Source organism: Thioclava sp. JM3, assembly GCF_002213185.1.
Lineage (GTDB): Bacteria > Pseudomonadota > Alphaproteobacteria > Rhodobacterales > Rhodobacteraceae > Thioclava > Thioclava nitratireducens.
On record NZ_NBOB01000004.1, the window covers coordinates 1 to 57,671 of the forward strand.

Annotated in this window: 51 protein-coding genes, 1 pseudogene and 2 riboswitches (1 of these 54 running past the window's edge); of the genes and pseudogenes, 19 read left to right on the top strand and 33 right to left on the bottom strand. The window is 64.5% G+C overall.

What is annotated here, in order from left to right; translation table 11 throughout:
- The coding region (locus B6V73_RS07960) for an IS66 family transposase (protein ID WP_143597885.1) at positions 1–1,142 on the top strand (1,142 nt) is incomplete at its 5' end.
- 78 nt (positions 1,143–1,220) lie between these two features.
- Here B6V73_RS07960 and B6V73_RS07965 read toward each other — a convergent pair.
- The 8 genes and pseudogenes from B6V73_RS07965 to B6V73_RS08000 form a co-directional block, all read right to left on the bottom strand.
- Positions 1,221–2,153 (bottom strand): hypothetical protein, encoded by a 933-nt coding sequence (locus tag B6V73_RS07965; RefSeq protein WP_088724964.1) that lies wholly within the window; start codon positions 2,151–2,153, stop codon positions 1,221–1,223.
- A 564-nt stretch (positions 2,154–2,717) separates the two neighbouring features.
- Positions 2,718–3,001 (bottom strand): annotated as a pseudogene (locus B6V73_RS07970) (transposase); the annotation flags it as partial.
- Positions 3,002–3,088: 87 nt separating this feature from the next.
- Positions 3,089–4,219, bottom strand: coding sequence for an ATP-binding protein (locus tag B6V73_RS07975; RefSeq protein WP_088724965.1), 1,131 nt, complete (start codon positions 4,217–4,219; stop codon positions 3,089–3,091).
- Positions 4,198–5,232 carry an ATP-binding SpoIIE family protein phosphatase gene (locus tag B6V73_RS07980; protein WP_088724966.1) on the bottom strand — a complete coding sequence of 345 codons (1,035 nt, stop codon included), beginning with the start codon at positions 5,230–5,232 and terminating at the stop codon, positions 4,198–4,200. The genes B6V73_RS07975 and B6V73_RS07980 overlap by 22 nt, the downstream gene beginning before the upstream one ends.
- Positions 5,229–5,648 (bottom strand): ATP-binding protein, encoded by a 420-nt coding sequence (locus B6V73_RS07985; RefSeq protein WP_240497022.1) that lies wholly within the window; start codon positions 5,646–5,648, stop codon positions 5,229–5,231. The genes B6V73_RS07980 and B6V73_RS07985 overlap by 4 nt, the downstream gene beginning before the upstream one ends.
- Complete coding sequence (locus B6V73_RS07990; RefSeq protein ID WP_232621759.1) at positions 5,641–5,985, bottom strand: STAS domain-containing protein; 345 nt, start codon at positions 5,983–5,985, stop codon at positions 5,641–5,643. The genes B6V73_RS07985 and B6V73_RS07990 overlap by 8 nt, the downstream gene beginning before the upstream one ends.
- Positions 5,986–5,995: 10 nt before the next feature.
- Entirely contained in the window at positions 5,996–6,871 is an 876-nt protein-coding gene (locus tag B6V73_RS07995; RefSeq protein WP_088724967.1) for an STAS domain-containing protein, read from the bottom strand.
- Positions 6,872–7,087: 216 nt separating this feature from the next.
- Complete coding sequence (locus tag B6V73_RS08000; protein ID WP_088724968.1) at positions 7,088–9,130, bottom strand: ATP-binding protein; 2,043 nt, start codon at positions 9,128–9,130, stop codon at positions 7,088–7,090.
- A gap of 252 nt (positions 9,131–9,382) precedes the next feature.
- On the opposite strand from B6V73_RS08000, the gene B6V73_RS21100 reads away from it, so the two are divergent.
- On the top strand, positions 9,383–9,670 hold the full coding sequence (locus B6V73_RS21100; protein WP_240504117.1) for a hypothetical protein: 288 nt from the start codon (positions 9,383–9,385) through the stop codon (positions 9,668–9,670).
- A 135-nt stretch (positions 9,671–9,805) separates the two neighbouring features.
- Positions 9,806–10,726 (top strand): endonuclease/exonuclease/phosphatase family protein, encoded by a 921-nt coding sequence (locus B6V73_RS08010; protein WP_088724969.1) that lies wholly within the window; start codon positions 9,806–9,808, stop codon positions 10,724–10,726.
- Positions 10,727–10,732: 6 nt separating this feature from the next.
- On the opposite strand, the gene B6V73_RS08015 is transcribed toward B6V73_RS08010, so the two are convergent.
- From B6V73_RS08015 to B6V73_RS08065, 11 genes are all read right to left on the bottom strand, one after another.
- A complete protein-coding gene (locus B6V73_RS08015; protein WP_088724970.1) occupies positions 10,733–12,112 on the bottom strand; it encodes an MBL fold metallo-hydrolase in 1,380 nt (459 codons plus the stop codon).
- Positions 12,081–13,079 (bottom strand): LOG family protein, encoded by a 999-nt coding sequence (locus B6V73_RS08020; protein WP_088724971.1) that lies wholly within the window; start codon positions 13,077–13,079, stop codon positions 12,081–12,083. Before B6V73_RS08020 ends, B6V73_RS08015 begins: the two co-directional genes overlap by 32 nt.
- Before the next feature lie 14 nt (positions 13,080–13,093).
- Entirely contained in the window at positions 13,094–13,222 is a 129-nt protein-coding gene (locus B6V73_RS08025; protein WP_206184172.1) for a F0F1 ATP synthase subunit gamma, read from the bottom strand.
- Positions 13,223–13,621: 399 nt separating this feature from the next.
- Entirely contained in the window at positions 13,622–14,386 is a 765-nt protein-coding gene (locus B6V73_RS08030; RefSeq protein ID WP_088724972.1) for an alpha/beta fold hydrolase, read from the bottom strand.
- Positions 14,387–14,417: 31 nt separating this feature from the next.
- Positions 14,418–15,728 (bottom strand): histidinol dehydrogenase, encoded by a 1,311-nt coding sequence (gene hisD / locus B6V73_RS08035; RefSeq protein ID WP_088724973.1) that lies wholly within the window; start codon positions 15,726–15,728, stop codon positions 14,418–14,420.
- A gap of 14 nt (positions 15,729–15,742) precedes the next feature.
- A complete protein-coding gene (locus B6V73_RS08040) occupies positions 15,743–16,612 on the bottom strand; it encodes an ABC transporter permease subunit (protein WP_088721650.1) in 870 nt (289 codons plus the stop codon).
- A complete protein-coding gene (locus tag B6V73_RS08045; protein ID WP_075774704.1) occupies positions 16,609–17,397 on the bottom strand; it encodes an ATP-binding cassette domain-containing protein in 789 nt (262 codons plus the stop codon). The genes B6V73_RS08040 and B6V73_RS08045 overlap by 4 nt, the downstream gene beginning before the upstream one ends.
- 64 nt (positions 17,398–17,461) lie before the next feature.
- Complete coding sequence (gene tauA, locus B6V73_RS08050; protein WP_088718750.1) at positions 17,462–18,451, bottom strand: taurine ABC transporter substrate-binding protein; 990 nt, start codon at positions 18,449–18,451, stop codon at positions 17,462–17,464.
- A gap of 50 nt (positions 18,452–18,501) precedes the next feature.
- On the bottom strand, positions 18,502–19,224 hold the full coding sequence (locus tag B6V73_RS08055) for an amino acid racemase (RefSeq protein WP_088724974.1): 723 nt from the start codon (positions 19,222–19,224) through the stop codon (positions 18,502–18,504).
- Positions 19,221–20,429, bottom strand: a complete 1,209-nt coding sequence (locus B6V73_RS08060) for an aminotransferase class I/II-fold pyridoxal phosphate-dependent enzyme (RefSeq protein ID WP_088724975.1) — start codon at positions 20,427–20,429, stop codon at positions 19,221–19,223. Before B6V73_RS08060 ends, B6V73_RS08055 begins: the two co-directional genes overlap by 4 nt.
- Positions 20,430–20,433: 4 nt before the next feature.
- Positions 20,434–21,456, bottom strand: a complete 1,023-nt coding sequence (locus B6V73_RS08065) for a D-cysteine desulfhydrase (RefSeq protein ID WP_075774700.1) — start codon at positions 21,454–21,456, stop codon at positions 20,434–20,436.
- Positions 21,457–21,564: 108 nt separating this feature from the next.
- On the opposite strand from B6V73_RS08065, the gene B6V73_RS08070 reads away from it, so the two are divergent.
- The 4 genes from B6V73_RS08070 to B6V73_RS08085 all read left to right on the top strand — a co-directional run bounded on the left by B6V73_RS08070 (position 21,565) and on the right by B6V73_RS08085 (position 25,300).
- Positions 21,565–22,455 (top strand): LysR family transcriptional regulator, encoded by an 891-nt coding sequence (locus B6V73_RS08070; protein ID WP_088718754.1) that lies wholly within the window; start codon positions 21,565–21,567, stop codon positions 22,453–22,455.
- 232 nt (positions 22,456–22,687) lie between these two features.
- Positions 22,688–23,443 carry a hypothetical protein gene (locus B6V73_RS08075; RefSeq protein ID WP_088721653.1) on the top strand — a complete coding sequence of 252 codons (756 nt, stop codon included), beginning with the start codon at positions 22,688–22,690 and terminating at the stop codon, positions 23,441–23,443.
- An 88-nt stretch (positions 23,444–23,531) separates the two neighbouring features.
- Positions 23,532–24,365 carry a hypothetical protein gene (locus B6V73_RS08080; RefSeq protein WP_088721654.1) on the top strand — a complete coding sequence of 278 codons (834 nt, stop codon included), beginning with the start codon at positions 23,532–23,534 and terminating at the stop codon, positions 24,363–24,365.
- A gap of 149 nt (positions 24,366–24,514) precedes the next feature.
- On the top strand, positions 24,515–25,300 hold the full coding sequence (locus B6V73_RS08085) for an outer membrane beta-barrel protein (RefSeq protein ID WP_168174877.1): 786 nt from the start codon (positions 24,515–24,517) through the stop codon (positions 25,298–25,300).
- 100 nt (positions 25,301–25,400) lie between these two features.
- Here B6V73_RS08085 and B6V73_RS08090 read toward each other — a convergent pair whose 3' ends face one another.
- The 5 genes from B6V73_RS08090 to B6V73_RS08110 form a co-directional block, all read right to left on the bottom strand.
- A complete protein-coding gene (locus B6V73_RS08090; RefSeq protein WP_088724977.1) occupies positions 25,401–25,643 on the bottom strand; it encodes a phosphopantetheine-binding protein in 243 nt (80 codons plus the stop codon).
- Complete coding sequence (locus tag B6V73_RS08095; RefSeq protein WP_088724978.1) at positions 25,640–26,821, bottom strand: dihydrolipoamide acetyltransferase family protein; 1,182 nt, start codon at positions 26,819–26,821, stop codon at positions 25,640–25,642. Before B6V73_RS08095 ends, B6V73_RS08090 begins: the two co-directional genes overlap by 4 nt.
- 4 nt (positions 26,822–26,825) lie before the next feature.
- Complete coding sequence (gene pdhA, locus B6V73_RS08100) at positions 26,826–28,823, bottom strand: pyruvate dehydrogenase (acetyl-transferring) E1 component subunit alpha (protein ID WP_088724979.1); 1,998 nt, start codon at positions 28,821–28,823, stop codon at positions 26,826–26,828.
- Positions 28,820–30,559, bottom strand: a complete 1,740-nt coding sequence (gene acsA, locus B6V73_RS08105; protein WP_088724980.1) for an acetate--CoA ligase — start codon at positions 30,557–30,559, stop codon at positions 28,820–28,822. Before acsA ends, pdhA begins: the two co-directional genes overlap by 4 nt.
- A 120-nt stretch (positions 30,560–30,679) precedes the next feature.
- Positions 30,680–33,316, bottom strand: a complete 2,637-nt coding sequence (locus tag B6V73_RS08110; protein ID WP_088724981.1) for a cation-transporting P-type ATPase — start codon at positions 33,314–33,316, stop codon at positions 30,680–30,682.
- Positions 33,317–33,535: 219 nt separating this feature from the next.
- Between B6V73_RS08110 and B6V73_RS08115 the strand changes: the two genes are divergently transcribed.
- The 4 genes from B6V73_RS08115 to ugpC are packed head-to-tail and all read left to right on the top strand — an operon-like array spanning position 33,536 to position 37,717.
- On the top strand, positions 33,536–34,795 hold the full coding sequence (locus B6V73_RS08115) for an ABC transporter substrate-binding protein (RefSeq protein ID WP_088718762.1): 1,260 nt from the start codon (positions 33,536–33,538) through the stop codon (positions 34,793–34,795).
- A 29-nt stretch (positions 34,796–34,824) separates the two neighbouring features.
- Complete coding sequence (locus tag B6V73_RS08120) at positions 34,825–35,706, top strand: sugar ABC transporter permease (protein WP_088718763.1); 882 nt, start codon at positions 34,825–34,827, stop codon at positions 35,704–35,706.
- Entirely contained in the window at positions 35,703–36,596 is an 894-nt protein-coding gene (locus B6V73_RS08125; protein ID WP_088718764.1) for a carbohydrate ABC transporter permease, read from the top strand. The genes B6V73_RS08120 and B6V73_RS08125 overlap by 4 nt, the downstream gene beginning before the upstream one ends.
- 2 nt (positions 36,597–36,598) lie before the next feature.
- The gene (ugpC, locus tag B6V73_RS08130) at positions 36,599–37,717 is read left to right on the top strand and encodes a sn-glycerol-3-phosphate ABC transporter ATP-binding protein UgpC (RefSeq protein ID WP_088724982.1); all 1,119 of its coding nucleotides are present in this window, start codon (positions 36,599–36,601) and stop codon (positions 37,715–37,717) included.
- A gap of 24 nt (positions 37,718–37,741) precedes the next feature.
- Here the strand turns inward: ugpC and ppsA are convergent, their stop codons facing one another.
- A complete protein-coding gene (ppsA, locus tag B6V73_RS08135) occupies positions 37,742–40,129 on the bottom strand; it encodes a phosphoenolpyruvate synthase (RefSeq protein WP_088724983.1) in 2,388 nt (795 codons plus the stop codon).
- Between the two features lie 148 nt (positions 40,130–40,277).
- Positions 40,278–40,481, top strand: a riboswitch (cobalamin riboswitch).
- A gap of 123 nt (positions 40,482–40,604) precedes the next feature.
- Here ppsA and B6V73_RS08140 point away from each other — a divergent pair.
- From B6V73_RS08140 to nrdF, 6 genes are all read left to right on the top strand, one after another.
- Positions 40,605–40,910, top strand: a complete 306-nt coding sequence (locus B6V73_RS08140) for a hypothetical protein (protein ID WP_075774686.1) — start codon at positions 40,605–40,607, stop codon at positions 40,908–40,910.
- A 130-nt stretch (positions 40,911–41,040) separates the two neighbouring features.
- On the top strand, positions 41,041–42,090 hold the full coding sequence (locus tag B6V73_RS08145; protein WP_088724984.1) for a homocysteine S-methyltransferase family protein: 1,050 nt from the start codon (positions 41,041–41,043) through the stop codon (positions 42,088–42,090).
- A gap of 77 nt (positions 42,091–42,167) precedes the next feature.
- A riboswitch (cobalamin riboswitch) is annotated at positions 42,168–42,363 on the top strand.
- A 96-nt stretch (positions 42,364–42,459) separates the two neighbouring features.
- A complete protein-coding gene (gene nrdH / locus B6V73_RS08150; RefSeq protein ID WP_088718769.1) occupies positions 42,460–42,681 on the top strand; it encodes a glutaredoxin-like protein NrdH in 222 nt (73 codons plus the stop codon).
- 12 nt (positions 42,682–42,693) lie between these two features.
- The gene (gene nrdI / locus B6V73_RS08155) at positions 42,694–43,116 is read left to right on the top strand and encodes a class Ib ribonucleoside-diphosphate reductase assembly flavoprotein NrdI (protein ID WP_088724985.1); all 423 of its coding nucleotides are present in this window, start codon (positions 42,694–42,696) and stop codon (positions 43,114–43,116) included.
- A complete protein-coding gene (nrdE, locus tag B6V73_RS08160) occupies positions 43,086–45,257 on the top strand; it encodes a class 1b ribonucleoside-diphosphate reductase subunit alpha (RefSeq protein ID WP_346426025.1) in 2,172 nt (723 codons plus the stop codon). The genes nrdI and nrdE overlap by 31 nt, the downstream gene beginning before the upstream one ends.
- An 8-nt stretch (positions 45,258–45,265) precedes the next feature.
- A complete protein-coding gene (gene nrdF / locus B6V73_RS08165) occupies positions 45,266–46,243 on the top strand; it encodes a class 1b ribonucleoside-diphosphate reductase subunit beta (RefSeq protein ID WP_088724987.1) in 978 nt (325 codons plus the stop codon).
- A gap of 19 nt (positions 46,244–46,262) precedes the next feature.
- On the opposite strand, the gene B6V73_RS08170 is transcribed toward nrdF, so the two are convergent.
- The 7 genes from B6V73_RS08170 to B6V73_RS08200 form a co-directional block, all read right to left on the bottom strand.
- Positions 46,263–47,048: an amino acid ABC transporter ATP-binding protein gene (locus B6V73_RS08170; RefSeq protein ID WP_075774680.1), complete on the bottom strand. Its 786-nt coding sequence runs from the start codon at positions 47,046–47,048 to the stop codon at positions 46,263–46,265.
- Positions 47,045–47,725, bottom strand: coding sequence for an amino acid ABC transporter permease (locus B6V73_RS08175; protein WP_075774679.1), 681 nt, complete (start codon positions 47,723–47,725; stop codon positions 47,045–47,047). Before B6V73_RS08175 ends, B6V73_RS08170 begins: the two co-directional genes overlap by 4 nt.
- Before the next feature lie 72 nt (positions 47,726–47,797).
- Positions 47,798–48,568 (bottom strand): amino acid ABC transporter substrate-binding protein, encoded by a 771-nt coding sequence (locus B6V73_RS08180; RefSeq protein ID WP_075774678.1) that lies wholly within the window; start codon positions 48,566–48,568, stop codon positions 47,798–47,800.
- Positions 48,569–48,809: 241 nt separating this feature from the next.
- A complete protein-coding gene (locus B6V73_RS08185) occupies positions 48,810–49,565 on the bottom strand; it encodes an ABC transporter permease (RefSeq protein ID WP_088724988.1) in 756 nt (251 codons plus the stop codon).
- Positions 49,562–50,497 carry an ABC transporter ATP-binding protein gene (locus B6V73_RS08190; RefSeq protein WP_088724989.1) on the bottom strand — a complete coding sequence of 312 codons (936 nt, stop codon included), beginning with the start codon at positions 50,495–50,497 and terminating at the stop codon, positions 49,562–49,564. The genes B6V73_RS08185 and B6V73_RS08190 overlap by 4 nt, the downstream gene beginning before the upstream one ends.
- Positions 50,494–51,666, bottom strand: coding sequence for an ABC transporter permease (locus B6V73_RS08195; protein ID WP_075774675.1), 1,173 nt, complete (start codon positions 51,664–51,666; stop codon positions 50,494–50,496). Before B6V73_RS08195 ends, B6V73_RS08190 begins: the two co-directional genes overlap by 4 nt.
- An 11-nt stretch (positions 51,667–51,677) precedes the next feature.
- On the bottom strand, positions 51,678–52,583 hold the full coding sequence (locus B6V73_RS08200) for an ABC transporter substrate-binding protein (protein ID WP_088724990.1): 906 nt from the start codon (positions 52,581–52,583) through the stop codon (positions 51,678–51,680).
- A 226-nt stretch (positions 52,584–52,809) separates the two neighbouring features.
- On the opposite strand from B6V73_RS08200, the gene B6V73_RS08205 reads away from it, so the two are divergent.
- Both B6V73_RS08205 and B6V73_RS08210 read left to right on the top strand, forming a co-directional pair.
- Positions 52,810–54,204, top strand: coding sequence for an efflux RND transporter periplasmic adaptor subunit (locus tag B6V73_RS08205; RefSeq protein ID WP_168174878.1), 1,395 nt, complete (start codon positions 52,810–52,812; stop codon positions 54,202–54,204).
- Complete coding sequence (locus B6V73_RS08210; protein ID WP_088724992.1) at positions 54,201–57,344, top strand: efflux RND transporter permease subunit; 3,144 nt, start codon at positions 54,201–54,203, stop codon at positions 57,342–57,344. The genes B6V73_RS08205 and B6V73_RS08210 overlap by 4 nt, the downstream gene beginning before the upstream one ends.
- A 32-nt stretch (positions 57,345–57,376) precedes the next feature.
- On the opposite strand, the gene B6V73_RS08215 is transcribed toward B6V73_RS08210, so the two are convergent.
- Positions 57,377–57,671, bottom strand: partial view of an SDR family oxidoreductase gene (locus B6V73_RS08215; protein WP_088721678.1) — the 3' portion only. Its footprint extends 389 nt past the window's final position; the window shows 295 of its 684 coding nt (coding positions 390–684); its start codon lies off the right edge, out of view — the gene reads right to left on this strand; the stop codon is at positions 57,377–57,379.

Here is a 57,671-nt window from a genome sequence, read left to right on the forward strand (position 1 = left end):
ACATCGTGCCCGCCCAGCTGCGCGTGCTCGTCACGGTTCGCCCCAAATACGCCTGCCGCGCCTGCACCGATGGCGTGACCCAGGCGAGCGCCCCGGCGCATCTCATCGACGGCGGCCTGCCGACCGAGGGCGCCATCGCGCATGTGCTGGTCAGCAAATACGCGGACCACTTGCCCTTGTATCGGCAGAGCCGGATCCTTGCCCGATCGGGCATCGAGATCCACCGCAGCACGCTGGCCGACTGGGTCGGCACCGCCGCCTTCCATCTCGGCCCGGTGGTCGACCGGCTGGCCGAACATCTGAAGACGTCGACCAAGCTCTTCATGGACGAGACCACCGCCCCGGTGCTGGATCCGGGGCGCGGCAGGACCAAGACGGGATATCTCTGGGCGCTCGCCCGCGACGACCGGTCATGGGGCGGAGATGATCCACCGGGCGTGGTCTTCTTCTACGCGCCCGGCCGCGCCGGGGAGAACGCGGAGAAGATTTTGCACGGCTTCGACGGCATCCTGCAGCTCGATGGCTACCAGGGTTACAACCGTTTGACGCGTCCCGCCCGCAAGGGTGGCAACCCGATCCGCGTGGCGCATTGCTGGGCCCACGCCCGGCGCAAGCTGAAGGAGGTCTTCGACCGCGACGGCTCCGAGATCGCCGCCGAGGGGCTGCGCCGCATCGCCGAGTTCTACAAGATCGAGGCCGACATTCGCGGCACGGCGCCGGGACAGCGGCTCTCGGCCCGGCAGGCGCGCACAGCGCCCCTCGTGGTCGAGTTCGGTGAATGGCTAAAACAGCAACGTCTGCGTGTCTCCGCCAAGTCGCGTCTGGGCGAGAAGCTCGCTTACATCCACCGGCACTGGGACGGGCTCCAGACCTTCCTGCACGATGGGCGGGTGGAGATCGACTCCAACAGCGTGGAGAACCTGATCCGGCCCATCGCTCTGAACAGGAAGAACGCATTGTTCGCCGGACATGACGAAGGCGGGCGCGCTTGGGGACGCATCGCGTCGCTCATCGAGACCGCAAAGATCAACGGCGTCGAGCCCTTCGCCTATCTCAAGACCACCCTCGAGGCCATCGCCGCCGGCCATCCGCAAGGCCGCATCGACGAACTTCTCCCGTGGAACTTCAAGCCGTCAAGCTGAACCTGAGGTGGGATGCAGCCGCCGCTTACGAATGGGCGACAACGAAGCGTTATTAATAGCCCCGCGTTTTTGAACGCCTTACCTGAGGCAAAGGCCGTGACGCTGTCTGGTATTCACTGGAGAGCGCACATAGTCCGCCTCGGGCATTCCCAGTAGCGCAACGATCAACCGGCAGGTCAGCGCCTCCATCTCCAATGGAACATTGCGTCCAACCGCTGACCCAGAACTTCCGCCATAGGTGACGAACCCGAGCGGTTCGTCGAAGAAAAGCGCCTCATGGATGGCATCATTCCGCACTGCTGATATTTCTGTGGTGCTCTGCGACAGGTTGGTGGCCCACTCCGGCACCGGCATGTCGAATTGCTGGCAGGTCCACTCGATACGCTTGGCATGGCTCAACCTGTTCGGGGCGGCGCACATCTCGCTGGCCGCTTTATAACAAGCATCAAGCGCCATATAGAGATAGGAGAATTTCTCAAACGGCATATGGTTAGGATTTTGAGCCAGGAACAGACAGTGGATGATGCCGATCATCCGTTTGATCTGCCTCGGTTTTGCGACATGACCCGTCCAATAGCGTTCTGCTAGCTCAAGCGCATCCTCTGGCTGCGTCCCGCCCGTCAGAATGAAGTCAGTCAGCTTTCCCGCCACGATCGGCGTCGCATCGAGATAGCCTGCCTCGAATGTCGTCAGGCGCGTTCCCTCAAAGAAGCCAAGGCACCAGATCAGAAAATCGAGATGGGCACGGTTGTCATCGGATGCATGACGAAGTCGGTGGGTGAACGGCAAAGAAAAAACGCGACTTGGATAGGGGTGTTCCAAAATTTCACCACTGAACATGTTCCGGCTGCCCGAAGGCGGCGCATAATACCAGTCTTTGTGAACCCGTTCCGAATTGCGGATTGATTGTACTATCTCCGACATGCCATCCAAAATCTCGACATGTATTTCGCCCGTCGAAATAGACAGTGGTTTCATCAGAAAACCGAATTCAGCAAAGCCTTCCGGCATCGTGTTTTCCCTTGTTCTTAAATATATTTCACCAACGCCTACCATGCGATCATCTGACTTTACCACTCAGGCGTCCACTCCCTGCGCATTGCTGCCCTTGGTGGACGGCACAGCACGGGAGGATGGGGCATTCGGTCTCTGAATGGCCGCTTTCGCGCTTCCGAGGCGCAGGCCGAGCACTTGCAGCGGATTCACACTTTCCGCCCCTAGTGTAATTTCGAGCCTCAAGATGAGCTAAGAACACTTAGTGAACACGGTTAGGCCAATCCTTCTGTTAAGCCGAGCGATTTATCGGCTTGTTAGCGTGAGCGGACTACCGAAAATGCCTTGCCGCGTCGAATTCGAACACCTATCCTCGGGACATCCGACTGTGGCAACAACCACGGAACTACGCAGAAAAGCCTTAACGACTTCAACAGCTTAAGACTGAAGCCAAGATAGCTCCGTTCCCTACCGCCGGAGCCAAATCTCTCGCAAGAGACTGATTTCAAAGAGAAAAGCCCAGAGTTCGCTCTGGGCTTTCTTTTTTCCGGCGTCCCAAACGCACAAACGCGGCACGGACCGACGAAGGCCGCGGCACATGGCTCTGACGACGAACTGCCCGCGATGCTCGGCCGCGAACGCGTATCTCACTTTGCATTCCAGGCGAAATAAGCGGGGACCATTTTTAAGATGTCGCGCTCCTCCGAGACCCGTGCCAGTTCCTTCTTCAGCCGACAGATCTCGGCATCCGTCTCCGTGTCGCTAGCCGACGCTTTCGAGAACTTCTTCTTCCAGGAGCAGAGGGAGCATTGGCTCACACCCAAGCGCTCGGCCACCTCTCTGACCGGGTAGACCCTCTCCGTGATCTGCGCGACGGCATCTTGCTTGAAATCGTCGCACGATCCTGATCATCGGGAAGCAGGCGTATTCCTGAAGACGATCAGAGCCGAAATTTAGCTTTGTGCCGGAAACTTGATACAGACGCGCAGCCCGTCGGAGCCGTCCACGGTCAGCGTCGCATCATGCTGGAACGTCAGGGTCCGGATCAGGCGCCAGCCGAGTGAATTCGACCGTTCCGGGCGCTCCGCATCCGACGGCAAGCCGATGCCGTTGTCAGAGACGACCAAGGCGATCCCGCTTTGCAGGTCGCCGGAGACGTCGACGCGAATGGTTCCGCTCTCCCTGCCGGTAAAGGCATATTTGAACGCATTGGTGATGAGCTCTCCGATGATGAGCCCAATGTCGATGGCGAGCTTGCTGTCGAGCATCAGCTCTGCGCAGGTCACCTCGATATTGGCGTCGAGGCTTTCGCCGCTGAACGCACGCTCCGAAGTTCTCGCGACTTCGGCAGCCATCTGCGCGAGATCCACCTTTCCGGTCTCCTTCCCGCGCTGCATCAATTCGTGGGCCTTGGAGAGCGCCCCGACACGGACTTCGAGTTCGGTCAGAACCTGCTGGGTCTCCGGTTGTTGGGCCCGCGACTTGCTCATACGAATGAGCGCGGCGATGAGCGCGAGGTTATTGCCGGTCCGGTGGTGTAACTCCTGCATCAGCAGGTCGCGTTCGGTGATCCCCTCCGAGAGTTCGCGGTTCTGTTCGCTGAGGGCCGCTGTCGGGTCCTTCATGCTGAGATCGTTTAGCGCTTCTGTCGCCTGATCGATGAGCCGGGCATCCGCCGACAGATTTGCCGACGAGCGGAAAACCGCCTCGATCCGAGTTCCTTCGTGACCGGTCTCGACATCGAAACGCGTTGCGATGCGCTGCACACCGCGAAGCCCCAGCCCCATCCCCGTCGAGGAGGACGGCGCCCCATCCGGCTGAAGTTTCTCCTTCGGGATGCCGCGCCCCTGGTCGGTCACGAGAAGCCCGAGTGCCGGTTTGCCTTCCACCTCGGTGAGCGAGAAGGTCGCGCGTCCCTTCTGCCCATGTTCGATTGCATTGCGACCGAGTTCGACGACGGCGGTGACGGCCCGTGTGCGCTCGAACGCGCCGAATTGCAGGACGTTGGTGAGCGTCATGGCGACATCGCGCAGCCGGGCCACGTCGGCGCTCTTCTCAAGGGTCACGGTGGTGAGTTTTGCCATGGTAACTGGTCGCCTCCCCGGTTTATGCGCATGACGACGATGCTCGCATCATCGCGCCCGCGGAACGCGCGATCCAGAAGAAATCCGGCGATCAACAGCGGGCTTTTCTTCAGCAATCCGGGCGGAAAATGCGCCTCCCGCAAGGTTTTCAAACCGTCGCTATGCAGGATCACCATGTCCCCCGCCTCCAGCTGCACGGCTTCCTCGTAGCCATGAGTCGCCGCGCCACCGATGCGACCGTCTCGTACCGCCAGCCGCCTGATACCTTTCGCGCCGATCAGCAAGGTCGAGATATTGCCAAGCGCCGCGTAACGTAGCTCCATCTGCGGCTGTGCGACATGCATCAGAGCTACCACCGCCCCGCGTCGACCGACCAGCCGCTCGGTAATCTGGCGCATCAGCTTACCTGGCTCCGACGAAAGCCCGCCCGCGGCGCCTGCAGCTGCGATCACCTCGCTGGCGGCTTCGGCGGCGGCGGGGCCATGCCCAAGGCCGTCGCAGAGCAACACATCGGTCGCCCGCGGGGTCTGCCGGATCTGAAAGTCGTCGCCGCAGGTGTCTTCGTTCGGGTGGCAAACACGCAGCCCCACCGCTTCGACGCCGCAATCAGCACCGCCGCTTTTCCCGCCGAAGGTGCATACGATCGTCGTTCCGGTGTCGGGCGAACTGAAAATGTCGAACGTATCCGAGAGGCGCACGATCGCCCCGAGCCCGAGACCGGCGGAGTCAGTCGAGCTTTCGCCATCTTGGAACATCCGGTCGATATCCGAGATCCCCGGCCCTCGATCCGTGAAGATCATGTTGATGACGTCGGCACCGGGCTGGCGCACAAGTTCGATCAGGGCTCGCCCGCGCTCTGCGTAGCGCAGCATGTTGGTCGCGGCCTCCGTAGCCACGATCGCGAGTTCGCCGACGCGTGTCTCGGGAAGACCGATCGCGACCCCATGGCGCCGCGCGAGCCGCCGAACGACTGCCACGGCACTGCGATCATCAATTTCCACCCACTGGTTCATAGCTTCACGCTCATGGAAACGGTTGTGCCCTTGCCGGGGGCAGAGCGGACCTCGAACCCGTGTGAAAGGCGCTTGGCGCCGCCGAGCCCTCTGCCGAGGCCTCCGGCGGTCGTGTAACCGTCGGACATGGCCAGCGTTACGTTTTCGATTCCCGGCCCCTCGTCGCGGCATTCGACGCGCAGATACTCGGAACGGTCGTCGAGATAAATTGAAATCTTGCCGCCGCCTCCGTGCACGATTGCGTTGCGAGTGATTTCGCTCACAGCCGTCGCAAAACGGGTGATCCGCACCGCCGACAGCCCGCGCTCCTTGAGAATTCGAGCGACGGCCTGACGCGCAGCGACCACATCGCGGCTGGTCGCAAGCGTTATCTCCGCGACGGCTGGTCTGCTGGATGTTTCGTTTGGATCAGGCACGCCGCAACTGAGTGAGTGCATGGGTCAGGCTGAGCGCCGTGCGGGTCTCGGGCAGATACATCCCCAGTTCGACCAAGGTCACCGCAACCGCTGGACGCATCCCGACAACGTAGGTTTCCGCGGCCAGCAGCTTGGAAATGCCAGCGAGCTGGGCAATGACGCGCCCGACGAAGGTATCGACGATCTCCAGCGAACTGATGTCGAGGATCACGCCCTTGACGTTCTCCTTGGCGATCCGGTTGGAGAGCGTGTCCTGCAGTTCCACGATTTCCGTATCGGTGACGTCGTCCTGAATGGAGACCAGAAGCGCGTTCTCGACCAGGTTTATGGACGTCACACCCGACACGTCAGGAGACCTCGCTGGTTTTGATGACGTAGCCGACCTTCTGCAATGCATCGGCCAGGGCCGTGCGGATGCTGGACCGGGTGGACACGGTGCCCACGTCGATGCCGAGCTGCACCATGGTCTGCGCGATCATCGGGCTGATGCCGCTGATGATGCATTCCGCGCCCATCAGGCGCACGGCGGCCGCGGCCCGCAAAAGGTGCTGCGCTACCTGCGTGTCGACCGTGCCGACACCGGTAATGTCCATGATCACCACCTCGGCCTGCCGCTCGAGAATGGTCTGCAACAGGTTCTCCATGACCTCCTGCGCCCGGGCGGAATCCAGAGTGCCGATCAGCGGCAGCGTGAGGACCCGGTCCCAGAGTTCGACCACCGGGGTCGACAGCTCGAGCATTTCCTGACGTTGGCGCTCTATGATCTGGTCGCGCTCGCCGATGAAGATCTCGTTGGTGTAAATCGCGAAAGCATCGACGAGACGGGTCACCATCAGCACGTCGCTGATAAGCTTCCCGCTTTCGACATCCGTCATCGCCTCGAGCCGCTTGAACAGCGGAGCTTTGAGGGCGAGCACGAATGTCGCCATCTCGGTCGGCGTGACGCCACGGCCGACGCGCTCCTTGCTGACGTCTGCGAGGACGGCACGCAGGTCTTCCCACTCGTCGTCGTCCAGGCTGAACTCTTGGTTTACGACGCCGGCACGGATACCCTTGGTGAAGGCTTTCAGAAGTTCCTGGTTCTGCGCACGACTCTCGGAGTCGGAGAACAGGTCAGAGCGTTTCACGCCCTCTTTCACCTGAGTGCCAAGCCACTCCTCGACGACACCTGAGAAATCAGTTTCGAGTATGGTCAGGATATTTGCCGTCGCTGTCTGCGGCATGTGCAGGAACTCCCGTTCTTATGAATAAAACAGGTAAGCCAATTAGCTGCGGCAAAGTCAACGCATGGTCTTCAATCTTGCCCCGAGGACAAGCCCCTGATCGTCGACGTCCACGGGCACTGCGATCTTGCAAACCGGTCAATGGAACCGACGTCCCTGTCACTCGAAATCGCAAAAGCGAATGCGCCGAACACCGTTCGTGACGAACCGCATCACTCAGCTGAGCCCAGAGAGCCTCTTCACGCGATGCACCATCTCGTCGAAATCAAACGGTTTCAAAAGGACTTCGGCGTCGACCTGAGCCGGCCCTGTCGCGGCCTCTTCGTCATATCCGGTCATGAATATGATTTTCAGGTCTTCGCGGGACTCTTTTGCCCGGGATGCGAGTTCACGACCCGTCATCCCGCCGGGCAAGCCGATATCCGTCAGCAGAACCGACACCCCCGGCTGTTCGTGCAGCAACGCGAGGCCGTCAGCCGCGTTCCCGGCTTCGTAGACAGTGAACCCTGCCTCTTCCAAGGCCTCCACCACGACGAAGCGCACGATGACTTCGTCATCGACCACGAGGATCGAGTGATCGGCGCTCGCGGCCGGAGCCTCTGCCACCGGACGCTGCGCAGTGGGGAACTCGATCGCCGCCGTAGAGCGCGGCAGAAAGATGTTCACTGTCGTTCCCACACCGCAATCGGCTTCGATCGTAGCGCATCCGCCGCTTTGCCGCGCAAACCCATAGACCATCGAGAGGCCCAAGCCGGTGCCTTTACCGCTGGGCTTGGTGGTAAAATAAGGATCGAACGCTTTCGATATCTCTTCTGCGGACATCCCCGTTCCGGTGTCACGCACGGAAAGGCGCAGGTAGTTACCGGGCTGAAGCTCCGAATGTCCATCTTGTATGACTTCGTTGGCCGTGCTGATCGTGATCGTGCCACCGTCGGGCATGGCATCGCGCGAATTGATGCAAAGATTTAGCAGCGCACTCTCGAGCTGGTTCGGATCGACCATCGCGGGCCAAGGCGCTGCGCTGTGCTCCGTTCTGATCAAGATGTGCGGCCCGATCGTGTGCCGCAACAGGTCCTCCATACCGTGCACCAGCTGGGGAACGTCGGTGGGCTTGGGCATGAGCGACTGCTGACGCGAGAAGGAAAGCAAGCGCTGGGTGACGCCTGCGGCACGTTCGGTCGACGATCGCGCGGCTTCCAGATACCGCAGGATTTCCTCGGGACGCCCGTCTTCAAGGCGCTTCGCGACGAATTCGAGGGATCCCGAAATCGCGGTGAGGAGATTGTTGAAGTCGTGAGCGAGACCGCCGGTCAATTGCCCCACGGCCTCCATTTTCTGGGCCTGCCGGAGTTTCTCCTCCTGCTGCATCAGTTTCGCGGTCTGCTCTTCGACCCGCTGCTCCAGAGTCTCATTCAGCTGAGACAGCGCCGCGGCCGCCTTGTCGCGCTCCTCGAGAATGGCGCGCCGATCATCGAGATCCATCAGAACGCCTGCGAAAATGCGCGGTGTTTGCGATTCCATCCGGCCGTTGGCTTCGACCCAGTGATAGCGCCCGTCGGCCCGCCGAACACGGAACTGATGCGCGTAAGGCGACGTCTGCTGCGTCGCGCGGTCGATCGCCGCCATCAGACCCGGCTTGTCGTCCTCGTGCACGTTTACGACAATCTGCTCGATGGTCAGGCCTTCGACAGCCCGCGCGGGGTCGAGCCCCATGCTGCGGGAAAAGTCGTCATCGAGGTCGAAGGTTTCGCTGTCGAGATACCAGACCCAAGTGCCCAGGATTGCCCCGGCCGAGAGCGCTCGCGCGACGTGACGCGCGTTCTTTTCCGCGCGCCGCTGGCTTTCGCGTAGCTCGCGCTCCTTCTGTTTGCGATCGGTGATATCGCGAAAGAGAACCGCGACCTGAGCTTTGCTTGCGGGCTCCACCCGCCTCGCAGAGACCTCGATGTGCCGCCCGACCTCAACGAATTCGCGCTCGAACCTCAGAGGCTCCCCGGTACTGAGCACTTCGCCGTAGATTTTCACCCACTCGTCCCCATCTTGCGGAGCGACATCGAAAACGGTCTTGCCGACAATGCCGTCAATCCCGGTATGCCTCTCGTAACCGGAATTGGCTTCGATATGGACGTAGTCGCTGAGTGGGCCTCTGGGACCGTCGATGAACTGGATGACGCAGAACCCGTCATCGATCAACTCCATCAAGGCCTTGTAGCCAGCGTCAGGAGTAGTTTGGTCCTCGGCGCCGCGTGCTCCCGGCATCAAAGCGTCTTGCGAATTCACTTAATCGGTCCAATGCAGATTGGGTTTTCTGAACGAGCGCAATAGTTAGAGCTTTTTGTGAATCTTACAAACAGCATTTGGCCCAAATGGGGCAGAAACAAAAGCACGCAAAAACGCCCCGCCAACACTCATCCAGCAGCTAATCTCGCGCGACAAATGTGGGAAGGGCCATTTGGCACGCGTTAACCGACAACGCCCATGATCCCGAGAAGGTGCGGCGCATCAACGCAAATGACAGGTTGCACCGTGCTGGCCGAGTCTAGGGCAATCATCCCCAAGTCAGGCCGGTTGCCCGGTGTCGACGGCAAGGCCAAAATGTCGAAACCCGGTGATAATGCCATTGCGCTGTCCGCATCGCCGGAGAAGATCCGAAGCGCGGTTCGGGCGATGTTCACCGATCCGAGCGACCTGCGTGTCGAAGATGCGCCCCGCTGCCTCGCGCTCAAGCTCTTGCAAGGCGTTGCCCCCGTGATCACCGCAGCTTCGTGGCAATCTCTTCTCGCTTGTGTCGCTTCGTAGCCATGCTGATCCTCCGTTTCCCTAAAGATAACGGCGGACCACTTCATTGGGGGAGGATCAACTTCATTGGGGGAGGATCAACGGACGCATTCGCGCTGTTCCAAACCGCCTCGCCCATGCGATGCTGACGCCAAGATGCGGATCGCGAGCCTCAACACCCAAAACATGCGCCTGCTACCGAACCGGGAGCTAGGGCGGCTGCATGGGGCTTGGGACAGCGACGACCCCGAGGATCCGCGCCTCGATCCGATCGACCGGAGGTTGACGGCCGATCTGCTCGCCGGGATCGACGCCGATCTGGTCGCGCTGCAAGAGGTGTTCGACCTCGCGACCCTGGAGCACTTCCACGCGCGCTACCTGCTGCCCGCCGGCACGCGGCCTTACCCCGAGCGGGTCTGCCTGCCGGGCAATGACGGGCGCGGGCTCGATTTGGCGGTGCTGTCGCGCCGGAAGCTGGGAGCGGTGCGCAGTCACGCCGCGCTGACGCCGGGCGATCTGGGGCTGGAGCTGCCCGAGGGCGTCGATCCCGAGATGCCGATCTTCCGGCGCGATTGCCTGATGGTCGAAGTGGGCGCGCTGACGCTGTTCATCACGCATTTCAAATCGCCCTACCCCGACGAGGCCGCCGCCTGGCGCACCCGGCACCTCGAGGCGCTGGCGACGCGGGCGCTGATCGAGCAGCACTTCGACAATCCGGCCGAAGCGCTCTGGCTGATCCTTGGCGATCTCAACGAACCCGACGACTCCGAGCTACCTCTGCCCCGCGCGACGGCGCCGCTTGAACACGGGTTCAGCGTGGATCTGATGGCGCGGATGCCCCGGCCCGAACGCTGGACCTATTACGACCCCCATTCGGCGCGCTACCATTGCCCCGATGTGCTGTTCGCCTCGCCCGCGCTCGCCGCGCGCTACCCCGATGCGGTGCCGCGTATCTTGCGCAAGGGCTTGGGCACCGAGGCCGCCCGCTATCAGGGCGAGCGCCTGCCCGGCATCGGCCGCCACCGCCCCCATGCAAGCGATCACGCGGCCGTCGCGATCGACCTGCCGGGGCTGTGAGCGCGGCTAGAGCTCGAAGCGCTGATGCAGCTCGGGCATCACCACTTTCGCCGGGTCGAGCCCTTTCGCGAAGACCTCCATCGACTTTTTCTCGCCATGCACGAGGAAGATCTTTTCCGGGTGGCGGGTGCGGGCCAGCCAGCGTTTCAGATCGCTCTGGTCGGCATGGGCGGAAAAGCCGTTGATCGTGTGGATCTGCGCACGCACCGGGATCTCCTCGCCGAAAAGCTTCACATGTTTCGCCCCGTCCACGATGATCCGCGCGAGCGTCCCTTCGGCGGCGTAACCCACGAAGATCACAGCACTTTCTTGCCGCGCGAGATTGTGGCGCAGGTGGTGGCGCACGCGCCCGCCCGTGCACATCCCCGAACCCGCCATGATCACCGCGCCCGAGCGGATCTCGTTGAGTGCGATCGAATCCTGCGTCTCGCGGGTGAAATGCAGCTCGGGCAGCTGGAACGGGTCGCGCCCCTTGTGGATGATATTGGCCAGTTCCGGGCGCAGCGCCTCGTCATGGCGCGCGAAGATCCGGGTCGCGGAGATCGCCATCGGGGAGTCGAGGAACACCCGCAGCGAGTTCTCGATCTCGCCCGAGGCCATCCCCTCGCGCAGGAACCACAGCAGCTCCTGCGCGCGCTCCAGCGCGAAGGTCGGGATGATGACATTGCCGCCCCGCCCCGTGGTCGCGCGGATCGCGGCGAGGAATTCCGCGATCGAGGCCTCGAGCCCGCGATGGTCGCGCTCGCCATAGGTGGTTTCCATCACCACGATATCTGCATCCTCCGGCGGGTCGGCATCGTTGAGAAGCGGGCGATTGTCGGGGCCCAGATCGCCCGAGAACAGAAGCTTTCGGGTGCGGCCATGCTCGGTCAGGTCAAGCCGGATCGAGGCCGAACCGAGGATATGGCCCGCGTCGAAAAAGGTCGCCTCGATCCCGTCGAACAGCGAGAGCGTCTTGCGATAGGTGGCGTTGCGTCCGAACCGATCGACCGCGTCGAGCGCATCCATCGTGTCGTAAAGCGCCTCACGCGACCCGCCGCGCCGCCCATGGCGGTGATGACGGCGCGCCTCTTCCTCTTGCAGATGCGCCGCGTCGAGCATCACCAGTCGCGCCAGATCGCGCGTGGCCGAGGTCGCGATGATCTCGCCCTTGAAGCCGCGCTTGACCAGAAGCGGGAGCCGCCCGCAGTGATCGAGATGGGCATGGGTCAGCAATACCATGTCGATCTCTGAGGGCTCGAAGCCGAATTTCGCGGCGTTGTCTTCGACCAGTTCCGAGCGGCCCTGGAACATGCCGCAATCGATCAGGATCTTGCGCCCCGCGCATTCGACGAGATGGCAGGAGCCCGTCACCTCATGCGCGGCACCGTGAAATGAAATCTTCATCCTCTCCTCCCATTGGTTCGTCGATATTGCGACCGAACTGCGCGTACCAACGCCCGATATCCTCCCAGATCTCCTCGGCGCTTTCGGCATACCAGAACAGGTCGCGGTCCTCGGGGTCGATCACCCCCTCCTCCACAAGGAAATCCGGATCGAAGACCCGGCTCCAATACTCGCGCCCGACAAGGATCACCGGCAGCGGGCGGATCTTGCGGGTCTGGATCAGCGTGAGCGTCTCGAACAGTTCGTCGAGTGTGCCATAGCCGCCCGGAAACACCACGAGCGCCCGCGCGCGCATCAGGAAATGAAGCTTGCGCAGGGCGAAATAGCGGAAGCGGAAGCACAGGCCGGGCGTGATGTAGGGGTTGGGGAATTGCTCGTGCGGGAGCGTAATATTGAGCCCCACCGTGCGCGCGCCCGCATCATAGGCGCCGCGATTGGCGGCCTCCATCATCCCCGGCCCGCCGCCGGTGACGATCACCAGCCGGTTGCCATGCGGGCCCTCGCGCGCACCGACGATCCGGCCAAAGGCGCGGGCGACGTCGTAATAGCGACTTTTCGCGGCGACGCGTCTGGCAATCTCGACGCGTCGCGTCAGATCGTCATTGCCCGGATCGGCCGCGCTGCGGGCCTCCATCTCGGCCAGCTTCTCATGCGCGGCTTGTGGTTCGGGGATCCGGGTGCCGCCGAAGACCACGATCGAATGGGCGATGCCCTGTTCGCGCAGCAGCGTCTCGGCCTTCTGGTAATCGAGCTGCAGGCGCGCGCCGCGCATGTCGTCGCGGTTGAGGAAATCGACATCCCCATCGGCCTGCAAGTAATTCGGATGCGCCATGATCTCGCGGGTCAGATCGGGGGCGCGGACATCCTCGTGGCTGGGCTTGGGCTCGCACCACGGCAGATCGACCTCGCGCGCCACGTCATCGGCGGGCTGGGGCTTGGCGCGTTCCCCTTCGATTGTCTCCGACATCGGCTCCTCCTCGATTACCGAACCGGCGGGCTTGCGGTGGCAAGCTCCACGATCTCCTCGGTGATTTCGTCCTGCCGCAGGCTGCGCGAGGTTTGGATCAGCTCGGTCAGCGTGTCGGAGGTATTGTCCTGAGCGGCGATCATTGCGCGCATCCGGGCCTTGTCAACGGCGGAGTAAAATCCGGCCACGGTAGCGGCGGGGTGCTCCTGCTGCGGGCGACGGTGAAATCGCTAGGCTGACCCTTCTATCAACCCGGGAGATTTATTGGCTTAATCACCTGTGCGGACTACCGAAAAATTCCCTGCCGCGCCGAATTCGAATATCTAGCCCTGGAACACCCTGATGTAGCAAAAACCACGAGGCCACGCAGACAAACCGCAACGTATTCTATGCCTTAAGCATGAAGGCAAGACGGATCAACTCCTTACCGCCGGCAGCCAAAGCTCTCGCAAGAGATTGATTTCAAAGATCAAAGCCCAGAGTTCGCTCTGGGCTTTCTGTTTTCCGGCTTCCCGTCGCGGCGCGGCGATTTCAGCGTCCTGCTAAAAGTCTGCCGCATCGAGGAAATCGCCGACCAGCCTGTTGAACCGGTCCGGTTTCTCCATGTGAACGTTATGCGCGCAGCCGGGCATCACGGCGAGATCCGCCCCCGGGATGCCGCGCCAGAGCGCTTCGGGCTGCGTCCAGTCATAGGAGCGGTCGCGGCTGCCCCAAAGGACGAGGGTCGGGCTTGCAATCGCGCCAAGAGCGGGCGTGCCATCCCAAGCTTCCCAGGCCGTGAGGCTTGCGAGTGCGGCCTGCAGGCGCGCCTTCTGCCCGAGCGACAGGCAGAGCGGAAAACCCTCCGCCGCCTCTCCCTGCCGGAACCATGTCGCCGCGATCCGCCGCGCGGTCGCGGGCACCCCGTCGCGCAGAAGCCGTTCACGGGATTGCGCGATCGTCTCGAACCGGCCCGGCATCACGCCGCGCGGCCCGGTGCCGTAGAGTATCAGCTTGCGGATGCGCGTGGGGGCCAGCCGGATCATCTCCTGCACGACCATGCCGCCCATCGAATGGCCGAGAAGATCGAAGCGCTCGACCTCGAGTCGGTCGAGAAGTCCGAGCACCATGCGCGCGTGACCTTCGATGCTCTCGGGCGCCTCGAGCGCTGCGCTTGCCCCGAACCCCGCGAGATCGGGACATATGACATCGCGGAACGGGCTGAAATGCGCAAGCTGCGCGTCCCACATTGCGCTGCCGCCGAGATAGCCATGCACGAGGACGAGGGGCGGCCCGTTGCCTGCCCGGGTGAAGGACAATTCCGGCATCCCTGCCTCCCTTCTCCGTCCGCGCTCCGCGTCAGCCGTGGACCTGCGCCGGACGCAGGTCGAAATGTTCCTCGGGGAAGAACTTGGAGAGCCGGATATCGGCGGACCGCGCATGCCCCTCCATCCCCTCGAGCCGCGAGATTCGTGCCGTCGCCTCCGCGAGCGGTCGGGCCGCCTCGCGGGTGGCGCGCTGCCAAGTGATCGTCTTCATGAACTTGTGCACCGAGAGCCCGCCAGTGTAGCGCGCGGCCCCAGAGGTCGGCAGCACATGATTGGGGCCCGATGTCTTGTCACCGAAGGCTACGGTCGTCTCTTCGCCGAGAAACAGCGAGCCGTAGGATTTCAGCCGGGCCAGCCACCAGTCGAGATCCCGACACTGCACGTGCAGATGCTCGGGCGCGAGTTGATCGGCGAACCGCGCCATCTCCTCGGCGCCGTCGCACAGGATGACTTCCGCGAAATCCGCCCAGGACGCTTTCGCGCTGTGGCGATTGAGTTCCGGCAGGGTCTCTATCAGCTCCGGCACGAGGCGCATGACCTGATCGGCCAGAGCGCGATCGGAGGTGACGAGCCAGACGGGCGAGTTGTAGCCATGCTCCGCCTGCCCCACCAGATCATAGGCGACCATCTCGGGATCCGCCGTCGCATCGGCGATCACCATGCTGTCGGTGGGGCCAGCGAACATGTCGATGCCGATCTGGCCGAAGAGGATCCGCTTGGCCTCAGCGACATATTGGTTGCCGGGTCCGACGAGGATATCCGCCTTTGGCAGGCCGAACAGACCATTGGCCATCGCGGCCACCCCCTGCACGCCGCCCATCGAAAGGATCACGTCGGCGCCGCACAGGTCCATCGCGTAGAGGATCGCGGGCGGGATGCCGAGACCGGGCCGCGGCGGCGAACAGGCGGTGATGTGGGGCACGCCCGCGACCTTGGCAGTGGTGATCGTCATGATCGCGCTGGCAACGTGGCTGTAGCGCCCGCCGGGCACGTAGCAACCGGTGGCCGAGACCGGGATCTGCTTCTGCCCGGCGGTCAGGCCCGGAAGTATCTCGATCGTGCAATCGGTGACCGTCGCGCGCTGCGCCTCGGCGAAGCGGCGCACGTTGTTATGGGCAAACTGGATATCGGCCTTGAGCTGCTCGGGCACGGCGGCGCTGGCGGCGGCGCGCTGCTCCGGGGTGACGACGATCTCGCCGGTCCATTTGTCGAGTTCTCTTGCATAGTCACGCGCCGCGTCCTCGCCGCCGGCCGCGATCTTCGCCAGCATCTTCGAGACGATGTCATGCACGCCTTCCTGATCCGCCTCGGCTGTCCGGACGGCTTTCTTCAAGTAGATCATGGTGGTTCTTCCCGTTACATTCTGCCCTTCCAGGGCACGAGGCGACGCTCGACGAAGCGCATCAAGAGATCGAAAGCGAAGGCGATCGCGGCGATCACGAAGATCCCCATGATCACGACCGGTGTCTGCAGGAACTGGCTGGCGGAGAGCACCATGTAGCCAAGCCCCTTGGTCGAGGCGACCATCTCCGCGGCGACCAGCGTGGTCCAGCCGAAGCCGACCCCGATCCGCATCGCCGTCAGGATCTCCGGCATCGCGGAGGGCATGATGACATGGCGCATCACCTGCCAGCGTGTCGCACCGAAGGAATAGGCGGCGTGGATCTGCTCGATCGCGGCGGATTTCACGCCAGAGCGCGCCCCCAGCACGACCGGCGCGAAGACCGACAGGAAGATCAGCAGGACCTTGGAGGTCTCGCCGATGCCGAACCAGATGATCATCAGCGGCAGGTAGGCGAGCGGCGGAATCGGCCGGTAGAACTCGATCGGCGGGTCGAAAATGCCGCGCATGATCGGGCTCATCCCCATCGCGAGCCCCAACGGAATCCCGATCACGCAAGCCAGCAGGAAGGCGCCGAAGACTCGCACGGTCGAAATCACTACGTGATCGAGAAACGAGGTGCCAGTATAGCCGTCGCTCCAGACCGAGAGAAACTTCGACACGATCGCCATCGGCGAGGGCACGAAGAGCGGCTTCACCCAGCCCATGAAGGTCACGAGCCACCAGACGAAGAAGAAAAACAGGATCGAGCCAATCGAGAGCCACAGCGTATTGCCCTGCCCCGGGACGCCGTAGGTCTGGCCGGGCTTGGTCGCGCGCGAGCGGGAAATCCGCGCCCACAGTCCGGGCGGTTTCGTCGGGGTTTGAGTTGTTTGCTCCGTCATGCCGCGGCCTCTTCGTCGGCGAAGATGATCTTCAGGACTTCTTCGCGAAGTTCGATGAATTTCGGGGAGGCCTTCACCTGTCGGGCGGGCATCCCATCGAGAAACTGCCGCGAGAACGGCAGGTCGAATACGTGGGTGATCCGCCCCGGGCGCGGCGACATGACCACCAGCTTGGTGCCCATGAACAGTGCTTCCTCCACGCTATGCGTGATGAAGAAGACCGATTTATGGGTGTCGTTCCAGATGTTCAGGATCAGTTCCTGCGCCTTTTCGCGGGTCAGCGCGTCGAGCGCGCCCAGCGGCTCGTCCATCAGCAGAACGCGCGGATCGCAGGTAAGCGCGCGGGCGATGCCGACGCGCTGCTGCATCCCGCCGGAAAGCGAGTACACCGGCGCGCCCTGAAACCCGTCGAGCCCGAGCATGCTCAGGAACCTGTTGGCGACCTTCTTGCGCTCGGCCTCGGCGACGCCCTGAATCTGCAGGCCGAAAGCCACGTTGTCCAAAACGTTCAGCCACGGCAGGAGCGCGTGTTTCTGAAACACCACCGCGCGGTCCGCGCCCGGGCCGGAGACCTGCTCGCCATCGAGCATCAGCGCCCCCGAGGACGGCGACAGAAACCCCGCGATCAGGTTGAGAAGCGTGGATTTCCCACACCCCGATGCGCCGAGCGCCACGACGAATTCATCGTCCTCGATTGTCAGGTTGATCCGGCTCAAGGCCTCGACGGGCGGGCGACCATCCGCCGCTGGATAGACGACCGATACGTCCTCGACATTTAATCCCACGTCGCTGCTCCCTCTCGGTTTCTTGGTCCTGCCCGGATCGTATACCCGGGCAGGAAAGACTGTTTCACTTCAGGGCGTCTTCGGCGATCTTCGTATTCACGAAGGCCGAGTAATCGTCGGCGACACTGTCGATGCGGCCCGCGGATTTCAGGAATTCCGCGGTCGATTTCATGATGTTCGCGGCATTGCCAAGCCAGGTGTCGCTGACTTGTTCGGACAGCGGCACGAAGGTGTAGCCCTTGAGAATGCCGGGGATCTGGTCGGCGCCCGCGCCGGTCACGCTGGCGATCTCCTTGACCTTCTCGTTATCGGGCGTCCAGGCCGAGGGATCGTCCAGATAGGCCTTGTTCGCCGCGTTCATCGCCTTGGCGAAGGCCACCATTTCCTTTTCGTGGGACTCGGCGAACTTGGTGTTCACGGTCCATGCGTTGAAGGTCGGATAGCCCCATTTCGCGGTTTGGGCGGCGCTCACGATACGGCTGCCGGTCTCGAGGATATTTGTCTGCACCGGCGGCCAGATGAAAGCGGCGTCGATCGTGCCCTGATCCCATGCGGCGGCGATCTGGTCCGGCGGCATAGAGATGATGGTCAGATCGGATTCCTTCATCCCGGCATGGGAAATCGCGCCCATCAGCGAGTAATGCGCGGTGGAGCCCACCGGCACCGCGACGCGCTTGCCCTTCAGATCTTCCAGCGATTTGATGCCCGAGCCGTTATGCGCGATCAGGCTCTCGGAATCGCCGATCGCGTAGGACACCATGAACATTTGCAGGTCGACGCCCTGGCTCGCGGCGATCGCCAGCGGCGAGGAGCCAAGTTCCGCGACCTCGACATCACCCGAGGCCATGGCTGCGATCACGTCGGTGCCCGAGTTGAACACCCGCCATTCGATCGTCCAGCCGGTGGCCTTCTCGAAAGCCTTTTCGGCGCGCGCGGCGTTCATCGGGGTCGGATCGCTGAACGTCCCGATCGTCATCGTCTCGGCCCAGAGCGCGGACGTCGAGAGCGTCAGCGCGGCCGCCGCCGTCATCATCATCTTGTTGAATTTGTTCATGTCAGAACCTCCGTTGGTAACATTGCGAGATGTATCTCTCGCTTTGATGGTTATCGCGTTCCACTATCGCTGCGCCCCTCCGCCGGTGCGGTCGCAAAGGCGACGATAGCACTGACCAGCTCGTCGAGCGTGTCAAATACGTCCGCCCGGGGACAGACTGCCTCCGGAATAAGCGAAAATTCGGTGCAGGCGATCATCTGCACAGTTGCGCCGCGCTCGAACAACGCGCTCGAGGCGGCCGCCAGTTTTTCGCGCGCGCCCGGTTGCGGGCCGTCCGCCTTGATCTGGCGGATCGCAGCCAGAAGATCGTCTTCCGCCTCGCTGTAGCGCAGGTCCAGCCCGTGTCGCGCTGCGGCTGAATCGAAGAGTTTCACCTTGCGCAGCGCGGGTGAGCCAAGAACGCCGACCCTACCACCCTGCCCGGCCAAGCGTGCGGCCCGGGCAACCGACAGCTCCACCATGTCGAGCACCGGCACGTCGACCGCCGCGCGGATCGCGGGCAGGTAGTGATGCGCGGTGTTGCAGGGGATCGCGAGAGCCTGCGCCCCGCCTGCCACCAGCCGGCGCGCCATGTCGGCGAGAAACGGGCCCGGATCTTCGCCCGTACCTTCGATCAGGTGGCGGATACGCGAGGGGACCTGCGGGTTCTGATCCACGATCAGCGGCACATGATCGGCATCGTCGCGCGCCGTCACGCTGGCCAGAACCTTCTGCATAACCAGGATCGTCGCCTCCGGTCCCATGCCGCCCAGAATTCCGACCCGCCGCATCATGCGCTCACCCTGGCGCGGACGCTCTCGACTGCATCGACGATGTGACCTGCGAGATGCGCGCAATCCTCGAGGCTGAACGTCAGCGGCAGGCGCATATCGAAGAGGCTGGCGAGAACCGCATCGGTCTGGGGCAGCTCCTGCGCGGCGACGTAGCGCCAGCTGCGATGATCGGAGGTGAAGCCCCGGGGCTGATCGGCCCCGAACCATTTCACCTCGACCCCCGCCTCCGCAAGCCGCGCGATCAGGACCTCGGCCTCGGAAGGCGCAAGGCCGGGCACCCGAAACTGGATCGAGGAGCCGACATAGAATTCCGCCTTCGGTCGACGCGGCAGGCAGATCCCGGGCGAGCGCGTCAGCCCATCGGCCACCAGATCGTAGCGCGCGTTCCACGCGGCAACACTCTGTTCCAGCTGGCGAAGCTGCGGGCGCAGGATCGCCGCGCGCAGATTGTCCATCCGGGCGGACATGTTGGGCGTCTCCAGCCGGATCTTGTCGTAGATCTCGGGCGCGGGCCCGGCCCCATGGCTCTCGTAGTTCATGTAGGAGCCCGACAGGACCGTCGCGCGCGCCATGAATTCGGCGTCATCCGAGGTCAGCAAGCCTCCCTCGCCGGAATTCATGTGCTTGTAGGTCTGGGTGCTGAAACACCCCGCCAGCCCGAAAGAGCCGGACAACCGATCGTTCCACCGCGCCCCCATCGTGTGGGCGCAATCCTCGATCACGGTCAGCCCATGCGCCGTCGCGATCTCCATCAGACGGTCCATGTCGCACAGGTGACCGCGCATATGCGACAGCAGAAGGTGCCGCGCGCCGCTTTGCGCAGCCTTCGTCGCCAGCGCTTCGAGGTCGAGCACCAGATCCTCGGTAATCTCGACCAGAACCGGGACGCCCCCCACCGCCGCGATCGCGCCCGGCACCGGGGCGAGCGTGAAGGCGTTGGTCAGCACGCGATCGCCCGGCATCACCCCCGCGGCGCGCAGGGCGATCTGCATCGCCTGTCCGCCCGAAGCCACCGCGAGGCAATAGCGCGCGCCCTGCCATTGCGCGTATTCGCGCTCCAGCTCCACCACCTCGCTCGCCTCGCCGGGTGCATGGTTGTAGCGATGCAGCCGCCCCGAGCGCATCACCGCCACGGCCGCCTCGATCCCCTCCTCTGGGATCGGGGGCTGCTGGGTGAAGCTCTTGGAGAAGCGCGGCCGGATCATGATCTCAGGCCACCACGAGGGCTTTGTTGGCCTCGGCAAAGACGGTCTCGTAGCCGAACAGCGCCGCGGCGCCGCCGGTATGCAGGAAGACCACGCGCTCGCCTTTCTTGAAATGCCCCTTGCGGCAATAGTCGATCAGCCCGGCCGCGCCCTTGCCGGAATAGACCGGGTCGAGAAGGATCCCTTCGAGCTGCGCGAACATGCGGATCGCCTCCAGCGTATCCTCTCGCGGGATGCCGTAGCCCTCGCCGACATAGCTGCAATCGGCCACAACGTCCTCGCGGGCCACCACACCGGGGCAGCCCAGCTTCTCGGCGGTCTTCTGCGCCAACGCGAAGACATTGGCCTCCTGCTTGTCCTTCGGCGCGCGCACCCCGAACCCCGTCAGCGGGATCCCGGCATTGATCGCCTTGAGTCCGGTGATCAGCCCGGCCTGCGTGCCCGCCGAGCCGGTCGCCGTCGCGATATGGTCGATCACCAGCCCGCGGTCATTCGCCTGCCCGACCAGTTCGAAGGCGCAGTTCACATAGCCGAGCGCGCCGGTCGCGTTGGAGCCACCGCCGGGAATGACGTAGACCGTCCGGCCCTCGCCGCGCAGCTTCTCGGCGACCGCCTCCATCTCGGCCTGCATGTCCTTGCCGCCCGCCCGTTTCGACGTCGTCGCCCCATGCAGATGGTCGAGAAGCACGTTGCCGTTCTCGTTGTAATTGGCGTCGTTCGAGCCGGTGCGATCCTCAAGCAGGATATGGCAGGCCATCCCGAGCTTCGCCGCAGCCGCCGCCGTCTGGCGTGCGTGGTTCGACTGGGTCGCGCCCTGGGTCATCACGGTATCGGCGCCCATCGCCTGCGCCTCGGCCATCAGAAATTCCAGCTTGCGCGTCTTGTTGCCACCGGTCGACAGGCCCGTGCAGTCGTCCCGCTTGATCCAGATTTCCGGCCCGCCCAGCTCTTTCGAGAGGCGATCAAGCTTTTCGAGAGGGGTCGGCAGATGCGCCAGGTGAACGCGGGGAAAGCGAGCGAGATGCATATGGAGTTCCTTGGGTAACTTGTCTGTATCGAGCGTTGCGCAGATCAATCCCCTATGCAAATTCGAAATTCTTGATATGTTTTGCACTTCTTGCAAGTTAGGGGCGATATGCGACTGGAATGGCTCGAAGACATCCTCGCGATCGAGGATACGGGATCTTTCAGCGGCGCAGCCGAGCGCAGGATGCTCACGCAATCCGCATTCTCGCGCCGAATTAAGCAGATCGAGGATTTCGTCGGCGTCGAATTGTTCGACCGCTCGCACAAGCCGATCCGTCTCAAGCCGACGACGCGGGCGCAGCGAGAACAAATCATGCAGCTGTCGAACGGGCTGCGTCAGCTCGTCGCCGATCTGCGGCGCGGCGACAGCGTGGCAAGCAACCGCGTGGTGATCGCCTGCCAGCACTCGCTGACCACCGGGCATATACCATCGATCCTGCGCAAGATGCCGACAGAGCGCGAGGGGATATATGTCCGCCTGCGCTCGGCCAATCTCGACGCCTGCACGGGGCTACTGCTCTCGCGGCAGGCCAATGTCGCGATCGTCTACCGCACGCCGGACGAAAGAGACGACGCCCGTGCCGATTTTCTCGAGGAGATCACGATCGGCACCGACCGGCTGATCCCGGTCTTCAACTCCAGCCTGCCGAAAGCCGCGCCCGAGGGCGCCGGTCCCGTCGAGACGCCTTACATCGCCTACCCCTCGGACGTCTTCTTCGGCCAAGTGATGGAGCGCAGCATCCTGCCCTATCTCAGCCCGGCGATCCGCTATGCGCCCAAGGTCGAGACGGCACTGACGCTGGCGGCGGTCGAGATGGCGGTGATCGGCATGGGGGTCGCGTGGGTCCCGGAATCGCTCGCACTGGAGCCGATCACGGCGGGACATCTGGTCGATCTCTCCACGGAACTTCCGGTCTGTGAATTGCAAATCAAGGCGATGCGCCTGCAAGGCAATTACAACCTCGCGGAAGAGACTTTCTGGTCGTCGCTCAGGTCTTGAAACCTGGTCGTCGCTCAGGCGCCAAATTGCCCGGAACTTGCCGCCGAGATCCATGAAGTGCGGTCGCAACCTCGATCGTGGCAGACGAGGATCGAGAAGCACGGAGTCGGTCTGTGACGCGGTTAGATAGAAATATTCATCATATTGATAGGAATCAAAGTTCGCTCTCTTCTCCTGTGATTTTCTCTGATCGACGCGGGTTCCATGCGTCATCAAAGTGGAGGAAGATGAAATGCGTAATCCATTGTTCACGGGCAAATCTCGCGTCTCGCTCGTCGCTCTTGCAGCGGCGCTGGGAGTCGCGATCGCATGGCAGGCACCGGTCACCGGTCCGCTAAGCTTCGCGGCCAATGCACAGGAGTCCGGCGGCCAAGGGACCGGCAAGGGAAATCAAGGCGGTCAGGGTCAGGGCAGCAAAGGCGCTCAGACCGGGCAATCGCAAGGTCAGGGACAAGGCGGCCCGGGAGAAGATTCCGACGGCAAGGGGCCGCAGGCAGGCGCCCCCTCCTCTTCGGGCGGCGGCAAGCCGACCTGGTCGCAGGAAGGAATTCCGGAGGTCGAACTCGGTCGTCTGAACGTCGCGCGCTCGCCCGAGCACGTAATCGATCAGGCCTATGAAGAAGCGCTCGCGTCGATCTCGCCCGAGATGGTCTCCTTCTACAACCTGTCGCTGGACAAGGCGATCGAGGAGCTCTCGCTGAACTGGGACAACGTGAGCTTCATCGACTCGCCGTTGCAGAACCTCGGCCTTCTGCAGGCGACGCTCGACGGCTCGACGCCGCTCGCGAGTTCCGGCGTCTCGAATGATGCCGACACGCTCGCGGCGATCTTCCTCGGCGCGGCGTCGGACAAGACTGTCCCGATCTCGACCGATACGGTGATTGCGGTGACGCAGATCCTCGGGGTTCCGGTGACGGGTACCGCAGCGGCATCCCTCGCTGCAGATGCCGAGGCCGTTCGCATCGCGATCCTCGCCGGGCACGGCTGATCGCATCTCAAACGCAAAAGCCCGGACCCGCCCGTCGGCGCGGGGTCCGGGTCGACAGACCCATTTCCAACATAACAAGGAGGCAGTCATGACACGCAAGACTGCAAAACGCGCAACGACCGTAGCCGGCATCGCGCTCATCGCGGGGCTGGGCTTTACCGTGCAGCCCGGCCCGACCTTCGGAACATTCCATCTGTCCGTGCCGAGCGCTCTTGCGCAGGACAGCGGCTCGCATACCGATGGCGATCACACGGATGGCGGCCAGCAGAAGGGCAAGACCGGCGAGGCTGGCCATGGCTCGAGCAGCGGCGGCCACGAGGACGACGGCACGCATGAGGAGAGCGGCGGCCATGGCGGCGCCAGCGGCTCTTCCGGGCAGGGTCAGGGGGGCCCCGGCCCCGATTCCGAGGGCAAGGGTCCGCAAGCCGGCACCCCGTCGGGCACGCGCGGCACCAAGCCCGTCTGGTCCAGCGAAGGAATTCCGGAGGTCGAACTCGGGCGGCTGAACGTGGCGCGTTCACCCGATCACGTGCTTCAGCGCGCCTATGAGGAAGCCCTAGCGACGATTTCGCCGACCATGGTTTCGTTCTACAACCTGCCGCTCAATCAGGCGATCGACCAGCTTTCGCTGAACTGGGACAACGTCTCTTTCATCGACTCGCCACTGCAAAACCTCGCCCTTCTCAAGGACACGCTGGATGGCAGCTCGGCGCTCTCGAGTCTCGGGGTGACGAACAACACCGCGACGCTGGAGGCGATTTTCCTGGGCACGGCCTCGGACAAGACCGTGCCGATCACGGCCGCCACGGTGACGGCGGTGACGACCATTCTCGGCCAGCCGGTGACGGGCGCGGCAGCGACCAGTCTCGCCGCGCAAGCCGAAGCGGTGCGGATCGCGGTTCTCGCCGGGCATGACGGCTGAGACTCTATGGAACCTAGGCAACACTCTGCCCTCGCGTAAAGCGTGGGCAGAGAATTTCACTTCTGCTTGCACGGTTAGGAGATCATTATCCCGCGACATGGGGATATCCGACCCGGCGAATGACTAAAGACGGACAGAGAGGCATCGAGATGGAATTTTCAACGAAGCTGGCTGCGGCCTGCGCCCTTGTCTTCAGCCTTGCGGCCCCGGCGGCTGCTACGGCACAAGACTCGGCCAACTTCTTCAAGGTGGGCACGGCAAGCGTCACTTACGGACCTTACGTGCGCTTCGGGCTCGGGGTCGCAAACACCCGACCCTCCGACGAGCACTGGCTCCCGCCCGGACAGTCCGATCCGCGGATCGATTTCAACCTGAGCAACGATACGAGTGGCTTCGGAGAGATCGCCTTCGGCTATGACTGGATGAACGGCTTCCGCGGTGATGTCAGCGTCCTCACGACTGGCTCGGCCACGACGACCGGTCCGCACACGACCAGCGGCGAGCATGCCGACATCACCTCGGCTTCGGTTTCGACCAGCGCGGTGATGGGTAATCTCTACTATTCCCCGTTCGAGCAGATGGGCGTCAATTCCCGTCTGCATCCCTTCGTCGTGGCGGGGCTTGGTTACGCCAACAACAAGGTCAGCGACTGGACGCGGACGAATACCGCGAAGCAACCCGAAAACCGGACCTTCTCGGGCGACACCCACGGTGATTTCGCCTATTCGCTCGGCATCGGCATGGCCTACCAACTGACGGCTCCCGGCAAGCATCCGGCGATCCTCGAGATGTCCTATCGCTATTACAGCTTCGGGACCGCGAAGGGCGGCAGCACGCCGCTGACGAGTGGTGAATCGCCGGTCGCTCCATTGACCTTCGAGAACGACGCGCATGTGCTCTCGATCAGCCTGCGCATCCCGCTGCAGCGACTCTGAGGCTTCTTGCGGGGGATGCCGGACTGCTTGCTGCCCTATCCAGCCCCCCGCAGGACTTCCGATAAAGCAGCTCCGCCAGATACGGCTGCGCCCCTCCCTCTCACATCCGCGACGCGAGAAACCCCGCAGCAAGATCCGGGGTGGCGATCTGGGGATACTCGACTTCGGCAATCTCGACGCCGAAGCGTTTATCGAGCGCAATCACCAAATTCAGAATATCCATCGAGTCGAGTTCAAGATCGTCCTGAAGATGATCGGACCCCGCGATTTCGGCGGGATCGAGATCGGGAGCGACGCGCACGAGCTCCTCGATATAGGCTCTGCGGATTTCGTCTTCGGTCATAGCTCCTCCGGCGTTTGCAGCTTCGCGTCGATCGCGGTCAGGAATTTCGAGCCCAGCCGCCCGTCGCTCACGCGGTGATCCGCGGCGAGGGTCAGCGTCACGGCCTGCGCGGCAACCACCTTGCCGTCTCGCACCAATGCTTGCGGGCCAGGCGCACCGGCGGTGACGATGGCGACCTGCGGCGGCACGATGATTCCGGCCATCGCCTCGACCCCGCTCTCGCCAAGCGCCGAGAAGGTCAGCGTCGCCATGCTCATCTCCGAGCTTTTGAGCCGCCCGGCGCGAGCGCGCATCGTGAGGTCGCGCATCGCCTCCATCAAATCCTGCAGGCTTTTCTTGTCGGCATCGAGGATTGCTGGGGCCACGAGCCCGCCGCCCCGAAGCGCGATTGCGAGACCTAGATGAACCGCCGGGGATGGCGTGAACCCGTCCTCCCCGAAATGCCCGTTCACCGCCTTTTCTTCGCGTGCAGCCAGCGCCACTGCCTTCATCAGGAGCGCGCCCATCAGGATGCGTTCTTCGGGCGGGCGGTTCGCATTGGCGGCGCTCAGCCAGTCGCTCGCAGCGCTGAGATCGACCGTGTGGGTGACGTAGTAATGCGGGATCTCGCGTTTGGACCGGGCCATCGCAGCGGCGATCGCCTTGCGCATCTCGGCAATATATGCGCCGCGATCTTCTGCCGGGCTCGGCGTCGCGGCGGGTTTCGTCGTCTCGACATCGGCGAGGACGATTGCGCCCCCCGGTCCGCTGCCGGTGATGTCTTCCAGCGCGACCCCCAATTCCGCGGCGCGTGCCTTCGCGGCAGGAGAGGCGGTGATCCCTGATGGGGTGGCGGGAGGCGGCGCACTTGGCGGCTCCATCCATACCTCCGGTTCGACCGGTTCGGTAGGCGACTGCGGCGCAACTGGCGGCGCGGCCTCAGAGGTCTCCGCCGACGCCTCCCCGGGCGCTTTGATAACGGCAAGCGGCGCGCCAACCGGCAGGTCTTGCCCAAGCTCTGCCACCAGATTTTCGACCACACCGTCCTCGAAGACCTCGATCTCGATCGCTCCCTTCTGGGTCTCGACCACCGCGACGATATCGCCGTGCTTGACCGTATCGCCGGGCTTCACCAGCCATTCGACCAGCTTGCCCGCCTCCATATCCGCGCCGAGCGAAGGCATCTTGAAATCGGCCATCGCCTCACCCTTTCCCGAGCGTCGTCTTCACGGCGGCGACGATAGCGGGCACCTGCGGAATGGCGGCGTCCTCGAGATGTTTGGGATAGGGTATCGGCACCTCGGCGGAGCAAACCCGCCCCACCGGCGCATCGAGGTGCCAGAAGGCCTGCTCGCCGATCCGGGCCGCGATCTCGGCGGAGAGCGAACCGGACCGCCAGCCCTCGTCCACGATCACCGCGCGGCGCGTGCGCGCGAGCGAGGCCATGATCGTCTCATCATCGAGCGGGCGCAGGCAGCGCAGGTCGATCACCTCCGCCTCGATCCCCTCGCCCGCCAGCGCCTCGGCGGCCTCAAGCGTCTTCCACAGCGATCCGCCATAGGTGATCAGGCTGATATCCTTGCCCTCGCGCCGGATCGCGGCCTTGTCGATGTCGACCGGCCCCGCATTCGCGGCGATCTGCCCGGTCATGTTGTAGAGCATGACATTCTCGAAGATCAGCACCGGATCGGGATCCTCAATCGCAGTCCAGAGCATCCCGCGCGCGTCCTCCAGCGTGGCGGGCGCGAGAACCCGCAGCCCCGGAATATGCGCGTACCACCCTTCGAGCGAATGGGAATGCTGCGCCGCGAGTTGCTTGCCCGCGCCGGTCGCAAGACGGATCACCACGGGTGCGCCGAACTGCCCGCCCGACATATGCCGGATCGTGGCGGCGGTGTTCATGATCTGGTCGAGCGCGAGCAACGAGAAATTCACCGTCATCACCTCGACGATGGGCCGCATCCCTGCCGCCGCCGCACCGATCCCGGCCCCGGTGAAGCCGGACTCCGACAGCGGCGTGTCGCGGATGCGGTCCTCGCCGAATTCGTCCATCAACCCTTTCGAGACCGCATAGCAACCGCCATATGCGCCCACATCCTCGCCCATCAGAAAGACCCGCTCGTCGCGGATCATCGCGTCGCGGATGGCCTGCTTGACCGCCTCGCGATAGGTCATCTCGACGGTCTCGGCGCCGGGTTCGGGCGGCGCGGGCGGCGCGGGGCGTTCCTCGGCCATGACATGGCGGGTGAGCGTCTCGAGCGGCTCCCACTCGCTCCCCTCGGCATAGGCGACGGCGGCGGCGATCTCGTCCTCCACCCCCGCCTCGATCTGCGCGACCTCTTCGGGATGCATCAGCCCGCTCTCGTAGAGCCAGGACTGGAACCGCACGATCGGTCCCTTCTCGCGCCACGCGGCCACCTCGTCCTTGTCGCGATAGAGCTGGGCGTCGAACATCGAATGGGCGCGGAACCGATAGGTCAGACATTCGAGGAAATAGGGTTTGCCAGTCTCGTGGATCGCGGCGAGCGCGCGTCGGGTGGCGGCCTCGACCGCGACCACATCCATCCCGTCCACCTGCTCGGTCGCGAACCCATAAGCCGCCGCCTTGCGCCGGATGTCGGTCACGGCCTCGGTCCGCGCCAAGGCCGAACCCATCGCGTAGCCGTTATTCTCGCACACGAACAACACCGGCAGCGACCAGAGCTGCGCGAGGTTCATCGACTCGTGGAACTCGCCCTCGGCCACAGCCCCTTCACCGAAGAAACAGGCGGTGACATGGGGCGCACCCATCATCCGGTCGCGCAGCGCGAGGCCCACGGCCAGCGGCAGCCCGCCCCCCACGATCGCGTTGCCGCCATAGAAATTCCGCTCGGCATCGAAGATATGCATCGAGCCGCCCCGCCCGCCCGAGGCGCCAGTGGCCTTGCCATACATCTCTGCCATCACCCGCTCCATCGGCACGCCGCGCACCAGCGCATGACCGTGCTCGCGATAGGTCGCCACCACGCGATCATCGGGGCCAAGCCGCGGGATCACGCCCGAAGCCACCGCCTCCTCGCCATCGTAGAGGTGCAGGAAGCCGCGGATCTTTTCCTGCGTGTAGAGCTCGGCGCATTTATCCTCGAAATGGCGCACACGGATCATCGCCGTGAGCAATTCGCGGATGTGGTCATGGGTCAGGTGCGGTTTGTTGGCAGTCATGTCTCGTCACTCTCCAGCGTCGAAATATCGCCTTCCGGCAGGCCCAGCTCGCGCGCTTTCAACAGACGGCGCATGATCTTGCCCGAACGGGTCTTCGGCAGGGTCTTGCGGAACACCACCTCGCGCGGGGCGACCGCCGCGCCGAGCTTCTTGCGCGCGAGACCACGGATGTCGCGTTCGAGATCTTCGGACGGCTCGAACCCCGGATTGAGCGCGACATAGGCCTTCACGACCTCGCCTGCGGTCTCGTCCGGCAGCCCGATCACGGCAGCCTCGGCCACTGCCGGATGCTCGATCAACGCGCTTTCGACCTCGAAGGGGCCGATCAGGTGACCGGAGGATTTGATGAGATCATCGGCGCGACCGACGAACCAGAAATAGCCCTCGCTATCGCGCATCGCGAGATCGCCAGAGAGATACCAGCCACCCACGAAACACTTCTTGTAGCGCGCCTCTTCATGCAGATAGGCGCGCATCATCGAGGGCCAGCCGGGGCGCAACGCCAACTCGCCGATCTCGCCGGGCTTGCAGTCGCGCAGGCCGTCGTCGACACGCTCCACGATCCCCGCCGCGATCCCCGGCAGCGGTTTTCCCATCGAGCCGGGATGCACATCCATCGCGCGGGTATTGGCGATCATGATGCCGCCGGTCTCGGTCTGCCACCAGTTGTCGTGGAAGGGCTTACCGAAGACCTCGTTGCCCCAGACCACGGCCTCGGGATTGAGCGGCTCGCCCACCGAGGCCATGAACCGCAGTGTCGAGAAATCGTAAGGCGCGGCCGCCTCTTTCCCTGCGCGCATCATCATGCGGATCGCGGTGGGCGCGGTGTACCAGACCTCGATCTGCTCGCGCTGCAGGATCGAATACCAGCGGTCGAGATCGAAATCGGCCTCATCAACGATCATCCGCACCCGGTTCACCAGCGGCGAGATGATCCCGAAGGATGTCCCCGTCACCCAGCCCGGATCGGCGGTACACCAGTAGCGCGTGCCCGGCGTCAGTTCGAGCGCGTAGCGGCCCGCCGCCGCATGCATCACCACCGCATTATGCACATGCACCGCGCCTTTCGGGCGGCCCGTGGTGCCGGAGGTGAAATGGATCAACGCGGGATCTTCGGGTGCCGTATGAACCGTCTCGAACGCCTCCGAGGCCGCCGCCATCGCAGGGCCGAGCGCCACGCAACCCTCCGGCGCTTCGTCGCCGATGATCAGCACCAGTTTGAGCGAGGGAATTTCGTCCCGCCACGCGGCGATCTTGCGGCGATAGATCGAGGCGGTGGTGATCAGCGCATTGGCCTCGCCGATCTCGAGCCGGGTGCGCAGGGGCTCGGGTCCGAAGGCGGAAAAGAGCGGCGAGAAGATCATCCCTGCCTTCAGCGTGCCCAGCGCCGCGACGTAGAGATCGGGCACCCGGCCGGCGAGACCGAAGAGCCGGTCGCCCGGTTCCAGCCCGTGCGCAGTCAAAACATTGGCGAAGCGCGCGGTCCGGGCAGCGAGATCACGATAGCTCAGGCTTTGCCGCTCGCCGTCCTTGCCGAGCCAGAGGATCGCCTCGTCATCCCCATGACCCGCAGCGACATGCCGATCCACCGCCTCATGCGCGATGTTTAATCCGCCATCGGGAAACCCGTCGACCATCGCCCGCGCGGTGTCCCATGTGAACGCCTTGCGGTCCTCCTCGGAGAGCGTGGCGGCGGCGCGTTCGGCGGCCGACTTCTGGATGATCGCCCAAGTCATCACGCCTCCTCCCAAGGTGATGCCAGTCGACAGACCGCTCCCTGTCACGAACGGCCATGATCTTCCCTAGGCGAAGACAGGAGGCAGTTTCATTGATGTGGCTCAACGCGGGAGCGGAAATTATCTGCGGGTTGCGCGCGATACGACCAGATGCCCCAGCAGCGGCGGAAGCAGGCTCATCGCCCCGGCGAGCGTCAGCCCCGCGATTCCGGGCGACGGAAGCTGCAGCACATCGGAGAGCCCGGGTAGCCACAGCGCCCCCGCGATCAGCACGAGACACAGCACGAGCGCGCCCCAGACATAAGGGTTGCGCGTCACATCGTTGCGCAGGGCGTGAGTGTCCCCCTCCCGCATGTTGAACACGTTCCAAAGCTGGCCCAGCGCGAGGGTGACGAAGGCCACCGTGACGGCGGCCCCGGGGGCAAGCTGTAAACCGTAGAGCGCCCCTCCGAAGGCCAGCATCGTCGCGAGGGTTACAATGACCCCAAGAATGACGATGCGTTCCCATTCGCGCCGCGCGAGGATCGGCTCCGCACGGTCGCGGGGCGGACGGCTCATTTCGTGTCCGTCGCCATGCCCCATCCCAAGCGCAAGCGCCGGGAAGACATCGGTGACGAGATTGAGAAACAGGATCTGCAGGGGCAGGAGCGGCGCGGGGAGCCCCACCCCCACGGCGATCCCCACCACGAGGATCTCCGAGAGATTGCACGACATCAGGTAGACGATGAACTTGCGGAGATTGCCGAATATCACCCTGCCCTGTCGCACCGCCTCGACGATGGTTGCGAAATCATCGTCCTTGAGCACCATATGCGCCGCCTCGCGGGCGACTTGAGTGCCGCGTTGTCCCATCGCAATGCCGATATCGGCCTTCTTCAGCGCCGGTGCGTCATTCACCCCGTCGCCCGTCATCGCAACGGTCTCCCCCTCGCGCTGGTAGAAACTGACAAGCTCCAGTTTCGTCGCCGGGGCCACGCGGGCGAAGACGCTGGCCTTGCGCAGGCGGTCGAGCGTGTCATCGCTGGCGCTCTCAAGATCGAGACCTGTCAGCTCTCTCCCCTCGATCGCCATTACACCGTCCTCACTGATCCCGGCATCTCTGGCGATGCGTGCGGCGGTCTCGGCGTGATCCCCTGTCAGCATGATCACCCGTATCCCTGCGCTCTGGCAGGCCGCGATCGCGGGCGGGACATCCTTGCGCAGGGGATCGGCGAGACAGGCGATACCGACCAGCGTCAGCCCTTCATAGGGGGCCTCCTCCGTCCCCTCCGCCTGCTTCATAGCGAGTCCTATCCCGCGCAACCCCTCGCCCGCCGCTTCAGCGTTGCGGGCGATCCAGCTTGCCTTGTCCTCATCGCTCAGCGGACGCGCACCCTCCGGCCCCAGAACCTCGGAGCACGCAGCGATCACCGCTTCGGGCGCGCCCTTTGTCGCGTAGAGCATACCACCCTGCGGAAGTTCATGGACCGTCGCCATCATCAGGCTGTCGGTCTCGAACGCATGCTGGAGCAGGCGTGACTCTGCTCCGTCTTCGGACACCCCTAGCTTTCGCGCTGCACTCAGTAGCGCCAGCTCGGTCGGATCCCCGATCCGGCCATCCTCGCCGTCCCCCAGCTCGGCATTGTTGCACAGCATGCCGATCTGCAGCGCCGCGCGCAGACGGTCGTCCGCGATTCCGCTATCCGGGCCGTCCAGATTCACGCTCCCCCCGTCGAGCAAGACCTGAACCACGCTCATCCGGTTCTCGGTCAGCGTCCCCGTCTTGTCCGTCAGGATCAGCGTGGTCGCCCCGAGCGTCTCGACCGAGGACAACCGGCTGATCAGGGCGTTGCGCTGCACCATCCGCCACATCCCACGCGCGAGCGACAGCGTGGCAACGACGGGAATCCCTTCGGGGATCGCGGCCACGGCAAGCGCGACCCCGGTCTGGATCATACCGGTAAGCGGGTGGCCCTGCGCCAGCCCCGTGACGATGATCGCGACGGCGAGGACGATCGTCAGCCAGACAAGTCGCTGCCCGAGCCGCGTCAATTGGTGTTCGAGCGGTGTGGGCTCCGTGCTGGCCTCCATCGCGAGCTGGCTGATCTTGCCGATCTCGGTCTCCATGCCGGTGCGCACCACCACGCCGATCCCCGCACCCTGCGTCACGGCCGCGCCCTTGAACGCCATATTGGAACGATCCCCCAACACGACGTCGGAGGGCAACGCTTCGGTGATCTTGCGCACCGGAAGAGACTCGCCCGTCAGCACGGATTCATCGCAATAAAGCCCCGACGCTTCGACTAGCCGCAGATCGGCGGTCACAACGTCGCCCGCCTCGAGCATCACGAGATCGCCCGGCACCAGATCGTGGGCGTCGACTTCGCGCAGCATCCCGTCCCGGCGCACCCGGGTACGGACCTCGGCGACACTGAACAGCGCCTCCATGGAACGGGTCGCGCGCAGCTCGGTGAAGAACCCGATCGCGCCGTTCAGGAGCAGCACGACGAGTATCGCCAACGCCTCGACGATATCGTTGATGACCAGCGAGAACACCGTCGCCAGAACGAGAAGCGCGACGATCACCCCCTGGAACTGATGCAGCAGGATGCTGAGCGCACTGCGCGGTTTCTGACGGCGCAGGGCGTTCGGGCCGTGGCGCGCGAGGCGCGCGGCGGCCTCCTCGGCGGACAGCCCGTCCGGAAACGGCACGGACAGACGCGCCAGCACCGCCTCGGCGGTTTCGACAAATGCTGGTGCGGCGTCGGTATCCTGCATTCCCGGGGGCCTTCGGTGATCCCACGTCGATGGTAAGCCTTTCCGCGGCCTACGCAATCGTCTCGCCTTGCGTAGGAATGCCGCAGAACCTCCCCGGCCGCACCCAGATCACGGATCGTTGATCCCGGTCAATGACGGTTCACCGATGTCGCCCCAGCCTAGATCGCAGGTCTGGCTGCGAAATTTCACCGCAAGCGCGACCGGGAGGAGGAGGAAAACATGCATATTTGTAAAGCCATGATGGCGGCGGTGAGTGTCGCTGGCGCGCTTTCGGCCAGCGCCGCGCGGGCGGATGGCACGGTCGAGGTTCTGCACTGGTGGACCTCCGGGGGCGAGGCCAAGGCCGTCGGAGAACTGAAGAAAGCCTTCGAGGCCGAGGGCGGGGAATGGATCGACTCGCCGATCGCGGGCGGTGGCGGCGATGCCGCGATGACGGCGCTGAGGGCGCGCGTCGTGGCCGGAAACCCGCCGACCGCTGTGCAGCTCAAAGGGCCCGGTATTCAGGAATGGGCCCAGCAAGGCGCGCTCAACGACGTCCAGTCCGTGGCGGATGAGGGCAATTGGGACGATGTGTTGCCGCCGGCGCTGGCCGAAATCATGAAATACGAAGGCAAATACGTCGCAGCCCCGGTCAACATCCACCGCGTCGACTGGATCTGGGCCAACCCCGAGGCGCTGAAGAAAGCGGGCGTCGAAGGCATGCCCACGACCTGGGACGAGTTCAACGCAGCCGCCGACAAGCTGCAGGCGGCGGGTATCGTGCCGCTCGCCCATGGCGGTCAGCCTTGGCAGGACGCGACGCTGTTCGAAGACGTGGTGTTGGGAATCGGTGGGGCCGATTTCTACCGCAAGGCGCTGGTGGAGCTCGATCCGGAGGCCCTGACCTCGGACATGATGGTCAAATCCTTCGATCAGCTGCGCAAGCTGCGCGGCTATGTCGATCCGAACTTCTCGGGCCGCGACTGGAACCTCGCGACCGCGATGGTGATGCGCGGCGAGGCCGGTTTCCAGATCATGGGCGACTGGGCCAAGGGCGAATTCCTCGCGGCGGGCAAGGTTCCGGAAAAGGATTTCCTGTGCTGGCCCACGCCGGGCAAGGGCTTCGTGCTGAATTCGGACAGCTTCACCTTCTTCAAGGTGGAGGGAGAAGACCGCATCGAGGGCCAGAAAGTGCTGGCGCGGTTGATCATGTCGCCCGAGTTCCAGAAGGTCTTCAATCTCGCGAAAGGGTCGATCCCGGCGCGCACGGATGTGCCGCTCGATGATTTCGACGCCTGTGCCAAACGCTCGCACGAAGACCTGCTGGCCGCGATCGAGAACGACACGCTGGTGCCGTCGATGGCGCATGAGATGGCGGTGCCCCGCTCGGTGCGCGGCGAGTTCCTCGATCTTGTGACGGCGTTCTTCAACTCCGACATGAGTTCCGAGGACGCGGTCAAGCAACTCGCTGCCGCGGTCAAGCGCGCGCAGGAAAACTAGGGCCTGCAATGTCCGGGAGGACGGGCCCCATGGCAAGGTTCGGGCGGGCGCTGGAAAGGCGCCTGCCCGCGATTGTCGTCTCTCCGCTGTTCGCGGCGAGCTTGTTCTTCGTCTACGGCTTCATCGGCTGGACGGCCTATATCTCGCTGACCCGCTCGGGGGTGATGCCCGACTACCAATTCGACGGGGTGAGCCAATATGTCCGTCTCTGGCAGACGCCGCGCTGGTACGTGGCGATCCGCAACCTGTTTGTCTTTTCGGGCCTGTTCATCTCGATCTCGATGGCGATCGGCATCCTTCTTGCGATCCTGCTCGACCAGAAGGTGCGCATCGAGGGGGTGATCCGCACGATCTACCTCTACCCGATGGCGCTGAGTTTCATCGTCACCGGAACGGTCTGGAAATGGATGCTGAACCCCGGCCTCGGCCTGGAGCGGTTGATGCATCAGGCCGGGTTCGAGAGCTTCAGATTCGACTGGCTGGTGAACTCGCATTACGCGATCTACACGGTGGTGATCGCGGCCGTCTGGCAAAGCTCCGGCTATGCGATGGCGCTGTTTCTGGCCGGGCTCCGATCGGTCGATGACGAGGTGCTGAAAGCGGCGGCGATCGACGGCGCGGGCCCGTGGCGCACTTATACCGGGATCGTGCTGCCGATGCTGCGACCGGTGTTCCTCTCCACCGTCATCATCCTCGCCCATCTCGCGATCAAGAGCTTCGATCTGGTGATCGCGCTGACTGGCGGGGGGCCGGGCTATGCCACCGACATGCCCGCCACCTTCATGTATTCCTTCGCCTTTCAGCGCAGCGAGCTGGGCGTGGCGGCGGCGAGTGCCACGATGATGCTTATGACGGTCATCGCGATCATCGTGCCCTATCTCTACTCGGAACTGAGGAAGACAGCCGGATGAGCGCACGCAGCACAGGCGGGATCGTCCGGCGCAAGGGGCTGCATCACGGCCTGATGCGCGCGCTGCTCTTCGCGGTGCTCGGGCTGTTCTGCATCTACTACCTGATCCCGCTTCTGGTGATGATATCGACCTCGCTGAAATCGCTGGCCGAGATCAGGGAGGGCTCTCTCATCAGCCCGCCGCAGGCGCTCGACTTCAGCGCCTGGGAGAAGGCGTGGAACAGCGCCTGCGTGGGCGTGCGTTGCAACGGGCTTGCGCCCTATGTCTGGAACTCGGTGATGATGACCGTCCCGGCGGTGGCGATCTCGACGATACTGGGCGCGCTCAACGGCTATGCGCTGACCAAGTGGCGCTTTCGCGGCGCCGATACGATCTTCGCGCTGATGCTGTTCGGCGCCTTCATTCCGTTTCAGGTGATCCTTCTGCCGATGGCGCGGGTGCTGGGCCAGCTCGGGCTTGCGGGCACGGTCCCGGGGCTGATCCTCGTGCACACGGTCTATGGCCTCGCCTTCACGACGCTGTTCTTCCGCAACTTCTTCATCGGGGTCTCGGACGGCATCATTCAGGCGGCGAAGGTCGACGGGGCGGGTTTCTTCGGAATCTTCTTCCGGCTCGTGCTGCCGATGTCGCTGCCCGCGATCGTCGTCACCGTGATCTGGCAGTTCACCCAGATCTGGAACGACTTCCTGTTCGGCGTCGCCTTCACGATCGGCGACAGCAACCCGGTGACGGTGGCGCTCAACAACGTGGTGAACACCTCGACCGGGGTGAAGGAATACAATGTCGACATGGCCGCAGCGATCATCGCGGCCCTGCCGACGCTGGCGGTCTATGTCTTGGCCGGGGCGTGGTTCGTGCGCGGTCTCTCGGCCGGAGCGGTGAAAGGGTAGCGATGGCAGCGGGAATTTCCCTTCAGGGCGTGCGCAAACGCTTCGGGACCAACGAGGTGATCAAGGGCATCGACCTCGAGATCGAGGCGGGCGAGTTCATTGTCCTCGTCGGGCCCTCGGGCTGCGGCAAGTCGACACTGCTCAACCTGATCGCCGGGCTCGAGACGCTGAGCGACGGCCATATCGACATCGCGGGGCGACGGGTCGACGACACCCCGCCGCGCGACCGCGACATCGCGATGGTGTTCCAGTCCTATGCGCTCTACCCGACCAAGACGGTGCGCGAGAACATCACCTTCGGGATGCAGACCCGCCACGTCCCGCGCGCCGATCAGACCAAAGCCGTCGAGGAGTTCAGCACGCTTCTGCAGATCCATCCCTATCTCGACCGCAAGCCCGGCCAGCTTTCGGGCGGCCAGCGCCAGCGCGTCGCGATGGGCCGCGCGCTCGTGCGCAAGCCCGAAGTGTTTCTGTTCGACGAGCCCCTGTCGAACCTCGACGCCAAACTGCGGATCGAGATGCGCACCGAGATCAAGAAGCTGCACCAGCGGCTCGGCAAGACCGTCGTCTATGTCACCCACGACCAGATCGAGGCGATGACGCTGGCGACACGGATCGCGGTGATGGATAACGGCCATATCCGTCAGGTGGCCGAGCCCGGTGCGATCTACGACGATCCGGTGGACCTGTTCGTCGCGGGCTTCATGGGCTCGCCGCCGATGAACATGCTGCCCGGTGTCCTGCGCCGCGGGGGGCCGGAAGGCGTATCTGTCGAAGTGGCGGAGGGCGCGGCAGAAGCGCTTCGGTTCCCCTTGTCCCAAAAGCTCGCGGAGCGGATCACCGCCCCCGACGGGCAAAAGGTCGTCCTCGGGCTTCGGCCGGAGGTGATCTTCATGGCCGGGACCGAACTGCCCGGCCCCGACCGTTTCGTCTTCGAACGTCCGGTGGATCTGGTCGAGCCGACCGGACCGGACACGATGATCGTCTTCGCCCTGGGCGAGACCGAGGTGATCGCCCGGGTCCGGCCCGAGGACGCCCTGCCCCCGGGCGCGCCCTTCAGCTTCGAGGTCGATATGGGCAAGGCCAAGGTCTTCGACGCCGAGACCGGGCTGCGCCTCTAACGCGTGCAGCCCGCGGGCGTCCGGTCACCCTTTGCCTTCGGCCTCCGCGACATGGCCTTTCACCTTCAGGAAGCTGTCCGGTGTCACCGAGATCGAGTCGATCCCGAACTCCACCAGTGTGCGGGCGAATTCAGGGTAGTTCGAGGGCGCCTGACCGCAGAGACCGACCTTCGCGCCCACGCCATGCGCTTTCTCTATGACCGTCCGGATCATCCACTGAACCGCGGCATGGCGTTCGTCGAAGAGCGTCGCGAGCCTGTCGCTGTCGCGATCGATGCCGAGGGTCAGCTGCGTCAGATCGTTGGACCCGATGGAGAACCCGTCAAACCGCTCGGCGAAGGCTTCGGCGAGGATGACGTTCGAGGGCACTTCGCACATCACGTAGATCTGCAGCCCGTTCGATCCGCGCACCAGCCCTTCCTCGGCCATCACCGCCAGCACGCGGTCGGCCTCCTCGGGCGTCCGGCAGAACGGAACCATCACCAGCACATTGTCGAAGCCTGCCTCTTCGCGCAGCCGACGGATCGCCCGACATTCCAGCCGGAACCCGTCGACATAGGCCGGATCGTAATAGCGCGAGGCGCCGCGCCAGCCGATCATCGGGTTGGATTCCACCGGCTCGAACTGCCGCCCGCCAAGCAGGTCGGCATATTCGTTCGTCTTGAAATCGCTCAGCCGCAGGATCATCGGGTTCGGATAGGCCACGGCGGCGATCCGGGACAGGCCGAGCGCCAGTTGATCGACGAAATATTCGGACTTGTCCTCGTATCCCCTAGTGAGGGTTTCGATTTCCTCCCGCACTTCCGCCTCCTGAATGTCGGAGAAATGCAGCAGCGCCATCGGATGGACCCGGATCGTGTTCGAGATCACGAATTCCATCCGCGCCAGACCGACACCGTCGATCGGCAACCGCCACCAGCGCGCGGCAATGGCCGGATTGGCGAGGTTTAGCATCACCTTGGTCTTGGTTTCCGGCACCGCGTCGAGGTTCAGATCTTCGACCGAGAATTCGGCAAAGCCGTCATAGACCAGACCCTCGTCCCCTTCGGCGCAGCAGACGGTCACCTCCTGCTCGTCATGCAGCACATGGGTCGCATCTCCACACCCGACGACGGCGGGAACACCCAACTCGCGGCTGACGATGGCGGCATGGCTGGTTCTGCCGCCGTGATCGGTGATGATCGCCGAGGCCCGTTTCATCACCGGCACCCAGTCGGGGTCCGTCGTCGAGGTGACAAGGATCGAGCCGTCCACGAAATCGTCGATGTCCTTGACGTCCTCGATCAGGCAGACCCGCCCGGTCGCGATCTGCTCGCCCACCGACAGACCGTTGACGACGACCGGACCGTGCGCGCCGATCGTGTAACGCCGCAAAGACCCGGCGGAGACTCGCGACTGCACCGTCTCGGGGCGCGCCTGCACGATGTAAAGCTTGCCCGTGACGCCGTCCTTGGCCCATTCCATGTCCATCGGCTGCCCGTAATGCGCTTCGATGGTCGCCGCTTGCTGCGCGAGGTCGAGCACTTCGTCATCCGACAGGACGAACCTCCCGCGCTCGGCTTTCGAGGTCGGCACGTTGCGCACCGGGTTCGGAGCGTCCGGCCCGGCATAGATCATCTTGATCTCTTTCGCGCCGAGCTTCCTCTCGATGATCGGTTTGATCCCCGTCTTACCGAGGAACGGCTTGTAGACCTGAAACTCGTCCGGCGTGACCGCGCCTTGCACGACGTTTTCGCCCAAGCCCCAGGCCGCGCTGATCAGCACGACCTTGTCGAAGCCGGTTTCGGTGTCGATCGAGAACATCACCCCCGACCCGCCGATATCCGAGCGTACCATCTGCTGGACGCCCACGGAGAGCGCGACATCGAGGTGATTGAACCCTCTGAGCTTGCGATAGGTGATCGCGCGGTCGGTGAAGAGCGAGGCATAGCACTTGCGGCAGGCGGTCAGAAGCTCCTCCTCGCCCGAGACGTTTAGGTAGGTCTCCTGCTGACCGGCGAAGCTGGCATCGGGAAGGTCTTCGGCCGTCGCGCTCGAGCGCACGGCGACGGAGACCTCGGGCACCCCTGCCCGCTTGGACAGATCGCGATACGCCTCCCGGATTGCGGCTTCGGTCGAGGCAGGCCAATCGCCTGCCACGATCGTGTCGCGAATGCTTTGCCCGGCGACGTGAAGGCTGATCTTGTCGGCATCGTAATCCGCAAGATAGCCCGCGATGGCCTCGGTCAGTTTGTTCTCTTCAAGAAACATCCGATAGGCGTCGGCGGTGGTGGCGAAGCCCGGCGGGACCTGAATACCCTTGGCGCCCAACTCCTGCACCATCTCGCCGAGCGAAGAGTTCTTGCCGCCCACAAGCGCGACATCTTCGCGGCGTAAGCTATCGAAAGGAATGACTTCTTTCTTCGTCGTCATGGGCTCGCCTCTCCTGTTTGCACTTGCGGGCACTCTATCCGAGGCGCGCATCGGGGCCTTGATCTCTGTCAACGCGGAGCCTTTCGGACGGGGCTCTGCCCGCGTACCCTCCGCCGCCCAATCCGTTCTGGACAGCGCCGGATTTTCCTGCGATCAAATCCGGGATGGTGTCCGGCCCCAAAGGGTCGGCTGAAAAGGGAACACGGTGCGGGCGAGGCCCAACTCCGTGACTGCCCCCGCAACTGTAAGCGGCGAGCGCCACCGAAAACGCCACTGACCTGCAAAGGTTGGGAAGGTCCGGTGAAGCCACGACCCGCGAGTCAGGAGACCTGCCATCTCGGATGCGCCGCCGCGCATCTCGGTCACCTTAAACCCGGGCGGGGTGCCCTGGGACGGAGAGTCGAGAGATGGACCAGATCGGACCTCGCATATCGCCGTGCCGCGACCAATCCCGCCCTTTTGCGCGGAGGGCGCGATGCTTTTGGAACGAACGCTTTCACTCTTACAACTCGATATAGGACCGATCTCGCCGCTGCGGGCGCGTGAGCTGGGCACGCTGGGCTACATGGAATGGCTTGGCACGCTGCCGGGCGACATGCCCTATGCGAAGGCGGCGATTGTCGCCCATATGCAGGCCTATCCGCATTCCCTGATCTCGCCCGCGGTGGAGGTGTTCTGCGAACTCCTGCTGGAGTCGCTGACCCCGCAGCCCTTCGCCCTGCCGATCGAGATGCCGCCGCCGGTGCGGCGCGGCGGGGCACGCGCCCGGCGCGGCCTCTGACCCGTTTTTCGTCTTGCGGTCGCATTCAGCGGCCCGGCCGAGGACCATTGCAGCAGGGAACGGCACTCCGTCTCCTGTGAGGCTCGGCTTCATCAAACGATGGTCATGGATGAACTGAGAGGATCTCTCCATGAATGACAACAAACTGACCCGCCTGCTCGACGCGCGCCCGGTGATCTGCGCCGAGGGCTTTCTGTTCGAACTGGAACGGCGCGGCTATCTGACCGCCGGGGAATTCGTGCCCGAGGTGGCGCTCGAATACCCGCAGGCGCTGCGCAATCTGCATGTCGATTTCCAGCGCGCCGGCAGCGATATCGTCGAGGCCTTCACCTATAACGGCCACCGCGAGAAGATGCGCGTGATCGGCAAGGAAGACCTGCTGGAGCCGCTCAACCGCGCGGCGCTGAAGATCGCCCGCGAGGTCGCCGATGCCAAGACCGGAAACCTGATGGCGGGCAATATCTCGAACACGAATATCTGGGACCCGGCCGATCCGGCGCGGCAGGCCGAGGTGCGCGCGATGTTCGACGAGATGGTCGGCTGGGCGGTCGAGGAAGGCGCGGATATCCTCATCGGCGAGACCTTCTACTACGCGGGCGAGGCGCTATGCGCGCTCGAGGCCGCGAAGGCGTCGGGGCTGCCGGTGGTGCTGACGCTGGCACCGATGGCGGCCAACGAGATGATGGACGGGGTCGGCATCTTCGAGACCTGCCAGAAACTTGAACAGGCGGGCGCCGATGTCGTCGGGCTGAACTGCTTCCGCGGGCCGCAGACGATGATGCCGTGGCTGCGCAAGGTGCGCGCGGCGGTGAGCTGCCATGTCGGCGCCCTGCCCGTGCCCTACCGGACCACGAAGGAGGAGCCCACCTTCTTCAACCTCTCCGATCACAACGGCTGCACCTGCCCCTCGCCGCATGGCCGGACCTTCCCGACCGCGCTCGATCCGTTGGCCTGCAACCGCTACGAGATCGGCGCCTTCGCGCGTGAGGCGCAGGCGATCGGGGTGAATTACCTCGGCGTGTGCTGCGGGGCGAGCCCGATGCATATCCGCGAAATGGCCGAGGCCGTGGGTCGCGAGACCGAGGCCAGCCGCTTCTCGGAGCGCATGGAGAACCACTTCATGTATGGCCAGAACGCCCGCCTCCCGGCGCATATCCGGGCGCTCGGCGACGGGGCCTGAGGCAAGACACGCTCCTGTCGCGCGAGAGTTTCGCGCGGCAGGGTAATCTATATATTGACACCACTACACCATGCATCACAATATGGTGTTGCTTTGGTTCCTGCGAGTCACTCCGCAGGCGAAGAGGGAAGCCGGTGGAATTCCGGCGCTGCCCCCGCAACTGTAAGCGGCGAGCCTGATGTCCGAATGTCACTGGTGCGATGCGCCGGGAAGACGGACCGAGAGGCGTTCGAGCCGCGAGCCAGGAGACCTGCCAGAGCAGATAGACGACGACCGCGGCGGAGGGCCCGGGCGCGTGGCTATGTGCTGCGGCACCCTGCCCACGAGCCTTGTCCCGCGCTGCCGACAGCAAACAAAGGGACAGGACACATGACCATCACCGTCTATTCGAAACCGGCCTGCGTGCAATGCACCGCCACGACCCGTGCGCTGGATGCCAAGGGGATCGACTACAACGTGATCGACCTCACCAAGGATGCCGCCGCGATGGAGATGGTGCAGGACTTGGGCTACCGGCAGGCCCCGGTGGTGATCGCCAACGAGGATCACTGGGCGGGCTTTCGCCCCGACATGATCAACCGTCTGGTCTGAGTCCTAGCCGCGATGGGACAGGCACGGCTGATCTATTACTCCTCGGCCTCGGGGAACACGCAGCGCTTCGTGGAGCGGCTGGGCCTGCCCGCGCAGCGCCTGCCCCTCTCGGCGGAGGCGGCGATGCCGTACCCGCCCTGCCCCTACGTCCTGATCTGCCCAAGCTACGCCGACGGCAAGGGGCGCGGCGCGGTCGCGAAACCGGTCATCGCCTTTCTCAACGATCCCACCCGCCGCGCGGGCCTGCGCGGCGTCATCGCCAGCGGCAATCGCAATTTCGGCGCGCTCTTCGCCTGCGCGGGCGATCTGCTGGCGCGCAAATGCAACATCCCCGTGCTCTACCGGTTCGAACTGGCGGGGACCGACACTGACATCGACCGCGTGCGCGCGGGTCTCGACAATTTCTGGAGGCTGGAATGCTCGACAGCGACGTGAAACCGAGCGGGGCCACGGCCTCGGAATTCGCGGGGCTTGATCACCACGCGCTCAACGCAATGCTCAACCTCTATGACGCGGAGGGCAATATCCGCTTCGAGGCCGACCGGATGGCGGCGCGGCAATATTTCCTGCGCCATGTGAACCAGAACACGGTGTTCTTCCATTCGCTGGACGAGAAGCTCGGCTATCTGGTGGAGGAAGGCTATTACGACGCCGCCGTGCTCGATCAGTATTCGCGCAACTTCCAGCGCGCGATCTGGGAGGCGGCTTTCGCGGCAAAGTTTCGTTTTCCGACCTTCCTCGGCGCGTTCAAATACTACACTTCCTACACGCTGAAGACCCGTGACGGGCAGCGCTATCTCGAACGCTACGAGGACCGGGTGGTGATGGTGGCACTGACGCTTGCGCGCGGCGACGAGGCGCTGGCGATGCGGCTCATGGAGGAGATGCTGGCGGGTCGCTTCCAGCCCGCGACGCCGACCTTCCTCAATGCGGGCAAGAAGGCGCGGGGCGAGTTCGTCTCCTGCTTCCTGCTGCGACTGGAAGACAACATGGAAAGCATCGGGCGCGGCATCAACTCGGCGCTGCAACTGTCGAAACGTGGCGGCGGCGTGGCCCTGATGCTGACCAATATCCGCGAATATGGCGCGCCGATCAAAGGGATCGAGAACCAATCCTCGGGCGTGATCCCGGTGATGAAGCTGCTCGAAGACAGCTTCAGCTATGCCAACCAGCTGGGCGCGCGTCAGGGCGCGGGCGCGGTCTATCTGCACGCCCATCACCCCGACATCCTGCGCTTGCTCGACACCAAGCGCGAGAATGCCGACGAAAAGATCCGGATCAAGACGCTGAGCCTCGGCGTGGTGATCCCCGACATCACCTTCGAGCTCGCGAAGAAGAACGAGGAGATGTATCTCTTCTCGCCGCATGACGTGGAGCGGGTCTATGGCTGCGCCTTCTCGGAGATTTCCGTGACCGAGAAATACCACGAAATGGTCGACGACGCGCGGATCCGCAAACGCAAGATCAACGCCCGCGCCTTCTTCCAGACGCTGGCCGAGATCCAGTTCGAAAGCGGCTATCCCTACATCATGTTCGAAGACACGGTGAACCGCGCCAACCCGATCGCGGGACGGATCACCATGTCGAACCTGTGCTCGGAAATCCTGCAGGTGGCCGAGCCTTCCGAGTTCGACGAGGATCTGGGCTACGCGCAGATGGGCACGGATATCTCGTGCAATCTGGGTTCGCTCAACATCGCCAAGGTGATGGATGGCGGCGATCTGGGCGCGAGCGTCGGGGCCGCGATCCGGGCGCTCTCGGCGGTGTCGGAGATGAGCGCGATCAACGCCGTCCCCTCGATCCGCAAGGGCAACGAGGAAAGCCACGCGATCGGTCTGGGTCAGATGAACCTACACGGTTTCCTCGCCCGCGAGCGCGTCCATTATGGCAGCCCCGAGGGGATCGAATTCACCTCCGTCTATTTCGCCGCCGTAGCCTATCACGCGCTGGCGGAATCGAACCGGCTGGCCGCCGAGCATGGCCGGAGTTTCAAGGGGTTCGAGGCCTCTGCCTATACCGATGGCAGCTTCTTCGAGAAATACGTCACCCGCGACTTTCTGCCTGAGAGCGACACCGTCACGGCCCTGTTCGACCGCTTCGGGATCACCCTGCCCACCCGCGCCGACTGGGCCGAGCTGCGCGACCGGGTCATGGAGTCCGGCCTGTGGAATCGCAACCTGCAAGCCGTGCCGCCCACCGGCTCGATCAGCTATATCAACAACGCGACCGCCTCGATCCACCCGATCACCGCGAAGATCGAGATTCGCAAGGAAGGCAAGATCGGCCGGGTCTATTACCCCGCGCCCTACATGACGAACGACAATCTCGAGTTCTACCGCGACGCCTATCAGATCGGCCCCGAGGCGATCATCGACACCTATGCGGCAGCGACCGAGCATGTCGATCAAGGTCTCTCGCTGACGCTGTTCTTCCCGGCCGAGGCCACGACCCGCGACATCAACCGCGCCCAGATCTATGCATGGCGGCGCGGCATCAAGACCATCTATTACATCCGCCTGCGCCAAGCGGCCCTCGAGGGGACCGAGGTGCAGGGCTGCGTATCCTGTTCCCTGTGAGGCCCGCCATGAAAGATCTGCACACATCCCGCCCCGTTCCGCGTGCCGTCAACTGGAACCGCCTTCACGACGACAAGGATCTCGAAGTCTGGAACCGGCTCACGTCGAATTTCTGGCTGCCCGAGAAGGTGCCGCTGTCGAACGACATTCAAAGCTGGTCGCAACTGACCGAGGATGAGCAGACGCTCACGATCCGGGTCTTCACCGGGCTGACGCTGCTGGACACGATCCAGAACACCGTGGGCGCGCCTGCGCTGATGGCGGATGCGGCGACGCCCCATGAGGAAGCGGTGCTGTCCAACATCGCCTTCATGGAGGCCGTGCATGCGCGCAGCTATTCCTCGGTCTTCTCGACACTGTGCAACACCGCCGAGGTCGACGAGGCGTTCCGCTGGTCGCAGGAAAACCCGCATCTGCAGGCCAAGTCGCGGCTGATCCTCGACGAATACGACGCGACGGCGAGCCCGTTGAAGCGCAAGGTGGCGAGCGTCTTTCTGGAAAGCTTCCTGTTCTATTCGGGCTTCTACCTGCCGATGCACTGGTCGAGCCGGGCGCGCCTGACCAACACGGCCGACCTGATCCGCCTGATCATCCGCGACGAGGCGATCCACGGCTATTACATCGGCTACAAGTTCCAGCGCGCGTTGGAGCGGGCGACCGAGACCGAGCGCACCGAGATCAAGGATTTTGCCTTCTCGCTGATGTTCGACCTCTATGACATCGAGGGCCGCTATACCGAGCAGCTCTATGACGGTCTGGGCCTGACGGAGGATGTCAAGCACTTCCTGCATTACAACGCCAACAAGGCGCTGCAGAACCTCGGCTACGAGGCGCTCTTCCCCGAAGAGGCGACGCGCGTGAACCCCGCGATCCTCGCCGCGCTCTCGCCCGGATCGGACGAAAACCACGACTTCTTCTCGGGCTCGGGATCGAGCTACGTGATCGGCAAGGCGGTCGCGACCGAGGACGAGGACTGGGCGTTCTGAACCCGCCGCCGCCCGCGCCTCAGACGGGGCGCGGGGCAGTATCCGGGGCTGCGGTCTCGCCGGTCGATTTCAGCGTGGCGATGAACCGCTTGGTGCGCTCGCGCTCGGGCGCATCGAAGACCTGCCGCGCCGGGCCGGTCTCGACCACCCCGCCGCTTTCCAGCACGACCACCCGCTCGGCGATCTGCGAGGCAAGGCGCAGGTCGTGGGTCGCCATCACCATCGTGGTGCCCTCGCGGGCCAGCTGTGCCAGAACGTCGACGACTTCCGCCGCCAGTTCCGGATCGAGCGCCGAGGTCGGCTCGTCGCAGAGCAGCACTTTCGGCGACGGGGCGAGCGCGCGGGCAATCGCGATGCGCTGCTGCTGCCCGCCCGAAAGCGTCGCGGGCCAGGCATCGGCCTTATGCGCCATTCCGACCTTCTCCAAGAGCGACATCGCCCGCTCGCGGGCTTTCGCAGCTGGCCAGTTCTGCACGGTCACGAGGCTCTCCATCACGTTCTCGATCGCGGTGCGATGCGGGAAGAGCTGGAAGTTCTGGAACACCATCCCGGTCTGTTGCCGGATCGACTGGATCTGGCCGCGCGAGAGCCGCCCGCCCTCGGTCAGCGTCACCGTGGCGTCGCCGATGGCGAGCGTGCCGCTCGTGGGCACCTCCAGCAGGTTGATGGTACGCAAAAGCGTGCTCTTGCCGCCGCCGGAGGGGCCGATCAGCGCGGTCACGGAGCCCTCAGGCAGAGACAGCGAGATCCCCGACAGAACCTCGTTCTCGCCGAACCGCTTGGTGATATTCGACAGCTCGATCATGTGCGTTCCTCCAGAAAGCCGCCATATTGGCCGAGGCGCCGCTCGAGCCGCCCCTGCAGCGCCGACAGGACCGAGCAGAGCGCGAGATAGATCAGCGCCGCCTCGACATAGAGGACGAGCGGTTCATAGGTGGTCGCGACGATCCGCTGCGCCGCCTGAAACAGTTCGGGCACGGTGATCGCTGCGGCGAGCGACGTATCCTTCACCAGCGAGATGAAGCTGTTCGACAAGGGCGGCACCGCGACGCGCGAGGCCTGCGGCACGATGGTGCGGGTCATCGTCTGCCGCCAGTTCATGCCGATGGAATAGGACGCTTCCCACTGCCCCTTGGACACCGAGGACAGCGCCGCGCGCAGGATTTCCGACGTGTAGGCGCCGACATTCAGCGTGAAGCCGATCAGCCCCGCCACGAAGGCGTCGAGCGTGATCCCGAGGCTCGGCAGCCCGTAGAAGATCAGGAAAAGCTGCACCAGAAGCGGCGTGCCCCGGATCACCCAGACATAGAACCGCACGATCCACACCAGCGGACGCGGCCCGAACAGCCGGATCACCGCGCAGAGCAGCCCGAGCGCAAGGCCCAGCGTGAAGGTGATGAGCGTCAGCGGGATCGTGAAGGTCACCGTCGCCTGCAAAAGCGGCACGAGCGATGACCACATCAGGGGCAACCAGTCAGCCATAGCGAATCCTTTCTGCAAGCCTCACGCGCCTCCGGGCCGAACCCCGAAGGCGCGCGCGGCTCGACATGCGGCTTACTTCGAGACGTCTTCCCCGAAATACTCTTCGGAAATTTTCTGGTAGGTCCCGTCGGCCTTCATCTCGTCGAGCGCCTTGTTGATCGCAGCCAGCAGGTCGGGCTGGTCCTTCGCGATGATCACGCCGGAATAGTTCGCATCGGGCATGGTCGCGGCCAGCTTCACGGGGGCGTCCGGCTTGTTCTTCTTGAAGTCGAGGAAGGACAGGCTGTCATTCACCGTCGCATCGGCGCGGTTCTGGATGACAAGCGCGATCGACTGATCGAACCCGTTCGTCCCGATCAGTTCGGCACCGTGATCCGAGGCGATCTTGCCGAAATTGCTCGAGAGCGTCTGGGCGGCGGTCTTGCCTTTCAGATCGTCGAAGCCGGTGATGTCGGTCTCGTCCTTGCGCACGATCAGCGCCGCTTTCGACGCGATATAGGGCTGCGAGAAATCGTATTTCTTCTTGCGCGCATCGGTGATGCCCACCTCGTTGATCACCGCGTCGTAGCGGTCGGCATCGAGCCCAGCGATCAGGCCGTCCCAGCGGCCTTCGAGGAACTTCACCTTCACGCCCAGCTTTTCGCCGATGGCGCGCGCGATGGCGACGTCGAAGCCGGTCAGCTTTCCGGATTCGTCATGGTAGGTGAAGGGCGGATAGGTGCCTTCGGTGCCGACGCGGAAGACGCCGTCTTTCTGGATGTCAGCGAGGCTCGCGGCCTGGGCCGCGGGCGCCACGATCCCGGCGAGGGCTGCGATGGCGATGAGGGTGCGAACGGGTTTCATGCGAGATACCTCCGATAGGTCGAAGACGCCGCCGTGGGGCGCGTCGGAATGACAGGCGCCTTACCTAGTAACGCCGCATACCGGAGTCGATGCGCCAGACAAGCATCTGATAAAATTAGTCTTTTATCCCATCTCGTCGAGCGGAAGCGGAACGAATTCCATCAGTGTCCTACGCGAAAGAAAGCCTGTTCCACGGCGCGCGGTCTCGGCGAAACGCTATCGTCCTTCACCGGGCCGCGCGCTACGCTTCCGCCCCGGCGGAGGGACGCCCCAGACGGCGTGTGAGGGCGGTCTCCAGCAGGCTCAGGGCGTCATGGACGAGCACCGCGAACAACCCCACGATCACGCCGCCCTGAAGGACGAAGGCCGTGTTGCTGGTCAAAAGCCCGGCGATGATCACCTCGCCCAAGGTCCGCGCGGCCACGGTGGAGCCGACCGTCGCCGTGCCGATGGCGATCACCACCGACAGCCGAATGCCCGTCAGAATCACCGGTAGGGCCAGCGGCAATTCCACCCGGATCAGGCGCTGCCAGCGGGTCAGGCCGATGCCGCGGGCGGCCTCCATCGTCGCGGGCGGCAGAGTCGAGAGCCCGGCAATGGCCGTCTCGAAGATCGGCAGCAAGCCGTAGAGGAACAGCGCCACCAGCGTCGGCCCGGCCCCGAAGCCGAGCGCGGGCACCGCCAGCGCCAGCACCGCAACCGGCGGGAAGGTCTGGCCGATATTGGTGATCGTGCGCGACAGCGGCAGAAAAGCCGCGCCCGCAGGTCGCGTCACGAGGATGGCAAGGCCCACCGCGACCAGCGTCGCCAGCCCGGAGGCCAGCGCCACCAGCCCCAGATGGCTGAGCGAGAGCGACAGGATCGAGGCGCGCTCGTAGATCACCGGCCCGCCCGCCGGGGCGAAGGGCGCAAAGACCGGGGCGAACCAATGCGGGCGCAGCACCAGCGCCAGCAGCAGCGCCACGCAGGTGGCCCGGATCGCGCCGCTGCGGCTCATGCCAGCTCCGCCGCGCGGGCGCGGATCGTCGCCAGAGTGACCTGGCCAAGCGGACGCTCGCCATCCGTGACCGGCAGCGCCTCGCAGCCGCGCCAAAGACACAGCGACAGCGCATCGCGCAGGCTGGTGTCGGGCGCGATCGGCTCGCCCTCGGCCGTCCCGTCTTCCATCACGTCCGAGACCGGGATCAACGACAAAAGCCGGAGCGGACGATCGACCCCGCCCACCATCTGCGCGACGAAATCGGTGGCGGGCTCGGCGATGATCTCGGCGGGCGTGCCATGTTGCAGAAGCTTGCCGCCATCCATGACCGCCACCCGGTCGCCCAGATGGATCGCCTCTTCCATGTCATGCGTCACCAGCACGATGGTCGACCCCAGCTGCCGCTGGATGCGCCGCAGATCGGCTTGCGCCCGGGCGCGAATGATCGGGTCGAGCGCGCCGAAAGGCTCGTCCATCAGCAGCAGATCGGGCCGTGAGGCCAAGGCGCGGGCGACGCCCACACGTTGCTGCTGACCACCCGACAGCTCCGCCGGATAACGGTCGCGAAACTGCGCGGGCTCCATCGAGAACAGGTCCAGCAACTCGTCGACCCGGGCGCTGGTCTTGTCCTTGGACCAGCCGAGCAGTTTGGGCACCGCGCCGATATTGCCCGCGATCGTATAATGCGGGAACAGCCCGTCGCCCTGAATGACATAGCCGATCCGGCGGCGCAGCTCGTGTTTGGGCAGCGCGGCGGTGGACTCGCCATTGATCCGCACCTCGCCGGAACTCGGCTCGATCAGCCGGTTGATCATCCGCAGAAGCGTCGTCTTGCCGGAACCGGAGGTGCCCACGATCACAGTGATCGTTCCGGTCTCGACCGTCATCGAAACGTGGTCCACCGCCGTCGTGTCGTCATAGAGCTTCGTGATCTCGTCGATTTCGATCATTCTTCACGCTCCGTTCGGGGGGTCGTCAGTTCGACGAGGATGTCCATTGCGATGGCCGAAACCAGCGCCAGGGCGACAGTGGGCAGCGCGCCCAGCAAGATCAGGTCGCCCGCCGTCTGGTTGAGGCCTTGAAAGACGAATGTGCCATAGCCGCCGCCGCCGATCAGCCCGGCGATCACTGCCAGCCCGATATTCTGCACCAGCACGATGCGCAGCCCGGCCAGCACTACCGGCAAGCCCAGCGGCAGTTCCACCCGCGCCAGACGCTGGCGCCATGTCATGCCCATCCCACGCGCGGCCTCTAGTGCGGAGGCAGGTGCGCTGCGCAGACCCGCCAGCACGTTGGCGACGACCGGCAGCAGCGAATAGAGGGTGAGTGCAAGGAAGGCAGGCGCGAAGCCGATCCCCGCAATACCGATCGCGCGGGCGCCGGGGATGATCCCGCTCAGCCAGCTCAGCACCGGGATCATGATCCCGAACATCGCGAGCGAGGGGATCGTCTGCAGGAAGCTCAGCACCGGAAGCAATGCACCGCGCAGCGCCGCATTGCGGTGGCACATCACGCCCAGCGGCAGGCCGATCACCGCCGCGGCCAGCAGCGAGCCAAACGCAAGGCCCAGATGGCGCAGGCTCGCGGTGTAGAAGGCATCCTTGCGGCTCGCGAATTCCTGCGCGATAGACAGATCGCTCAGCGCCCCCGACCACAGCAGCGCCGCGACGAGCGCGATCACCAGCCCTAAAATTCCCGCCCGCGCTGCAGGCCCCGGCGACAGCGCGGAAAGCGCGTCGGCCATCATCAGCGCGAAGACCACCAGCAGGAACCAGAACCCCGCCGCCGGCGAGACACGCGCATACTCGCCCGCCTCGGTCAGCAGAAACGACGCGCCCGCGATCAGCAGCCAGACCAGTCCCGCGAGGCCAAGCGCCGCGCCCGCGATGCGCAAGTAAGGCCGCGCGGCGGGCAGGCCCAAGGCGAGCCCCAGCAGCATCAGCGCTATCCCGGGCCCCGTGACCTGCGGCGCGGCGACGCTCCACAGGGCGCGCCCCTCGCCCGCCACGATCCGGTTCGCGGCGAGCGTCAGGAAAGGCGTGAAGATCGCAGCCAGCCCCAAGAGCGCGAAGAGCACCCCGGGCGGCGAGAGGCCAGCGGTCACGCCCCGCACACGCATCGCTGCGGCGCTCAGTTCAACACCCCAATCTGCGTCAGGTAATCCTTCGCGACCGCCTCGGCAGGTTCACCGCCGACCTGGATACGGCCGTTAAGTTTCTGAAGCGTCTGCATGTCGAGCTTGTCGAAGATCGGGTTCAGCACTTCGGGGATCTTCGGATATTCCTTCAGCACCGCGTCGCGCACGATCGGGGTGGGCTCGTAGACCGGCTGCACGCCCTTGTCGTCTTCCATCACGACGAGCCCCGCCGCGCCCACGCCGCCATCGGTGCCATAGGCCATCGCCGCGTTCACGCCCGAAGTGCCGCGCGCCGCCGCCTGAATGGTCGCCGCCGTATCGCCACCCGAGAGAACGACGGTCTGATCGGGGCTCAACTTGAATCCGTAAGCCTTCTCCATCGCGGGCAGCACGGCGGGGGACGAAACGAATTCGGTCGAGGCCGCGAGCTTCACGTCACCGCCATTCGACACCCACTTGCCGAAATCGGACATGGTGGTGAGGTCGTTCTTTTTGGCCAGATCGCCCGTCACCGCAATCGCCCAGGTGTTGTTGGCCGGCGCGGAATCGAGCCAGGTGATATCGTTCTGTTTGTCCAGTTCGGCCGCGCGATCATGGGCCTTTGCCGCATCCTTCCAGATATCGCTATCGGCCTCGTTGAAGAAATAGGCCGCGTTGCCGGTATATTCGGGATAGATGTCGATCTGGCCCGCGAGGATCGCCTTGCGAACGACCTGCGTGCCGCCCAATTGCAGCCGCCGCTCCACCGGCATCCCGGCATTTTCCAGCGATAGCGCGATGATATTGCCCAAGAGACCGCCCTCGGTGTCGATCTTGGAGGAGACGGTGATATCGGCCTGCGCGGTGGAGGCGAGTGCGCCCCCGAAGACCGCGGCGGCCAGGATAAGAGGATATTTCATGGCGTGTCTGGCTCCCTGAACAGGTGGCTGTGGTCGTCTCGAGATGTGATCTAGGTTGAGTGTAGGGCCCGGCCCGCGCCCGCCAAGCCTTGCTCCGATTGTCTTTGGTATTGAGAGGCTCGCGCCGCGCGCGTCCCCCTCCCTCCGGGGGTGCGTCACATTTACGCTAGGTCGATGCGCGAAGTTCCGGGTAGATAGTGAAATGACATGAGTGATGAGGGACATCATGGCGGGAATTGGCACGGGTCTGGCAAGGCTCGCGATGGTGGCGGTGCCGACCGCGCTCGGTGTGGCGGCGATCGTCTTTGCGGGCGATCTGAAATCGCTGCCCAGTCCGAGCGAGGCGAACCGCCCGGCGGCGCTGGTGCGGGTGATCACGCTCGCGCCCACCGAGATGATCCCGCGCGTCAGCGGCTACGGCATGGTCGCCCCGGTGCGCGAGTGGCGCGCCATCGCCCGGATCGAGGGCGAGATCCGCGACATCGCAGAGCCGCTCGCGCCCGGTGACATCGTCGCGAAAGGAACGCCGCTTTTCACCATCGACGACAGCGATCTGAAACTGCAGCGCGCCAGTCTCGAGGCGCAGGTCGCCGCCTCCAAGGTCAAGGACGACACGGTGCGCACGAGCCTGGAACTGGCGCAATCCGACCTCGCGCTGGCACAGGATGAGTTCGATCGGCAGAAATCTCTCCACGATCTGGGCCGGATCACTCAAACCCAACTCGACGGGGTGCGCCGCCAACTGCTGACCGCGCAGACCAAGGTCGCCGATCTCGAAAGCCAGCTGAAGCTGAACGAGGCAGAGCGCGAAGTGCTGGATACGCAGGCGGCGACGATCGACCGTGCGATCGGGCTGTCGACGATCACGGCGCCTTTCGACCTGCGGGTCAATTCGCTCGACGCGGATCTCGGGCAATACGTCAATCGCGGTCAGGTCCTGCTGAGCGGCGAAGGCATCGAGGCCGTCGACATCTCGGCGCAATTCCCGATCGGGCGGATGGGGCCCCTGCTCCGGCTCGCGGGCGACGGCACGAAGGTCACGGATCTGAAGGCGCGCGTCACCTTGCCCGAACCCGAGCATCCCATTGTCTGGAAGGCCCGGGTCGAGCGGATGGGCGACGCGATCGACGAGACCACGCAAAGCGCGCCCGTCGTGGTGCGGGTCGACGATCCGTTGGGTCAGGCGCAGGCGGGCGAGCGCCCGCCCCTCCGGCGCAACATGGTCGTCGCGGTGGAACTCGCCGCGCCCAAGCAGAGCCTGCTCGTCGTGCCCGCCGAAGCGGTGGCGGGTGGGAGTGCAATGGTCGTCTCCGAGGATGGGACGCTGGCGAAGCGCGCAGTTAAGACCAGCTTCGTCTCGGGCGATCTGGCGGTGATCGTACAGGGCCTCAAGGCGGGCGATCAACTGGTGATCACCGACCCGTCGATCGCGGTACCGGGCATGGCGGTGAAAGCGACCGAGGACGAGGCTCGCAAGGCGGAGATCGCCGCCGAAGCGCTCGGTCAGACACCTTCGAGCCCGCAACCGGGCAGCGGTGGCGGTGGCGGTGGCGGCGGCGGCGGCGGCAAAGGAGCCGCGCCCGAGGGCGACGCCGCCAAGCCCGCGGGGGCCGCGCAATGATCGCGCTTTTTGCCGGCCATCGCACGGCGGCCAATATCGCGATGATCGCGATTGCGGGCCTCGGGCTGATGGCGCTGCCGAGCCTGCAGCGCGACACTTTCCCGGCGACCCCGCCCTCGGATGTCTCGGTCCGTATTACCTACCCGGGCGCCGCGCCTTCGGAGGTCGAGACCGGCATCTGCACCGTGACCGATCCGATCCTCACGCGGGTCGAGAACCTTGCGAAGCTGACTTGCCTCGCGCGCGACAACAGCGCCCAGATCACCGCAGAGATGATCGAGGGCGCGGATATGACGCGCTTCTACAACGACATCAAGGACGCGGTGGACGGGATCAATTCGTTCCCCGACAAGGCTGACGATCCGGTGGTGCAGATCGTCGAGCGCACTGCCTCGGTCTCGTCGGTGGCGGTGACCGGGCCGGACGATCCGGCGGTCCTCTACGCCTATGCCCAGAGCTTCGCCGATCAACTGCGCGCCGATCCCGCGATCTCGCTGGTCTCGGTGAACGGCTTCTCCGACCGCGAAATCGCGATCGAGTTCGACCGTTCCGCGCTGGAGCGCTTCGGGCTCGACATGGGCGCCGTGGGTGCGACGCTGGCGCGCTACAGCCTCGACATGCCCGCGGGCTCGCTCGAGGGGCGATCGGGCGAAGTCGCGATCCGATTCCTCGGCGAGAGGCGCACGCCTGCCGAGCTGGCGCAGATCCCGATTGCGGGGAGTGCTGCGGGCGGCGAAGTGCGGCTGGGCGACGTCGCCACGATCCGCGAAGGCTTCGCCGATCCCTCGCAGGCCACCTATTTCGACGGCAAGCGTGCCGCCATCGTCTCGGTCCAGAAGACCGCCTCGCAGGATGCGCTGCGGGTGCGGGCCGCGCTCGATCGCGAGATGGCGCAGGCGCAGGCCGAGGCACCGGGCAATATCCAGCTCGCGATCTCCGCGGATTCCACGCGCAACATCGTCGAGCGCCTGCGCATCATCGGGGTCAACGGGCTGCAGGGCCTGATCCTCGTGCTCGTCGCGATGTGGCTGTTCTTCGGGCTGCGCATGTCCTTCTGGGTCGCGATGGGTCTGCCGATAAGCTTCCTCGGCGCGATCTTCGCGATGCAATTCCTCGGCTACACGATCAACATGATGACGATGGTGGCGCTCTTGGTCGCGACGGGCCTGTTGATGGACGATGCGATCGTGATCTCCGAAAACATCGTACGCCGTCGGCAACAGGGCGAACCTGCGCAAGTCGCTGCCGTCAAAGGCACGATGCAGGTCTTTCCCGGCGTTCTGGCCTCCTTCCTGACCACGGCAATGGTGATCGGGCCGCTCAGCTTCCTGACCGGCAATATCGGCGCGCTGCTGAAATACATCCCGATCGTGCTGCTTATCACGCTGACGGTCAGCCTGATCGAAGCCTTCCTGATCCTGCCCGCCCATATGCGCCACTCGCTGCGCCACGACATGCGCCCCGGCCCCGTGCAGCGCGCGGTGAACGGCGCGTTTGATCGGCTGCGCGACCGGGTCATCGTGCCGCTTGCCGGGGTGGCGCTACGCTGGCGCTACCTGACCATAGGGCTCGCGATCTTCCTCGTGTCGCTTTCGATCGCGCCCTTCACCGGGGGCTTCCTGAAATACCAGAGCTTCCCGACGCTGGAGAGCGACACGGTCGAGGCGCGGCTTCTGCTGCCTGCGGGCGCACCGCTGTCGCTGACCGAGGCGCGGGTGAGCAAGGTCGTCAAGGCGCTCAAGGAGATGGATGCCGAACTGAGCCCCGCTCAACCGGACGGCCAGCCGCTCGTCCGAAGCTACACGATCACCTATGGCAGCAATGCCGACAGCCCGACCACGGGGCCGAACATGGCGACGGTGAGCGCTTCGCTGCTGCCCGCAGGGACGCGCACCACCGATGTCGGGAATGTGCTCGATCGCTGGAAGCAACTGGTTGGCAAGATGCCCGACATGGCCGCTTTCCGGATCACCGACAAGGAGCGCGGCGCGGGCGGCAAACCGATCGATCTGCTCGTCACCGGCCCGGATCTTGGCGAACTGGCGACCACCGCGCGCGAGTTGCGCCGCTTCTTCCGCGGCTTCGACGGGGTACGCGACGTGACCTTCGATCTGCAGCCGGGCAAGCCCGAGCTGTTGGTGCGGATGAAGCCGGGCGTCGCAAACCTGCTGGGCGTGACGCCTGCCGCGCTGGCCGGTGAGTTGCGCGCGGCCTTCCGTGGCGACAGCGCGGTCAGCTTCGCCGATGCGCGCGGTCAGGTCGATATCGTGGCCCGGCTCGCGCGCTCCGAGCGGCGCGCTATTGGCGACGTTCTGGCGCTGCGAGTGCCCGGCAAGAACGGCGCGCTGGTGCCGCTCTCGGCGGTAGCGACGGTCAGCGAGACGCGCGGTTACACCACGATCACCCATGTGAACGGGCAGCGCGCCGTCTCGGTGCAGGGCACGATCGACCCGACGCGGGCCAATTCGCGCGAGTTGATGGCGGCAATGCGGGCCGATTACCTGCCCGAACTGGCGCAGAAGCGTCCCGACGTGAAGGTGCTGGTTTTGGGCGAGGAACAGGACACCGCGACCACCGGCGCGTCGCTTGCGCGTTTCATGACGGCGGGCGCGGTCGGGGTCTACCTGCTGCTGGCCTTCTACATGGGCAGCTTCATCCGACCCGTCGCGGTGATCGCGACGATCCCGCTCAGCCTGATCGGCGTGATGTGGGGGCATGTGCTGCTTGGCCTGCCTCTCTCGCTGCCGAGCCTCGTGGGGCTTGCGACGCTGGCGGGCGTCGTGGTGAACGACGCGATCCTGCTCGACGCCTTCATCGGCGAGAGACGCGCGACCGGAACCCCGATGCTCGAGGCTGGAAAGGAGGCCGTGCGCGATCGCTTTCGCGCGATCTTCCTGACCTCGCTGACGACGGTGGTCGGGCTCGGCCCGCTTTTGCTGGAGAGCTCGACGCAGGCACAATTCCTGCGCCCGATCGTGGCGAGCCTCGCCTTCGGTCTGAGCGCGGCGACGGTGCTGTCGCTCTTCGTGACACCGGCGATCCTCGCCGTGCTCGAGGATTTCGGCGTCCGCACCGCCGATCCCGAGCCGGAGGCGCCGGAGCCTCCTGTCGAGCACCCGGTCGACGCCCTGCCCGTCTGAGACGCGGCGCGAACAGACGCGCCCCGACCCGATCAATCTTTCTTCGGCTTCGGATAAACCGGCAGATGCGGGATCAGAACGTGATCCGGCTGATCGATCGCGAAGAGGAAGGCGCGCGCGATGTCGTCGGGGCGCAGCGCGTCGGGTTTCGCCTCGTCGAAGAACGGCGTATCGACCATGCCCGGATGCAGGCAGGTGACGCGGCCACCGGCTTCACCTAGCTCCTCGCCGAGATTGTCGGCATAGCCGCGGATGAACCACTTGGTCGCCGAATAGACCGAGCCGAACATCGCGCCCTGCGACGCCTTCGAGCCGGTCAGCACCATA

Coding starts and splice junctions, on each gene's coding strand:
- B6V73_RS08195 (WP_075774675.1), bottom strand. CDS start 51,666: ATGCGTGTGCGGGGCGTGACCGCTGGCCTCTCGCCGCCCGGGGTGCTC.
- nrdF (WP_088724987.1), top strand. CDS start 45,266: ATGAAAGATCTGCACACATCCCGCCCCGTTCCGCGTGCCGTCAACTGG.
- B6V73_RS07975 (WP_088724965.1), bottom strand. CDS start 4,219: ATGGCAAAACTCACCACCGTGACCCTTGAGAAGAGCGCCGACGTGGCC.
- B6V73_RS08175 (WP_075774679.1), bottom strand. CDS start 47,725: ATGGCTGACTGGTTGCCCCTGATGTGGTCATCGCTCGTGCCGCTTTTG.
- ugpC (WP_088724982.1), top strand. CDS start 36,599: ATGGCAGCGGGAATTTCCCTTCAGGGCGTGCGCAAACGCTTCGGGACC.
- B6V73_RS08140 (WP_075774686.1), top strand. CDS start 40,605: ATGCTTTTGGAACGAACGCTTTCACTCTTACAACTCGATATAGGACCG.
- B6V73_RS21100 (WP_240504117.1), top strand. CDS start 9,383: ATGACAGGTTGCACCGTGCTGGCCGAGTCTAGGGCAATCATCCCCAAG.
- B6V73_RS08055 (WP_088724974.1), bottom strand. CDS start 19,224: ATGATGCGGCGGGTCGGAATTCTGGGCGGCATGGGACCGGAGGCGACG.
- B6V73_RS08210 (WP_088724992.1), top strand. CDS start 54,201: ATGATCGCGCTTTTTGCCGGCCATCGCACGGCGGCCAATATCGCGATG.
- B6V73_RS08015 (WP_088724970.1), bottom strand. CDS start 12,112: ATGAAGATTTCATTTCACGGTGCCGCGCATGAGGTGACGGGCTCCTGC.
- B6V73_RS08060 (WP_088724975.1), bottom strand. CDS start 20,429: ATGATCCGGCCGCGCTTCTCCAAGAGCTTCACCCAGCAGCCCCCGATC.
- B6V73_RS08090 (WP_088724977.1), bottom strand. CDS start 25,643: ATGACCGAAGACGAAATCCGCAGAGCCTATATCGAGGAGCTCGTGCGC.
- B6V73_RS08110 (WP_088724981.1), bottom strand. CDS start 33,316: ATGCAGGATACCGACGCCGCACCAGCATTTGTCGAAACCGCCGAGGCG.
- B6V73_RS08200 (WP_088724990.1), bottom strand. CDS start 52,583: ATGAAATATCCTCTTATCCTGGCCGCCGCGGTCTTCGGGGGCGCACTC.
- hisD (WP_088724973.1), bottom strand. CDS start 15,728: ATGATCTACTTGAAGAAAGCCGTCCGGACAGCCGAGGCGGATCAGGAA.
- B6V73_RS08025 (WP_206184172.1), bottom strand. CDS start 13,222: ATGATCGCCGCTCAGGACAATACCTCCGACACGCTGACCGAGCTGATC.
- ppsA (WP_088724983.1), bottom strand. CDS start 40,129: ATGACGACGAAGAAAGAAGTCATTCCTTTCGATAGCTTACGCCGCGAA.
- nrdI (WP_088724985.1), top strand. CDS start 42,694: ATGGGACAGGCACGGCTGATCTATTACTCCTCGGCCTCGGGGAACACG.
- B6V73_RS08185 (WP_088724988.1), bottom strand. CDS start 49,565: ATGAGCCGCAGCGGCGCGATCCGGGCCACCTGCGTGGCGCTGCTGCTG.
- B6V73_RS08000 (WP_088724968.1), bottom strand. CDS start 9,130: ATGCCGGGAGCACGCGGCGCCGAGGACCAAACTACTCCTGACGCTGGC.
- B6V73_RS08065 (WP_075774700.1), bottom strand. CDS start 21,456: ATGCATCTCGCTCGCTTTCCCCGCGTTCACCTGGCGCATCTGCCGACC.
- B6V73_RS08040 (WP_088721650.1), bottom strand. CDS start 16,612: ATGACGGAGCAAACAACTCAAACCCCGACGAAACCGCCCGGACTGTGG.
- B6V73_RS08030 (WP_088724972.1), bottom strand. CDS start 14,386: ATGCCGGAATTGTCCTTCACCCGGGCAGGCAACGGGCCGCCCCTCGTC.
- pdhA (WP_088724979.1), bottom strand. CDS start 28,823: ATGACTGCCAACAAACCGCACCTGACCCATGACCACATCCGCGAATTG.
- B6V73_RS08010 (WP_088724969.1), top strand. CDS start 9,806: ATGCGGATCGCGAGCCTCAACACCCAAAACATGCGCCTGCTACCGAAC.
- B6V73_RS08125 (WP_088718764.1), top strand. CDS start 35,703: ATGAGCGCACGCAGCACAGGCGGGATCGTCCGGCGCAAGGGGCTGCAT.
- B6V73_RS07980 (WP_088724966.1), bottom strand. CDS start 5,232: ATGAACCAGTGGGTGGAAATTGATGATCGCAGTGCCGTGGCAGTCGTT.
- B6V73_RS08085 (WP_168174877.1), top strand. CDS start 24,515: ATGGAATTTTCAACGAAGCTGGCTGCGGCCTGCGCCCTTGTCTTCAGC.
- nrdH (WP_088718769.1), top strand. CDS start 42,460: ATGACCATCACCGTCTATTCGAAACCGGCCTGCGTGCAATGCACCGCC.
- B6V73_RS07995 (WP_088724967.1), bottom strand. CDS start 6,871: ATGCCGCAGACAGCGACGGCAAATATCCTGACCATACTCGAAACTGAT.
- B6V73_RS08070 (WP_088718754.1), top strand. CDS start 21,565: ATGCGACTGGAATGGCTCGAAGACATCCTCGCGATCGAGGATACGGGA.
- B6V73_RS08080 (WP_088721654.1), top strand. CDS start 23,532: ATGACACGCAAGACTGCAAAACGCGCAACGACCGTAGCCGGCATCGCG.
- B6V73_RS08075 (WP_088721653.1), top strand. CDS start 22,688: ATGCGTAATCCATTGTTCACGGGCAAATCTCGCGTCTCGCTCGTCGCT.
- B6V73_RS08020 (WP_088724971.1), bottom strand. CDS start 13,079: ATGTCGGAGACAATCGAAGGGGAACGCGCCAAGCCCCAGCCCGCCGAT.
- B6V73_RS08170 (WP_075774680.1), bottom strand. CDS start 47,048: ATGATCGAGCTGTCGAATATCACCAAGCGGTTCGGCGAGAACGAGGTT.
- B6V73_RS08120 (WP_088718763.1), top strand. CDS start 34,825: ATGGCAAGGTTCGGGCGGGCGCTGGAAAGGCGCCTGCCCGCGATTGTC.
- B6V73_RS08095 (WP_088724978.1), bottom strand. CDS start 26,821: ATGGCCGATTTCAAGATGCCTTCGCTCGGCGCGGATATGGAGGCGGGC.
- B6V73_RS08190 (WP_088724989.1), bottom strand. CDS start 50,497: ATGATCGAAATCGACGAGATCACGAAGCTCTATGACGACACGACGGCG.
- B6V73_RS08180 (WP_075774678.1), bottom strand. CDS start 48,568: ATGAAACCCGTTCGCACCCTCATCGCCATCGCAGCCCTCGCCGGGATC.
- B6V73_RS07965 (WP_088724964.1), bottom strand. CDS start 2,153: ATGCCGGAAGGCTTTGCTGAATTCGGTTTTCTGATGAAACCACTGTCT.
- tauA (WP_088718750.1), bottom strand. CDS start 18,451: ATGAACAAATTCAACAAGATGATGATGACGGCGGCGGCCGCGCTGACG.
- B6V73_RS08115 (WP_088718762.1), top strand. CDS start 33,536: ATGCATATTTGTAAAGCCATGATGGCGGCGGTGAGTGTCGCTGGCGCG.
- acsA (WP_088724980.1), bottom strand. CDS start 30,559: ATGACTTGGGCGATCATCCAGAAGTCGGCCGCCGAACGCGCCGCCGCC.
- B6V73_RS08205 (WP_168174878.1), top strand. CDS start 52,810: ATGGCGGGAATTGGCACGGGTCTGGCAAGGCTCGCGATGGTGGCGGTG.
- B6V73_RS08145 (WP_088724984.1), top strand. CDS start 41,041: ATGAATGACAACAAACTGACCCGCCTGCTCGACGCGCGCCCGGTGATC.